Genomic DNA, 57,671 nt, shown 5'->3' with positions numbered 1-57,671 from the left:
CTGGAAGGAAAGCGAGAAACTGGGGTAAATACGAGTTTGAGTATACAGATAAGAAAAATTATTCTGGAGCAAAACATCCTGGATGTGGTTTTCGTATGAAGTGTGAGGAATTGGATGTACATGTTTGGAATCAGTTAGTAGAATGGTTGGATCAGCCTGACGAGATTACCGCTACTATTGCTGATGGACTCACTCCAGAAGATGAAATGGCGATATTTGAACAAGTAGAAATGGAAAGATTAGAAAAGGAAATTGAAAAAACGAGAAAGGCAAGGAAAAAGCTATTAAAGTTGTTTGCATTTGCAGATGATGAGGACATGACAGAAGAGGAAATAAAACAATCGATTCGAGAATTAAAGGATAAAGAGGATGATTTAGAACAAAAGTTAATGAGTTTACGACAGAAAGTGAAACAAGATAAGGAACATCATTATACTGCTGAAGTATTAAAAGAAGCAGCCGAATACTATTTAAGAAAAAGAGGAGAACAAGAGTTAACTTTTGAAGATAAACAACATCTAATTCGCCAAGTGGTTAGGGAAATAGTGTTGTATGAGGATCGTGTAGAAATCTACACGTTTTAAATATTTCTGTGGTAGGTATATTCATTTAAAAATTATATATACGAAATGTGTGGCGGTGTTGCTTTGGTGTACTTGCATTCTAGTGCAACACCACCATTCATTCTTAGTTTTTTCTTCGGAGGCCAGCTCGATAATAGCTTCCTTGAGCCCATTCGATTCTCTTTGCTCTCTTCTGCAAATCAGTCTCTGCTTCAGCCAGATTCAAGTAGTGGAGTCCTCTATCAGCGATATCGATCAGCAGCTCATTCGATTCGTTATCCATTTTGAGTTTCTCCAGCTTTTCGCGGAGTTCTTCGATGAAGTTGTCTTGATTCCTGCGAAGTTCTTCCACAGTAACGTCTGACACGATTCCTCCATAGAGACAAAATAGAGATTTATTTCATTTCGATTATGCCATATATGCATATTAATTGAAAAGTCATTCAAATCACATTTTAGAGAATGTACAAAATCGAGGTCGCAAAGAAAAGGCAATGTAAGGAAAATTGTTACGATTTTTATAATCTAAGGATAGAGAGCATCAGTACTCTGTGGAGGTACTAAGAGATGCAGTGGAGTATTTTTAAGTGAAAAAGGAGAATAAGAGTTAACATTTGAAGATAAACAACATCTTAATCGCCAAGGGTTAAGATGTTGTTTGATGATCGTGTAGAAATCTACACGTTTTAGTTATTTGTAATGAACATGGTTCGGAAGTGTATGACTCGAATAATTTGGTTGAACATTTCAAAATCACACCCATTTCCTCTCCACTCATTTGGATTTGTCATCTTGAAACGGTGGCAATTTTGATTTCTGCTGGTCTTCGTACGAGTCTCCACCATACTCTCATTTTTAACGCTGGTGAAGTTCACCAGTGATTCCCCAAGTGTGAAATTTCCAATAATTTAAACATATTTGCTGCTATCTTTCCATCAAATTGGTGTTAAAATAAAGTTATAGTATTTTCGATCAGGGAATGGAAGGGGTATCATGGACGCCTCGCAGGAACTGCTCGAACTGGTTCTGGAAGTAAACGATGCTGCGATTCTCTCCGTTGCGGATGACGGATCGCCGGTCGTATACGGAACCAAAGTGGAAGGAGCCGAGATCATGGGCTTCACCGCGAAAGCGACTTGGATTGGCCGTGGAAGGGTCGGGATCGCTGAGTTTGATGGGATTTGGATTTTCCATTCCGATGGAGAAATTGAGCCCCATGACTTAACGATCAAGGCTGCTCTCTCCAAGCAGCGGATGGTGGAGATTATGCTCCATGCTGCCTGCGATGATGAGGGCAACTTCAGCGGACTAAAGAGGATCGATGTCTTCCAGACTCCTCTCGATGAAGAGACTCGGAAGGCAGGACTTAAGAGGTGGACTCGCGTGCCTCTTAAGAGCCTCAAAGTCGCGGATGTTCAGACAGCGGAGTTCTGGGTACAGCTCCTTGTCTGAACCGGGAAAGGCATGGCGGTTAAATCCGTCAATCCTTTCTGTGTCCCAAATCTTCTAGGAATGGTGACACCATTGACAACCAGCTCGTCCCAGGGGTGAGGTTGTCCAACTTTTTATATTTAAAAAAGGGATGGAATGTGTTTAGTTATCAGAATTTAAAGTTATCTTATATTCATTTTTAACCATATTTTTTTTACATATAATGAGCGAGTCGAGAGACTTAGGAGTGTTCAATATGTGATTCCTCCAAAAAGTTATTTTAATCTAATTTTTGTGCATCTCTATAGACATTAGGATAGAAATTTTAATGCATTTACGTTCTTTAAAAAAAGCGCGTAAAGATGTCTCCTTACATGATCCAATCGGAACAGATAAAGAGGGGAATGAGATGCCTTTGACCTTATGTATATGGTCAAAGGCATTATAGTTATTGAATAGATATTAAGCGTGAAAGAGGTGCTGTTTGCCATTTTTCTTTGTTGTAAATTTTTATTGCATCTGCAACCACATGGACAGATGTCAAAATAGTTTTTGAATCGGCAAAAAAGCCAGTTTCATGCGCAAATTCTCCTGTTCATCATCATTTAGGTACTTCTCTTACTTATTCAACTCTGTCCCTGACTTTTAAGATTTTCCAAGAAATTTAACTTATAAAAGAGGAGTGTCACCAATCCCTCCTGCCCCTTTATTTAGCTTGGATTTTAGTGGAGATAAAAAGGAAAAACACTGATCAATTAGCTCAAGAAAACAAGTATCATTGAAGCGATATAGCGTACTTACATATGGTTTATTCTAGTATCAGAGCTATTATAATTTATCTGTAGATACTTTATCTTCACGAGTCATGAAGGATCGATTCATCGATGAAATAAACACACCGATAATCACCAGTCCTGTTCCTATCACTTGCGTAATTCCAATGTATTGCCCCATTGCTGCAGAAGCGAGCAAGGTGACGACAGGTACTAGATTAAAAAAGACCGATGTTTTACTTGCCCCAATGGTAGCAATCCCTTGATTCCACCATAAAAAAGTCAACACGGCACCGCAGGTTCCCATAAAAGCAATAGCTCCCCAACCAATCCAGAGTGTTTGACTCGATACGGCTGCATGCTGCAGGGAAACAAATGGTAATAGACAAAGAGTTGCAACTGCCATAGTGTAAGTAGTTGTTGTTAAGGAAGAACTATTTTTTAAAAATTTCCTCCCTAAAACAGCATACAATGCCCATGTGATATTGGCTCCCATTGCCAAGAGATCACCGATGTTTACGCTTTGAAAAGTCGATAAGAACGAACCATTGGTGATAACATAAACCACTCCAACGATAGATAAAACCATTCCTAGTAGTTGTGTGATGCGTAATCGTTCACGCAAAAGGAAGAATGCGAAGATCGCTGTAATCATTGGATTGGTTGCCATGATCAGTGATGGATGTAATGGTGATGTGAACTTGAGTGCGTAAAATTGGAATGAATTGGTGATGAATACTCCTACAACTCCTAACATCACATACATTTTCCAATTCATTTTGAGTAACTTCTTGGTTGGTGGTTCTTTGATCCATAGAAGTGAAACCATAATGATTGTAGCAATAATAAAGCGCCAAGCAGTCACCGTAAGCGGAGACATAATTTCCACAGCCAATTGTCCTGCATTAAAACTTAACCCCCAAAAAATAGCAACAAATGTTAATTGTAAATATATCATTTTTGTTTTCATATCAATACCCCTTCATTTTATTGCTCGATGCGATTATCTAATGTTTTGATAATCTAAGTATAAGACAGGGAGAAGAGGCTATCTTGTACAATTCTCTGTTTTTCATTGTACAATTTCGCTTTCCAGATATCGAAAATGGCTTTTAAAAAAATGAATCGTACAAAAAAAAGAATAGTTTTGTACAATATTCGACCTAGCGGTTTCTTTAAGATAGGAACTGTAAAACAAAAGCGATGGAGGTGACCCAACTTTATGGAGAAGAAGGTAGCTTTGGTGACTGGAGGAAATCGAGGGATCGGTTTTGAAATTTGTCGTCAATTGGCTCAAAAAGGATATCAAGTCATTCTTTCTTCGCGAGATATCGACAAAGGACAACGGGCTGTAGAGAAGCTTAAATCTATTGGGTTAGAAGTAGAATATAGCCCATTGGATGTTACGAATCCAGTGCAAATTCATCAACTTGCCGCAACCCTATCATCTAGAAAGCTGGAAGTACTTGTAAATAACGCAGGTATTTATCTAGATGAAGGAATGCCGCTGTTAACCACAGAGGCAGATGTTGTAAGGAAAACGATGGAAACTAATTTTATGGGGCCTTTGCAGCTGATCCAGACTCTGGTTCCTATCATGAAAAAACAATCTTGTGGGCGGATTGTCAATGTAAGTTCTGGCTATGGAGCCATAAGCAGCATGAGAGGGAGAACCGGGGCGTATCGCATCTCGAAAACCGCACTCAACGCTGTAACCAAAATTATAGCGGACGAACTCAAAGGAACTTCAATCAAAGTGAACGCCGTCTGCCCTGGATGGGTGAGCACAGATATGGGAGGACCAACCGCTCCTGTCAGTATAGAAGAAGGCGCAGATACCATTGTCTGGCTTGCAACACTCGATCAAAATGGGCCAACGGGCGAATTTTTTCGCAATCGTCAACCGATTGCTTGGTGAAAGATAAAAAATCAAGAAATAGAAGAGGAGCAATTAACATGTCAAATGAAAATATAAAAACGCTAGATAAGATAGAGATCATGGAGACTATAACAAAGTTTGCCTATTATGCGGATCATCGGGAATGGGACGCATTAACTGATTTATTTACTAAAGAAGTAAGAGTCGATTATACTTCCCTGGCTGGTGGAGAACCAGGTACCATGCCGGCATCTGCATTGGTAGATAATTGGAACCAATCATTGACTCCATTGAAACTTACTCAACACTACATTTCCAATCATATCGTTGAGTTTACAAACGAACAGGAAGCTATTTGCCGCTCTTATTTCCATGCGATGCATGAATACCCCAATTCATTTGGTGAAGACCAATGGGTACTAGGTGGAACCTATACATTTGTTCTCATAAAGAAACATCAAACTTGGAACATTTCTGAAATCACGATGACTGCACGTTGGGCTTCTGGGAACCAAAACATTCTCAACTTAGCCAATCCATCATAAATCTATCAAACAAAGGAATGAAACAACATGATTGTTAAAAAGGTCTCTTTTACTTCTGATGGGTTCAGGATTATAGGTCAAATCTATTATCCAAAACATTACTCCGCTAATAAAAAATACCCTACCCTGCTCTTTGAAGGACCCATGACAGGATTGAAAGATCAAGTAGTAGAGATATATGCTAAAAAGCTCGCTAATTTGGGTTATTTGACACTTACTTTTGATCATCGGTACTACGGTGAAAGTGAAGGCTTACCAAGACAACTCGAAGCTCCTGCAAAAAAGGTTGAGGATTTGCAAAATGCAGTGAGCTATTTACTAACACGAGAAGATGTAGATCCTGATCGATTAGGGGCAGTTGGAATTTGCGCTGGTGGTGGTTTTATGTCGAAAACAGCAGCATTGGATCAGCGAATCAAAAGTTTAGTCACAGTGGCTGGCTTTTATCATGATCCAAAAGTGGTTCGTGCATGGTTAGGAGAAGATGGTTTTCAACATAAGATCGAACTTTCCAAAAAGGCACAAAAAAAGTATGAACAGACTGGCGAAGTGACATATATCCCATGCGTTTCAAACGATGCCAATGAGACAGAAGTTGCGATGCCAGGTGATGAACCTTACGCCTATTACGGAACAGATCGAGGAGTTTCTCCTCATTATATCAATCGTTTTGCTGTGATGAGTTTCGAAGAGTTTCTTCATTTTAATTCTCTTGATTTTGCTGGACAGATTCAAGTTCCTACACTGGTTGTTCATGGTACACAAGATATATATTGCACTCCGGAAGGTGCACAACAATTTTTCGATCATCTAGCCACCACCAAAGCCATTCAATGGATTGAAACCACAAACCATATCGATTTATATGATCAAGATGTTTATGTAGATGAAGCTATCGACTATATCCATGAGTGGTTCCAACGACACCTCAATAATAGATAAAAAGGAAGCAATTGACCTAATCTTTTGAATGGGTCATTTTTTTGCGCTAGAATGAAAACATTATATGTGTAATCAAAACTCTTTTTTATATAATTGAAGCGTCTTGCTGAAGTCTCAACCTTTGATATTGATATAGAGGAGCTAGTAGATTATGAACAACCACTTATTGCAGAATTCATCTCAGAGAGAGCTAACAGAGATACAAATGATAGGAAAGCCTGTTCTACACTGCGAAGAATTGGGTTGGAAAAATATTGAATTTTCACAATGGATACAGGTTAAACCTCAAGAAGCCTATGCACCTCCGATGGAGAAACATTTAATTGTTGTTCATATGACTCCTCAACCAGTGAAAGTGAGAGAATCTGCAGACCGCTATCAATATGAAGGATATGTACATGCAGGCGAAATAAACGTTTTATCATCAGGTGAAGAAAGTTTTTGCGCTTGGGATCGCGACCTTACTTTTTTGCGCTTGGAGATTCCCTCTTCATTTTTACATCAAATTGCAGATCAAACTAATTTTTCCTACCATCAGCAAATTGAACTCGAACATTCTTTTCATCAACCTGATTCTAAAATCTTTCAAATTAGTCATTGGCTTCTTGATGAATTTAGAAAAGGAGCTCCTAATGGAACGCTTTATTTTGACTCTTTAGCTAATCTTTTGGGAATTCATTTGCTGCAAAATTATACAGCTAAAAAGATAGATAATTCTCAACCCGATGTAATCTCCAAACAACAAATCAACCGGATTCTTGAATTTCTACATGCGTATTACCAGAGGAATTTTACATTGGAAGAGTTATCCACAGCCGTTCACATCAGTTCTTCTCACTTGGTTCGACTCTTTAAAGAAGCAACTCATCTCACCCCTCATCAGTATCTGATTAAAATTCGTATCGATCACGCCAAACAACTTCTTGAACAGCCGGAGTTAAACATAGGGGAAATTGCTCATGAGGTTGGTTTTTTTGATCAAAGTCATTTTTATCGATATTTCAAACGAACCGTTGGTATAACTCCACGTGCTTATCGAAACCAACAACAGTAATATAGATGACTTTCCAATGATTAAAGGCATCAAAGTTTTGGATAAATATCGAGGGTGAAATCGTTGCCTGCTTGCCATTTTTTGTTGTACCACCACTTATCCAGAATAGATTTGAGCAGGTTGTTTTTACTTTCGGATCAGCAGCGTTCTTGTATAAATCCATGATGTTCTCAATCTGGGGGATGTTTTTTACCTTTGCAATCATGCACTGGTTTTCAAATGTCAGCTCAATTTCGATTTGATTGATTTTTTCTTTTGTGTTCGCTGAGGAAATTTGCAAAACTTACTTTCAAGTTAGTACCCTACTTTAAAGTGGGTTCTTAACATGATTAAATGAACGATGTTATTCTTAAGTCAATAGAAAGTAATAAAACAATTTGCTCAAAGAAAGAAGGAAATGGATAATGAAAATTATTGTTTTCGGCGCAACGGGAAATACAGGAAAGAGAGTGCTTGCTTCGGGTGTAAAAAAAGGACATGAAATGACCGCTTTCGTACGAAGTCCGGAAAAGCTTTACGAACAGCAAGGTGAGCTGATCGCTAGGCAAGTAAAGGTAGTTAAACATAACATCATGGATCCTCAGAGCGTTTACGAGGCACTGAGTCACCAGGATGCCGCCGTGATTGCGGCTGGTAATGTCAGCAATGGAGAAGAATTTATTCGTATCGTCGACAACATTGTTACCCAGTGCGAAGATCATCCCTTGTTCTCCGGCCGTGTATGGTTAATGGGAGGTGCGGGATTACTCGAAATTCCACATACTGACATCATCGGAAACGCTCTGCCAGGCTTCCCTCCTATGTTCCAATATCATACACAGAATCTGAATCGGCTTCAACAGACCAAGCTAGATTGGTCTATCATGTGTCCCGGAACAATGGTTGATGCTACGGAAGAATCTAAGCTCGATCATCTGTATATTACCGCAGACATTTTACCCTTACCTTTTCCGGAAACCGTGCGGGAGCTTTCAGAAGCCGAATTGGCTGGCCATTTGTTCAGCCGTATTCAGGAACTCGATGTGGCTTATGAAGATGTAGCGGATTGCATGTTGAATAATCTCAAATTGGCCGGCCCTTTTAAAGGTAAACGGGTGGGAATTGCATATCGAAAAGAGATGTAGTCTCGTATGGAGCATGAGCTGTTGCCGGCCACACTCGTTTCTGTTTCGTATTCCATGCAGCATCGAGGGCGAGGTACTCCTTGTTATGTATACTTCTATACATTTAGATAGAAGTAACCATTGGTTTGGTAAATGAGGGAGTTAGCTCTCATCAAGGTGGCGGGCAATCTGGTGTCGAGAGAGTTGAAAAAACAGGCGATAAGGAGTATAGGAAAAAGGGAGGGCAGACATGCTTAAGAAGCAGCGGAGCTTACCGTGAAGTTCGAAGATCTACCAAGACAGGAGGGCTTATCCATGTATAAATATTTGTTGTTCGTTCATATTATCTCCGCAGTAACGGCGATCGTCGCCGTTACTGGTTATCCGGTGATCATGAGCTGCGTCCGTACGGTGGAGCAGGCCAAATTCGGATTAAGGCTGTTAGAGAAGATGGCGATCTTGCCAAAAATCGGGGGGACTCTGCTGCTTCTTACTGGTCTATCGTTCGGATACCAACAAACATATCTGTTCCAAGAGCTATGGTATTGGCTTTCTGTGGCCATCTTTTGTGTTATTTTAGTCATCCTTGCCATACTACTTCCATCCGACATGAAGCAACAACTGGCATTGCTTCAGCAAACGCAGGACGAGACCTTGCCGGAAGTATATTGTCGAAGTCGCAGACGTTCCTTGCGACTAGAGTTAATCGCAAATTTCTGCGTTGTGATCTCTATTCTGTTGATGGTATTCAAGCCTTTTTAATGTCCGCTGACCAATAAGAAAATACTGCGAAAGTTCTAAATTTTTGGATATATATCGAGAGTGAAATCGTTGCCTACTTGCCATTTTTCTTTGTTGTAAATGCACTTATCCAGAACAGATTTGAGAAGATTGTTTTTTACTTTCGGATCAGTAGTGTTCTTGTATAAATCCATGACGTTTTCAATCTGGGGGATGATTTTTACCTTTGCAATCATATGCTCGTTTTCAAGTGACAGCTCATTTTCAATTTGATTGATTTTTTCTTTGGTGTCCGCTAGCTTGTCTGCGATATAGTTCGAACGTTCAATGTAAGTACTATCATCATAAATGCCACGTTCCAATAAATCATGCAGCCTTCCTTTTTGATCGTTTAAATTTTTTAACTCCTGTTCCAGATTCTTAAGGCTTGCCTGATATACTTGGATTTTATTTTGAGATGGTTCATCTATACTGCCTTCTTCCCACTTCAACTTATATTGACTGAGCCATTCTTTTAAATGAAGTATAAGTGTCTGCTCTACATATTCAAATCGAGTACTTTTGTTATTGCAAATCGTGTCTTGACAGATGAGGTGAGGTTTTTGCTTATTGCTCGGACGTAGTACCATAGATGAATCGCATTTTGCACATCGAATCAATCCTGCTAAAGGATTCGTTATCTTGTTGTTCCTTCGATAGGGTACATGGGATTTATTATTTAAAATACTTTGGGCTTTCTGATATATCTCCTCGGATATCAGGGCTTCATGTTTTCCTTGCGCTTCGATCCACTCGGATTGTGGGCGCATTTTTGTTTCTCTTCGTTTCTCTGGGTCCTTTGATTTTTTGTATGTTTTTTTCTTCCACTGTACTTTGCCTGTATAAACGGCATTTTTAATGATGACAAGCACACTGGATCCTTTCCATGGAATGCCTGTATAACTTCGATACCCCAGCTCATTGAGTTTATTTGCGATCTTCTTTGTACCCATCCGCTCTTTTGGATCATCAGAAGTATACCATTCGAATATCATCTTCACTACTGGGGCTTGTTCCGGATGTGGTACAAGAAATCGATTTCGACCTTCTTCTTTGATTTCGTATCCATAGGGAGGGCGTGTTCCAATATAGTTGCCTTCCTCCACAGAACGAACCCGCCCGCCTTGTAATCGACGAGTGATTATTTTTAATTCTTTGCGTGCCATAAATGCTTCAAACTCGCTGTATTCTTCGTCCCATTCGTCATGCAGATCATACGTTTTCCGAGGTGTGATAATTTTTGTCTCTGCTTCTTTAAATGTTTCCAGTATCAACCCTTGTTCCTTCATGTTTCCCCGGCCAAGACGATCCATGTCCATTACAAGGACTGCATCATACTTTTTTTCTTCTACTTCTCTTAGCAGTTCCATCATTTCAGGTCGATGAATGAGGCTTTCCCCGGATACTATTTCTTGCCTGATTTTAATGATGTTTAGATTTTGTTGTTTTGCTGCTTTTAATAATGCTTTCTTGTGTTTTTTGAGTGTTTCACCCTCACCTCTTTTTTCTGCTTCTACATCTTCACGTGATTTACGTAAATAAATACAAGTCCTATTCATAGGGTTGTCCTCCAACATCTTTCGCATAGGATGAATTGAGGTGATCCTATGCCACCAAATGTAAGTATCGTTGCACCAATGATGAATAATCAAGAACGTCTCCAAAAATGGGAAGAAATCAATCAAATGATTTGTAAAATATGGAATATAATAGAAGATGATCAAAAATTATGTATTATATGTAATTATAGCACTGATAAAGAAGGACATCAAAAAATAGATAAAGAGGTTAATGATAAAAAATGTATACAATAGAGACGTAACTGGTCCCCATTGTATACATTTTTCACTATAGTATTGGATTCGGAAATGACTTATGAATACAAAGACAAGAGAAGATCACATGGTGGCTAGATAAATTGGATACTCTTCATTGTGAATTAGAAAAAAAGATAAAGAAGACGGCTAATTTTGACTAGAGTTTGTCGTCAGACATTAATATCAATCTGCAGCAGTTACAGTTTCCCTTACTAGTAACAGGGTTCTTACCATAGACTGCAGAGAACTATAATGTCAATGATTTTCCTGGTTTGAATGCTCTTCTTTTATGATTTAATTGCAATGAATTATAGTATCTCTACGTAGCCTTCTGTTCCATTCACCCTGATCCTTTGTCCATCCTTGATCAACGTGGTGGCATTTTCTACACCTACAACTGCTGGCAGGCCATATTCACGTGCGATAACTGCTCCGTGGGTCATTAGTCCACCAACTTCGGTGACTAGGCCTTTTATGGATACAAACAATGGTGTCCAGCTAGGGTCGGTAAAGCAGGTAACTAATATATCTCCATCTTCTAGATCAGCATCTTCTATGTTTAAGATGACACGTGCGCGTCCCTCTATAACTCCAGAAGAAACAGGTAGACCTGCAATAGCTTCATTTGGTAGATTTTCTTGTTTGTACTTACCTGCAATGATTTCACCATCGGATGTGATAACACGTGGAGGAGTTAGTTTCTCATACAACTTGTACTCATCTTTACGTTTGCTGATAACCTCGTTATCCAGTTTATTTGTGCGTACGGCTTCGCGAAGTTCTTCAAAAGTGAGGTAGTATATATCTTCTTTTTCACGAATAACGTTGGCTTGTACAAGTAGTTTGGCTTCTTTCAGTAAAGCCTTCTTATAAAGGAAGTAGCGATTAACCATACCGTATTTTGGATATTCACGATAACCGATGAAATTCCTGATTAGATCAATCATTCGTTTTGTTTCTTTGGCTTTGTGTTCACCATCTGGTAATTGCTTCACTCGATCTAGTAACTCTTGTTCTTTTTTCAAGGCTTCCTGTCGTCCTTGCTCAAATTTCCTATGGCTGGCATTAGGCTCAAAGTTTTTAATATTATTGAGAATCATCGGGACAAGTGTAATTGGTTTTTCACTCCAACGAGTTCTCGTAATATCGATTTCTCCAGCACATCGCATTCCGTATTTATTGAGATAATCATAAATAGCGTCTTTGGTTTCCTGTCCACCATCAAACGTAACCAGTTCATCCAAAAAGTTATCATCTTTTACGTTTTGTAAATAGTTGATTACTTCTGGATAAGGGCGAATTACATCTGCGACTTCCAATAGTGCTAGACCCATTTCCGAAGTAATGTTGTTTGGTACAGATTGAGAAAGTGTGTCTGCTGCATTTTTTTCACCTAACCACTCGTTCATTTTTTCATTGATCCAAGTTGAAGCGTTTATAGCAGCCATAAATACAGCTGAACTTTGTGGGTCAAATAAAATTTTCTTTAATTCCTGAATATCTTCTAGAATAAAATCAAATAAATCTGATCCTGATTTTGTTTGGATGTTTTGTTTTAACTCTTCAATGGATGTTTGGCTACGCTTAATCAATTCAGAAACGATTGATGGATTGTTTTCAATTTGTGCCTGTGTATCTGTATTGCCTCTAGTGGGACTCGGTGCTTTATTATCACTTGGCAACGATTTTATAAAATCTTCTCGCTCAATGATGTTCATAAGTGCATCTTTCATGAGCGGATCGTGTTGACCCATGGCATTTAATAAAATGCTTCTAGTGCCAGGTGAAGCCAGTCGATTTGCGACATCAACAAACAACCTTCCACCGGCATTGCGCATGGGAGCAGGAGTCGTTAACAGCCAAAAGGATAATCCCAATGGTTTTAAGGGGTCAGTCATCATTTGTTGATGTCCGACAGAGATGTAAACGTGATTTTCTTCATCATTTGCTTCAGGGATGGGGTATAAAGTCGTGATTGGACGACTCTGGACAATATAAAATGTATCATCAACGAAACACCATTCGATGTCCTGAGGGAAACCAAAATGTGCTTCGATCTGTCTTCCGATGTGTGCTAGTTGTAAAATCTGTGGATCAGTAAGTGTTTGTGTCTTTTGTAGATCTGGATTGATCTGCTGTGTTTCTGTTCCGCCTTCTTCTCGACCATAAATAGCTAATTTTTTGGTTGCTATGCTCTTATCGACTATTTTATCATCCTGTACTTTATAACAATCTGCAGATACCAAACCAGAGACTAATGCCTCTCCAAGTCCAAAACTGGCATCAATGGATAGCACCTTTCGATTAGAGGTAATGGGATCAGCGGTAAATAAAATTCCTGAAGCCTTTGGGAAAACCATCCTTTGAACGATTACCGATAAATGAACTTGACTGTGGTCAAATCCCTTTTGTATACGGTAGATTACTGCGCGATCTGTAAAAAGAGAAGCCCAACATTTGCTGATATGCTGTAAGATTGCTTCTTTGCCGATGATATTTAAATAGGTATCTTGTTGACCCGCAAAAGAGGCATGTGGCAAATCTTCAGCAGTTGCACTAGAACGCACTGCATAAGCATGTTTCTCGCCAAACTGAGATAGATAGTGAGCAACGGCTTTCACAATATCGGAAGGAATTTCTACTTCTAGGATGAGTTTTCGAATCTTTCTGCTGATTTCACCAATTTGATCTCGATCCTCTGCTTTTAACCTTGTTAGTTGATCTAACAAAGCTTGAAAAGTTTGGTTTTGTTCGATGGCTTTTTGATAACCCACTGTTGTAACACAAAATCCTTCTGGTACTTTTATTCCTTGAATTTTTGATAATTCCCCTAAATTCAACCCTTTTCCGCCAACGAGCAAAAGCTGTGTTTTATCCATTTCCTGAAAATCGAGAATCAAAGAACTCATGCTATACCTCTCCTTTCAAATCTGAAAGATCTATTGAATTTTAGCAGTAGTACATGAGAATAAACAGTCTATATTAACTATTTTTTGTATGTTATAATTAAATTAGGGGAGTGTGACTCTTTTTTTATAGTTAAATCTTACGTACTGTAACCTGATGCCCGATTCAACCCCTCGAAAATAACTTATAACCACTTTAACCCGCCATGAATCTAGTTAAAGTCAATTTTTTTATTTTCTCCAAGATACCTTGTATCAATATGAGATATCAAGTTTTTATTAAACAAATCCGTGTGTTACTTTAAGTCCATATCTGCACAATTTCCTTTAAAATTTAACATATAAATCTAATTCCTTTTAAAGAAGTTGCTCTACAGTATGGGTCATTGTTAGCAATAATTCCAGACCACCCAAACAACCAACTCGAAAATCCGTTATAAGCCTCTACTTTTGTTTGTCATTGCTGTGATTGTTCTGTGAAGATGAATATCCGTAATGTATTGGAGCTAGAAGTGGATGACGTGAAAATCGCATAATCCACTGTCAAGGGAGAAAGGGGCGTTGCTGCCTCAATAGAAAACGTTTGATCTTTGGGATGAGATCAAACGTTTTCTTGTTATATATCACTAACTTATCTTTTGCCAACTCCATACGGCTAAAGCCGTTGGATTCTTGGGACGATAGCCTCATGACTATTTCATTACCAAGCTAACCCCGTGCGCCCCACGGTTTATATTTGTTGATTTCTTCTTTGCTGCGAGCAAACTTGGTTTTCGTCTGTCACGACTATACATATATTACCATGGGAATGTTTGTTTGTAAATTTGCTTTTTCCAAAGGTTAAACTAGTGAAGGAAAATTCCTTACCCTTGTTCAACGCTCGCTTTCATCCCACGATTGAAACCGTGGGCTTTCAACCAGCATAATTCTGTAATAGAATTTCTCAAAGCAGAGAAACTCAAGGATGTTATATTATGTGGGCATAGTTATGGTGGGATGGTTATATCTGGAGTTGCAGATCGTTTTCCGGAAAGTATCTCAAACCTTGTTTATATTGATGCCTATGTTCCAAAAGATGGGGAATCTTGTTGGGATCTTACAAATGAAGCATATAGGGAAATATTTTTGGATGGTGCAAGACAAAGTGGATTTAAGGTAGAGCCGCCGAAGAGACTTGATTCAAGAGCTACGACTCATCCTCTCGCCTCTTTTCTCCAACAGATTCATCTTACAGGGAACATAGGAAAGGATATGCAAAAACATTATATTTACCTTTCTGGATGGGGGGAAACACCTTTTACGAATATTTATAATCTCCTAAGAAAAGACTCGACATGGAGAGTGTATACCTTACATTCTGGGCATAATGTCATGAGAGATGATCCAGAAGGCCTTTTTAAACTGTTAATGGGTATAGGTGTTTAGGGAAATGCCCATCACACCATTTCGGGAAAAACACATGTTTAGAAATAATTTAGCCGGCTATCTACACGTTAAGGTAAATAGTCGGTGTTTTATTTGACTTTTTATTTTTGTTAAATAACAATAAACAGTGTCCGAGAAATTATCATAAGATTTTATTAGTCATCCTTGAGTTAGCAAAAAAAAGAGCTAGAAAAAAGAACAATTCGCTGAATTAAGTAGCCACTCTGGAAATTAATTATATAATTCACTTATTATTGTCTTAAAGATTCATCAAGCGATAGAAATAATGGATGTTAAAATATAGGGACGGACAGTCAGCACAATAAATGTAAAGTGTGGATTAATCTCATCTTGAAACAGCCTTTATAGAAAGAGGTCTACAGTATGCATAAAAAGAAAAGAAAGAGCAACACAAATCAAACTCAGGCTCCAACCAAACGATATACAGTTAAAGAACCGACAGAGTTGCTTGTTTTTTTATTGAATACCTTATCAAATCTTGGCCGCAACTCCGTTAAATCTCTCTTGAGTCATGGGCAAGTATTGGTAAACGATCAAGCTGTGACGAAATATAACTTTCCGCTACAACCTGGACAAACGGTATCCATTCGTAAAGTAAAAACTGCAAATACACCGCTGATGACAGGAGTTATTATTTTACATGAAGATGAGGATATCATCGTAATTGAGAAGGAAGCTGGATTGTTATCAGTTTCTTCTTCTAAAGAGAACGAATTAACAGCCTATCGACAGCTTATGGATCATGTTCGCAGAGGGAATCCTGAAAATCGGATTTTTGTTGTGCATCGTTTGGATCGAGACACATCTGGAGTGATGATGTTTGCCAAAAGCAAAGATGTCCAACAAACCATGCAAAATTCATGGAAAGACATAGTGCAGGAACGTCTTTACGTTGCCCTTGTTGAAGGATTAGTAAAGAAAAAGGAGGGCACTATTTCATCTTGGTTGAAAGAAACTACAACCTTCAAAACGTATTCAAGTTCTCGTCCGAATGATGGGAAACTCGCTGTGACACATTACAAAGTAATTAAATCCAATCAAAGCTTTTCTTTATTGAAGGTGAATCTCGACACTGGACGAAAAAATCAAATTCGTGTACATATGCAAGATATAGGACATTCCATTGTGGGCGATAAGAAATATGGTTCACGTGTGAAACCAATTGGTCGACTTGGACTCCATGCTCAAGTCTTGTCGTTTGTACATCCTACAACTGGTGTCCTGTTACGTTTTGAAACAAAAATCCCTAAGTCGTTTTTAAGTCCTTTTCGAAGCACGGCTAGAAAAAAGGATAATTGAAAAGGAATGTAGATTGATCTATGTATTGATATCCATGTTGTGATGGTACGAGGCAAATTTACGCGTTTTACCTTCACTCAAAAGGACGAAAACAACAGATGAGACGATAGGAATGGTAATTTGTGTGCTAACTATCATCATATATAAGAATAAGGTTAATGAAGATACTTTTGACCTTATGTATATGTTCAAAGGAATCAGAGTTTTGGATAGATATCAAGGGTGAAATCGTTGCCTACTTGCCATTTTTCTTTGGTATATACGCACTTATCCAGAACAGATTTGAGAAGGTTGTTTTTTACTTGGGATCAGTAGTGTTTTTGTATAAATTCATGATGTTCTTAATTAGCTCCTATCTTTTGCAAGTTGCATTTCTGTTTCGATTTTCTTATAACATTGCGAGCGAGAAAACCCACGGTTTAAATCGTGGGATGAAAGCGAGCGTTGAACGAGGGAAAGGAATTTTCCTTCACTAGTTCAACCTTTGGAAAAAGCAAGTTTACAAACAAACATTCCCATGGTAATATATGTATAGCCGTGACAGACGAAAACCAAGTTTGCTCGCGGCAAAGAAGAAATCAACAAACATAAACCGTGGGGCACACGGGGTTAGCTTGGTAATGAAATAGTCATGAGGCTATCGTCCCAAGAATCCAACGGCTTTAACCGTATGGAGTTGTCAAATTAAAAGAATAATTTGTTGGATATATTATTGAGTGAGAATTTATGAGGACAGAACAGGCAGCCGTCGCCCACTGTTAGGTATTAGGAGATGCGGGGAGGTCACCCCGCCTAAATTCTCTCTATCAAGAAAAGATGTAATGGCATTTGTTGCTGTTACATCTTTTTGATTTTGCAAAAAAAATGGGAACTATTGACGCTGTATGATGTCAAGTGGATCTAGGTGATTTTTCTTTTTAGGGATGAAAATTTCATAAATATATAAGGATAAGGACAGCGAGACTAAATCAACTGCCCTTTATCCTTGCTGGAGTATTCCATGCAATTTAGTTAAGTTTATAGTGTAGGGGAATCTTCCAATACCAGAAGCAAAAGAAGCAATCAAACAAATATCATTAAATTGATTTCATAAGATAAAATGTGAGCCATGTGTTCGTTCGGTGGATTACCAAACATCTGAACTTTCATACAGGGGTTAGTATATTTTATATTCTGTATATTGGGGTATATTTTGGGATTAACCATGTAAGTCGAGGTGCCCAGTTTTTATTCAGAAATGGTATAATATGTAGTGAGAATATTTTGAGTTAAAGCAAATCATTTTGTTCTTTGAAAAGAGGTGAATGGTATGTTAACTAGACGACCTGATGAAAGAACGGATGATGCTGGCAGTAGTACTCCTCATGATAGTGGTAGTGGAGGCGGAGATTGATTAGTTATCGTATAACAAAAAACCGTATCAAAATTTGATACGGTTTTTTGTTATACACATCTCTAATAAGGTAGAACCAGCATCTGAACTACAAATCGTAATCAACACGAAAAATGGAAATAACTCTGTAGGATAGAGCAGGAGCCCTTGCAACTGCTCCTTGTATCTCAGTATAATCATACTGTACCCATAAACTAGTAGATTGGATGAGTTGTGAACACTAGAGCGGCATATAATGCACTTGATAGAATGAGAAACTCTATCGATGGTCAGTTTCCTGATGGAAAAGACATGCCTAATTCTCTGGTTACGCTTTATGAAACGCTGGGATATGAGCGAACTTTAGACAAGAAACTGATCTCCTCTGTTCGCTCTGAACTCGAAAAGCTGTCAAGAAATGCAGTAAAGGTATATCAGCTTGCTGAGAAGAAACTCACAGCGATGGGGGAGGTACCGGGTGACAATCTCTCTGATAACCCCCAAGTTCAAACTCTCGTCCAACAGTACTGGCGTGCCTACAGAGATAATAGGGCGTACACCGGATTGATCAAGCACCTCTGATCACCTGACCTGTCATTCACTTCAACAGGAGTGAATGACAGGTCCTCCATTTTGAGCTAATCAAAACAAACTCAACTGCTGACCAATGATTTGATAGAAGTACAATTTAAATAATTCCTTCTTTAGGGAAAATCCGATATGATCTTTGGTGTTTTCACCATAGTAGTTCATATCGGATTTTCAAGGTGGTTAATTTCCTTCTAGATTTTTCACTTCTCCTCTCACAGATAATGTTGTTTAAACAATCTGAATATAGCCCTAATATAAGCATCAAAGCTTTGGATAAATATTAAGTGTGAAATGATTGCCTACTTGCCATTTTTCTTTGTTATAGATGCACTTATCCAGCACTGATTTGAGCAGGTTGTTTTTTACTTGAGGATCTGTTGAGTTCTTGTATAAATCCATGACGTTCTCGATCTGGGGGATGATTTTTACTTTTGCAATCATGCGCTCATTTTCAAGCGAGAGATCATTTGCAATGCGATCGATTTTCGCTTTTGTTTCTGTGAGCTTGTCTGCAATATAGTTGGATCGTTCGATATAAATATCGTCATCATAAATGCCACGTTCCAAGAGATCATGCAGCCGTCCCTTTTGATCGTTTGAATTTTTCCACTCTTGTTCCAGATTTTTGAGGCTTGTTTGATAAACTTGGATTTTATTTTGGGATGGTTCATCTATACTACCTTGTTCTCACTGGTTATTAGTGGGGGAGTTAACTTTATAATCGATCCTACAAAAGAAGTGGAAAAAGAAAAATTCATTAAAGAAGCTTTGCTACTTCACCAAGCATTATCTTTATGCAGTAGCATTGTTGAAGAAGCTATGCGATTTGAGACAGCGTTTTTTGAATCCATTCGTACACTGACAGTTCGATTAACTAGCTCTGGTAGTGGAGGTAAGAAATTTTCTTTAATTGAAGTAAACGAGCGTATTAATAATCTTCTTAAGCAGAGCATTAAAAGTGAGGGTGTTGTTAATCTGTTTTCGGATGTGAAACAAGGGTTTTCGTTATTTGATCCGGATTTTCTTAGTGAAATTGCTAAGATGAAGGAAAAAAACTTAGCAATAGAATTACTTAAGAAACTTATTGCGGAACAAGTTTCTATTTATAAACGAACAAATCTTGTTAAGTCAGAAAAGTTCTCCGAAATAATTCAACGCTCTATGAATGCCTATTTTAATGGAATGATTACTAATGGAGAAGTAATAGCTGAACTTTTAAAGTTGGCAAAAGCTATAGCTCGTGCCAATGAAGAGGGACAAAAAATGGGACTTAATGCTGATGAGTTAGCTTTCTATGATGCTCTTACAAAACCTCAGGCTATAAAAGACTTCTATCAAAACGATGAACTTGTAGCGATTACGAAAGAGTTAACAGCTATGCTTAGAAAAAATCGAACCATTGACTAGCAAAAGAAAGAAACAGCTAGGGCAGGTATGAGAAGACTCGTCAAACGTCTTTTGAGAATTCATAAATATCCACCAGAAGGTATGGAGGAGGATGTAATAAAAACTGTTCTGAAACAGTGTGAAATGTGGACTGACAATACAGTGCAAGCATGAGAAACGCTTATTAATATAGGAACAAAAAAAGTAATTTATTATCCTAAAGACTTTTCCTACTTCAAAGGTGGAGCAGCACCTAATACTATACCTTATGAAAATAGAGGGAATGATTTGTTGAAATGTAAATTCTTAACAACAAAAGCCCTTTAGTATGTCTTTTGGCAAAGGCACTTCAGCATATTCCTTTTATTTTTAGGAGACTTGAAAATTGATCTATATGAAAATTTTCACATATATAAGGATAAGGTTAATGAATCCCATTTGTCCAGAATGCACTGCTGATAAGAAGAAAAAAATCTATCTTGAAGTAAAGTAAAACATAAGACTGGGGATAATCCCAGTCTTTTTTTGAATCTCTAGTTGGTACATTAGGTATCAACTGGAGGATTCATTGTTAGCAGGATCTTTCATCCGGTAGTAAGAAAAAATTTCATCGTAGGTCTCACCTAAATTTGCAAGTTGAAGAAGTTCATCATATTCAGTTCTGTTAATTCGCATTCGTGGATTTCCGTTTCTGTCTTTATAGTGAGCATTCGTCCGCTGATTGCGAGCACTATTAATCAAATCAAACGATCTGGCTGCTAGAGGGAAATCAGACTTCATTTGGTTGATATTTTGCCCAAATTCCCCAGAGTATCCTCTGTCTGATGCGATAATATCAAATACAATGTTGTTGAACAGATTTAAATTCTGCAGCGATTCCCCAGGATTTTTTGATTTTTCGCTAAGGAAAGTCTGTAGGTTTATTTTTGATTCTTTATATACAGCAGGGGTACTTTTGATTCTTTTTATAAAAGAATCAGGTACTTCAAGGCTAAAATTTTTTTGGAAAATGTAGTGAATATAATCATAGGCTTCATAGTCAACTTGTAAAATGCGTCTAGAATATCCATTTTTAACATTTGGATGAAGTGTTGTTTCAGAGAGAAAGAATTCTTCTACCATAAAGTATAGACCATGTATGGAGAGCATCGGGTCTGAATCTGAGATTAGTTTTTCAATAAGTATCTTTCGCGCTGTTGCATCTTTTGTTTTATAAAACTTAATTTCGTTGAGTTTACGACGGATATAATAATTTTTTCCTGTATACATCTGATCTGCAAGTTCTTCTTTTCCGCAACGTTTTAACCAATTTATTAATTGGTATTTGACTATCCAAAAAGTTTCATTATCTTCGAAATTTGCACGAAAAATCATCTCGTTAAAAGGAAGGTGCTTGTACCCTTGGAAAAGTAGAGACTTATTATATTGAAATAGAACAGTATCACCTAGTAGATATTCAACGATATACTTATCAAAATCTCCGTCTGTTGTGTAATATCTATTAAAATAATAGATTACACCGTCATAATGAAGTTCCAGTTTTTCAATATTGTCGATAATAGTTTTCTTAATTTCATCATCATCATTGAGTTTGAATAATGCAAAACTTATTAAGCTTTTGTCGAATTTCTCATCGTTAGTTAGACATTCTATAAACTGTTTTTTTAGTTGTTTGTGGGTTTTATTTTTTAATTTTTTTTCCTTCCGTTCATATTCTTTTTCAATTTTAGAAAACTTCACTTGGTTTTTCTTTAAATGAGTTTTGATGTCGGATATTTGAGATACTTCAATTTTTTCAGCCTGAGGGATTAGTGAAAGATCTCGAGCGAGTAGATCAAGGTATACTATCATTTTTTTGCATTCCTGCTCGCTTTTTGCCATAATGCTGATATCATCAGCATAACGAAAATACTTTATTGTTTTTCTGGAACGCATAGCCTCATCCAGTTTAAATAGAAATAGTTCTGCAAAAAAAGCTGAACTAATAGGACCTTGTGGAATGCCGGATTTTTTATGAAAATTTAATTCAGATGAAGCAGAGAAGGTCCATGTAGAGAGACAATCTGATAGTAAGTTTATAATTATTTCATCTATCTGTAATTGCCGTAGCATTTCAATCAATATTCCATGATCAATCGTGTCATAAAATGAAGCTATATCAAAATCGGCGTAATACTTATAACCATCATTAAAAGCAGTTTCTTTGTGTTGGTTGATTTTGCTTAACTGAACTTTCCATCTTTCATAGAAGAATTTGCTATTCTCTGCAGTGCTCGGAATAAACATATTCCCGAAAGTGTTTATATTGAAATAGCGAGACATTGTAGGGTATACAGTATCAGCGATTACATTTGCGATGGCTTGATATACAATTTGATCTAAGAGGTTGATCATCGTTATTGGGCGAGCAAGGTTCTTTTTTTTGGGCATATAAAAGTGATCGCAACTGGATGGCTTATAAGTTCCCTCTTGAACTTGATAAAGTAGTTCTTCAATGTGCGACTCGCAATAGACTTCAAATGAACGAAAATCGTCATAGTAAAAATTCTTAAAAGGGCTTCTATTCGCTGTTTTTATGCGGGTATAAGCAAGGGTAAAGTTTTCAATTGAAAAAAATTGCTTGGTTTGATCGTTCATTCACTCACTCAACCTCTTATCTTTGATGATGCTTTTCATTTGCCTATTTAGCCCCTCCTTCTAATTGCTTGCTTGGCATTGTTAATTTCTTCATGGAAAATGTCTGATCTACTGTCATCAATTGATTTTACATTGATATCCAAGAAAGAAAAAGAGTTTAAATTCAAAAAATAATCGTTTCAATATTTTTCGGAGATTAAATATTCCCAGAAGTATTGATACCAAAATTATTGTGAATTATCCCGAGCTTAATGTATTAGAGATGGAAGAGAAACGAGAATCATCTAGCCACAAATGGAAACGACTACGAGATTTGGCTTAGAGTAGGCAGCAAAGGAGAGGCTATTTTCTTATCCGAACGCAAAACCAGAATTACGGATCGGGGAATTCGAAAAGCATTGGATAAATATATTCGAAGGCTGATATCACAGATATTTCTCCTCATCGTTTGCGACAGAACATTCTGTAGCTAGAAGGCGAAAAGCATTAACCTATGTCAAGTATTTGCTGGATGAGAATATCAATACAACACAACGATATTTGACACCGAGTGAGAGAGATTTGCGAAAAGCAGCTGACACGGAAGAGCTAGGGTTTCTACTGGATTTTTCTCACTTCCTGGATTAATTGTGAATAAAGCAGTGCTTAGTTTAATCCCGAAAGGATCAAGGACAGCAAAAATACTTGTGAGTTCTCGCACTGTGAACAAGATGCAAGTGGTCCATAAAAGATATTGCTTCTTTATCGAATTATCAATGTTAGAGATGATAGGAATGGTAATTTGCGTGTTAACTGTATGAACTACTGAAAAGCGTTCTTCGACCTTTGCTAATACGTTATTCTTCTCTCTCCTGTATAAAAAAATCATATATATAAGGATAAGGTTAATGAGATAACACTTCTTGATATACTTGGAACAGAACGAGATGAAATTGTTGATCTTGTGCAAATGAAAATCGAGAAAAAACGTATTATGAACCATCTACACATTTTAGATGAACGAGAGCAAGAAGTGATTCGAAATCGGTTCGGTTTAGATGGATTGGAAGAAAGAACACAACGGGAGATTGCCAAAGAACTTGGTATTTCACGCTCTTATGTATCTAGAATTGAGAAGCGAGCATTGATTAAGTTGTTTCATGAGTTTTATCGAAAACCGTGGAAAAAACAGCAGTGATATAATTCGCTGCTGTTTTTTATACAATTAAAAAGCTAGGAATGTATTACGATTATGGTGGTTATCCAAAATTATGGATTAAAAAATTGTAAAATGAACAGATTTTTCTTTCTTATTGATTCGCCAATGAAACTGCGTTATCTTTAACAAAGAAGATCGCTCCTATCCGGTTGAGCGATCCGCCCTTGAAATGAGGAAGAATGAGCAAGATCGAATTCCCCTCTGGTGAACCTGATGAGATAACCAATGAAAAGGTCAAGGTCTGGGATAGGGGAACTAAAATTTATCATGAATATCCTGACGGAAGCCGTTTCCTACTAGTCGTTGTAGGTAAAAGTACTTTTACCACAAATCTCCAGACTGGAGAGTATTGGGAACATACAATATGATACTTTAGGTACACGGACCAGTTGCGAATCTCGTAACTGGTCCATCTATTTTCGCCATATTTAGAAGGGGCAAGATGATTATTATGAAAAAACATATGCACTATCAGAAGAAGTACGAGAATTGGAACTGGTTTTTGTGATCGTAGTTATCGCTTTTTTGTTGTTTTTCGATATATTCAAAGAAAATGTATTTTATAGCGATTTTTTATAGGCATAGCCGCGTTTAAAAACAACGGTCAGAACTATATTAGAAGTCTTGAATGTGTATAACATCGTAATAATTTAATATGTAGATTACAGAACTCTGCTGTCTGAAAGCCCACGGTTTCAATCGCGACTGGTCCATGAACCTTTGAACAGGGAAGGTACTCAAATGAATTAAGAATACATAACGATTTACCTTGCATTACAATGAGTCGTTAGGATGTTGGCCATGATCTTTCGAACATAGCTGCCAAGACATCTATCGCCATTCGTAATGGTTCGGTTAATCATGCAAGGTACTTATTGAAAGTAACTCGCATGATGTTCTCGCACCGCATATATACCTTTATAAGTTATATATGGCGGGGAGTAATCGTTATGTACTCTTGACTATATAATGTCCTATAAATGAAGCTTCATACATTTTTATAATAGGAAATATTTTACAGTGTTATTTCCAGTAAACTTTGTGGTAATTCGATTCCTTCATTGATTGGCTAATTTGCGAGTTATCATCCAAAAAAGCAGGGACATCAGACTAAAGGAAACCCCTAAAAGACAGACCCCATTCCAGCCAAATTTATCATACATATTCGTTGAGGCTATTGAACCTGTGGCGCTGCCAACTGAATAAAAAGTCATGTATGCAGCAGTAAGTCGACTTCTTGCTTCAGGACGTACTGCCAAAATAAAACTTTGATTAGTTACATGTATTGCTTGAATAGCAAGGTCAAGCAGGATGATTCCAATCACCAATGCAAATAGTGAGTAGTTTAAAAGACTTATGCCAGCCCATGATGAAACTAATAGTAAAAGGGCAATTCCTGTGGTTTTTTGTCCCAGCCCGCGATCTGCAAGCTGTCCCGCTTTTGCAGCTGCAATAGCTCCGGCTACTCCAGCAAGTCCGAAAGCTCCAATAATCGTATGGGAAAGTGAGTGTGGTGGCGCACTCAACGGCAATACCAAGGAAGTCCATAGTGTACTAAACGTAGCAAATATAAATAATGCTAAAAATCCTCGAATAAGCAAAATTCTTTCCTTAGCAAATAATAAGAATACAGAACGCAATAATTTCGGATAAGTTAAAGAAGATTGTCTAAATGGTATTTTTGGCAGTTTTTGTGAAAGTAAGATAAGGATGAAAAGCATAAGTCCAGCAGATGTAAAATAAACTGCACGCCACCCTCCTAAATCTGAAATGATGCCAGCAATTGTTCGAGCTAAAAGAATTCCTATCACAATTCCACTAGTCACAAAACCAACGATACTTCCACGTTCTGATGGAGAAGATAGACTGGAAGCATAAGCAACAATGGTTTGTGTAATCGTCGCTAGTACCCCTACGACAGCGATTCCAAAGAAAAAGATAATCTCAGAAGAGGAGAAGCCAATGATAACAAGAACAACACTCATCATAAACATTTGAGTTAAAATTAGGCGGCGAGGGTTAATTAAATCCCCAAGCGGAACAAGGAATAGCAGACCTATAGCATAAAAAATTTGAGTTACAGTAATTACCATCCCGATGGTGGAAGGGTGAATATGAAAATCATTTGCTATTGAATCAAGCAGCGGATGAGCGTAATAAATATTTGCAACAGATAACCCACAAGCGATTGCTAATAATACTTTCATATAAGGTGTCATAACAACAGATTCGGAAACAGATGGTAAAAAATTAGTTTCTGTATCTTTTTGATTCATTAAATAGGATGATATTTTTTTGACAAACATACAAGCAACCTCCTTTGAAAATTCATTACCGATTGGTATGTAATTATTTCGAAGGATATGTTATATTTACTCAGGTGTCAAGGGAATGAATGTAGTTTAAAGCGTGGATGGGGCTGTTTGTGTGTCTCTTATTTGACATCAAAGGGCGTATTAGTTAGAATTATTTTGTACTGAACAGTAAATTTATGGCGGATCTGAAAATCTATTAATGATATCAGGAACAGGGGTAACCGGATAAACAATAAAATGAGGGAAAATCGTATGGGGCGAAAACGTGAATTCGATGAGGAAAAGGCACTAGATGCCGCAATGCAGGTTTTTTGGAAGAAAGGATATCATGCTACATCATTGACTGATTTGACTACGAATATGGAACTGCAGCGGCCGAGTATATATTCTGCCTTTGGCGACAAGGAAAAATTGTTTGAAGCGGCACTGCGTAACTATACAACATTACATATTTCTAACATTCGTTCAAAACTTCAACATAACAAATCGGTAAAAGATGCAATTCGTATATTTTTTGAGGACCTAGTCGAAGAAGAGTACCAAGGCAATCAGAAAAAGGGATGTTTTTGTATTAATACTATGGTAGAACTTGCTCCGCATGATGAGAAATTTGAAATTTTAACAAGAGAGCACCAAATGTATCTTTCTGTCATTTTTCAAGAAATGATACAAAAAGGGATACAATCAGGTGAATTGCATAAGGACTTAGATGCCAAAGCCTTAGCGCAAACCTTCATTGTTTCTTTGATTGGGATTACTGTTTTGATGAAGTCACGACCTGAACGATCTTTTATTGATAATGCTATTATTAGTACCCTATCATTATTGAATTAGAGCAGTGTCAATGGCAGAAATCACTTATTTTAATGTGATAGTCAAGTGTTAAAAGGGTTCTGCTTGGGGATGTGAAAGTAGGTTCCAATCACGAGATTAAGAATTCTCCAAATAAAAGTCTTGCTCCTGACGTAACGTCAGATTGTATAGTAATGATGTCGGCAAAACTACTCGCGCGAAATGAGGAGATGAGGATAAACAAGAAACATTGGAAAGTAGGAGAATTAGCTAAAATGACTGGGCTTACTGTTCGAGCTCTCCACCATTATGATCAGATTGGGTTGTTTTCTCCTTCACAACATTCAAATACAGGCCATAGGCTTTATACCCAAACGGATATTGTTAAGTTGCAACAAATTATGTCATTGAAACAATTAGGTTTTTCTTTAGAAGAAATGAAAGAATCAATGGAAAATCCAAATTTTAATCCGGTTGAAGTTATCAAAATGCAATTAGAAAGTGTAAAAGAGTGTATTCGTTTACAAGAGGAGCTGCGAAACCGATTAGAAGGAATATACGAACTGCTTCATACGCAACAAGAAGTAAAGACAGAACAACTTATTAAATTAATTGAGGTGATCAATATGAGTACAGAGAAATACTTTACTCCAGAGCAACTGGAAGAGATGAAAAAACGAACCGAACAATTCGGTCCGGAAAAAAGGAAGCAAGTTGAAAATGATTGGACAGAGTTAATTGCAAAAGTACGTGCGGAAATGAATAGGAATACACCGCCTGAGAGTTCAGAAGTCATACGCTTAGCTAGACGTTGGAATGAATTGACCAACATGGTTACTGGAGGAAACGCTGAGATCGTCAAAGCTGCTGAACGTTTTCACGCAGAAAATCCAGGGAATCCACTGCAATATGGGATGAACAAGGAGCTTTATCAATATATAAAGAAGGCTATGTCACACATTTAAGCTAGTGCCAGCTTTTATTTCTTGGGTTAGGACTACTTTCTCTATTCAGTAGCATTCGAGCAAAGACAAAAGAATACCTAAGGCAGAATAAGCGCTATTCTATCCTTTTGGAATTATTAAAAAAGGAAAAGAACGGCGTTTGTTTGTGAATATATCCATCAAAAAGAACATCTATTGTTATCTTTGTTACTTTCTGGACAAATTTGTTCTGCAATTTGTTTCATACGATCCATCGTAATTCCGTTTCTTTGTTCCACTGACAATGGGTGTTCAGTCGGCTCTAACTCGATAAAAGGTCTAACATCAACTTTCCGCATATGTACCATTGTTTTCAAATTCAATGTCTCTGGATAACAGGGTATGGAAGTGGAAAGCCATCCAAACATTGGTTTTACTTTTGCTTCTCTTTCTTTTTTATCCCATATTTTTACTGTTTTTTTTATATTCGATACACTTAATGAAACCCATACATCCCATATAAAAGGTTCTATCAATCCTGCCACCGGAATTTCTATACATCCTCTAATAAAAAAGTATTTGTCATCTATAATACATAGATCAGAATTAATCTCACACCGCGTTTCCTTTTCTTCTGCGCTAATTTGATACCATAGATATGGAGCTGGATTACCATAACTCAAGGGAGTTTTACGATGGTCTTTACCACAATGAGAACATATATATTCATTTTTATTGCTCATAATTTGATTCTCCTAGTTATCTTTATGAAAATGGCTATAAGATGATAAATAAAGTGCTTACACAAATTTTTACATTCGGGAATTAAATGTAAAAATATTCCTAGCTAAGTAGTTTTCTTTTAAACAGAAATGAATCGAGGGATGCTCTTGTGTGAGTTTCGGAGTTCGACGACACGACAACGAAGGTAAAACAATTCATATGTATCAAAGGTATATCAAGTTTATCAAAGTATCAAAAGAATAGAGATATCAAGAAATTTTTGTAATTATTGCGCACTGGTGACTACAAGAGAAGATCTTCCTCTGATTATTTCAGCTTGGTCTTGGTAATGGAAAAATTAGATGAAAAAGGCTTGCTCTCGTTACATCAACCTAGAACCAAGATATACGTTAATGTTGAGGTAATGCCGCCTGATGAAACAAATACAGTAAAAAAGAAGATATTCTGGACTGGCTTAATGAGCTTGGTTTGAACGAAATAAACGTATACTATTATCCATGTTGTGATGGTTCCAAGCAAATCAAAAGCAATAGAAAAAAACAGCAGTAATATAAGTCGCTGCTGCTTTTTATATAGTAAAAACGCTATGAATGTCTTGATAACCAATTGTTTAATTGAATTTGTTTTTCGTGTTTACGAACCCAATCCATGCTTGTTGCTATCCGTTTTTGATGTGCATCTAATTGTAATTCTACTTGATTTTGAGCGGTTCCTCCTAATACATTTCGTGCATTAACTACGGTTTCTACTTCAAGCGCTTTATATACATCTGATCCAATCATTGGAGAAAATTGTTTAAATTCCTGTAGTGATAAATCTGATAAAAATTTATTTTTTGTGATGCAATAAAGAACAGCTTTTCCAACAATTTCATGAGCCTCACGAAAGGGAATATTTATTCGCACGAGATAATCAGCTAAGTCAGTGGCATTGGCAAAATCATTTGTTACTGCCTTTTTCATTTTTTCTTGATTGACATGCATGGTTTCTATCATCGGTGCAAGTATCGCAAGTGCTCCTTGTAAAGTGGAAATTGTATCGAACATACCTTCTTTATCATCTTGCATATCTTTGTTATACGTAAGCGGTAATCCCTTTAAAATAGTTAACATTCCCATAAGATGCCCATAAACTCGTCCTGTTTTTCCTCGAATTAATTCAGCAACATCCGGGTTCTTTTTTTGCGGCATAATACTGGAGCCTGTACAGTATGCATCATCTAATTCAATAAAAGAGAATTCTTGACTGCTCCAAATAACCAGTTCTTCACAAAGACGAGAAAGATGCATGATTTGTAAGGAAGCTTGAAACAAAAATTCTGCTAGAAAGTCACGATCACTCACTGCATCCATGCTATTACGGTATATGTCATCAAAATGAAGAATCTGAGCAACATATTCCCGGTCAATTGGAAAGGTGGTACCCGCTAGTGCACCTGCTCCAAGTGGAAGCATATTGATTCGTTTCCAATTATCTTGAATACGTTCAAAATCTCTCTGCAGCATACTTACATACGCCAGTAAATGGTGACTTAGTAGAACTGGCTGCGCTCGCTGCATATGCGTATAACCTGGCATAACAGTAGCTAGATGTTTTTTTGCTTGCTGGAGGAGTGCAGTTTGAAGGTGAAGTGTTTGCTTTGCGAGTTCCAATATTTTTCTTCGTAAATATAAATGCAAATCTAATGCTACTTGGTCGTTTCTACTGCGACCTGTGTGTAGTTTTCCGGCTAAAGGACCGATTTCTTCTCCTAACATTTTCTCGATATTCATATGAATATCTTCATTTTCAATCGTGAAGGTATATTTTCCTGTTTGAATACCTTGATAGACACGGTGTAATCCATCTATGATTTGTGCTACTTCTTTGGAATCAATGATTTCACATTTTCCCAACATTTGAATATGAGCCAAACTGCCAGCAATATCTTCTTCCCATAATTCATGATCAAAAGGAATAGAAGCTGTATATTCTTCTACTAACATATTGGTTTGTTTGGTAAAACGTCCTCCCCAGAGTTTCATTTATTTTCACCTCTGTTTTTAATGATTTAGGACTTTATTTAAAAAGTCTTTGCCGCGATCACTTTGGGGTTGGGTGAAAAATTGATCCGGTGGGGCTACTTCTACAATTTTTCCATCAGCCATAAACACGATTTGATTACAAATCTCACGAGCAAATCCCATTTCATGTGTAACAACCACCATGGTCATTCCTGTTGTAGCTAATTTCCGAATTGCATCTAACACTTCTTTAATCATTTCTGGATCAAGTGCAGACGTAGGTTCATCAAATAACATAATTTTTGGATCCATCGCTAGGGCTCGTGCAACGGCTACCCGTTGCTGCTGTCCTCCTGACAACTGCCCAGGAAACGAGTCTATTTTGTTTCCGAGTCCAAGTGAAGACAATAGTTCTTTCGCATGAGCTTCCGCTTTTTGCCTGGAGACTTTTTTTACATAGATGGGAGAGTAAGAAACGTTTTGCAGTGCAGTGAGATGTGGATATAGATTAAAATTTTGAAAGACAAAACCGATTTCCGATCGTAATGTATTGATATTTGTTTTCTTGTCATGTACAGAAATTCCATCAACCATAATGTGTCCTTCTTGAATTTCTTCCAAGGCGTTTATTGTTCGGATTAATGTACTTTTTCCAGCACCACTTGGTCCGATTAAAGCAAAAATTTGTGATTTTGGTATTTCCAAGTCTACATCATGGAGTACTTGATGATTGCCATAGTATTTATTGACTTTTTGTATATTGATCATTGCGTGTCCTCCAGTTCACTCCGCTACTTTGTATTTTTTCTCTAAAAATCGAATCACTTGGGAAATGATAAATGTTATAACAAAATAGAGCAGAGCGATAAATGTCCAGACTTCCAAAGAACGGAAGGTGGTACCAACAATATTTTTTCCGGCTAAGGTTAAATCAGCTACCGATATGACGGAAACCAAGGAGGAATCTTTAATCAAAATGATAAACTGTGAAGCCATAGGTGGTAAGACTTTACGGAAAGCTTGTGGAAGAATGATCAGTCTCATTGCGGTTATATAGTTCATTCCTGATGATCTGGCTGCTTCCATTTGTCCGCGTGGAACAGATTCGATCCCAGCACGAACAATTTCAGCAATAAATGAACCAGAAAAGAAAGCGAGGCCGATGACAGCAGACCAATAGGCGCCTAAATGCAAAAACTGATTGAGTACAAAATAAATCCAAAGTAGTAAGACCAAAAGGGGCACTCCACGAATAAATTCAATATAAGTAGTAGCGAAAAAAGAAATGAAATGATTCCGGGATATACGCAGTAAGCCAGCAAGGATGCCGATAGGTATACTAATCAACAGCGCTAGGGCTGAGATTTGAAGTGTTAGCCAAAGTCCCTCTAATATTGCATCTATATTTTGAGGGATGACGCTCCAATCCAAACTATAATCCATAACGATAAATCCTCCTAATCTAGGTTGATTCATAGAGTAGGAAGAGGATGGATAGACTCTTCCCACTCATAATGAATGTGGTACTATTTCTTTTTCTCTACTTGATTCATCCAGTCGGTAGATTTAAACCATTTGTTTTTGGACGCCAGATCATCTGGACTGTTTCGATAGGATTCGAGGAAAGAATTTAACCATTGAACAGTTTTTAAATCGTTTAGTTTAACAGCAATTCCTAGATTTTCGGAGGAAATTAAACCACTTGCTTGTTTTACTTTATTAGTATTCATGTTAATAAACATTTTGATTGCGGGTTCATCATAAATAATGCCGTCTGCTTGCCCTTGTGTCATTGCCATTCCAGCAGAAGGAAAATCAGGATAGTCTACTACTTTTGCTTTTTTGAAAATTTGTTTTGCTAATAGCGCACCTGTAGTTCCTTGGGAAACAGCAATGGTTTTTCCTGCTTGATCTAGCTGTTGATAGTTTGTTGTGGTAGAGTCACTTGTTGGTACCATTAACGCTTGTCCAGTTGCGTAGTAAGGATTGGAAAAACTAACAGTCAACGCACGGTCTCCACGTATGGTCATACCAGCAAGAATCATATCGATATCGCCTGTTTGTAATGCTGGAATCAAACCGCTAAATTCATATTGTTTAAATTCCACTTTTACATTTAGTGCTTTCCCAATTGCTCTGGCTAAGTCCATATCATAACCAACATAATTGCCTTTTTTGTCTTTCATATCAAAGGGTAAGTATCCAGGCGCAGTACCGATAACTAATGTCTTTTTCTTCACTACATTATCAATCGTCGAGGCTTCATTGGAACTGCCGCTATTTCCTCCGCTACAAGCTGTAAGTAAAACAAGAAGAAGGGTAAAAAGAAGGCCTAGGTATTTTTTCATTTTGTTTATCCTCTCTATTCTTTGTTGAATATGGAATCTCGTTTCAATGGGGCTGTCATGCAATGAATGGCTCCCCAGCCTTTCATAATCTCATTCATGTTCACTTCAATTACTTGTATTCCGGCATCCTCCATTTTTGCTTTGGTTTCTGGGCTGCCAGAGGGCATAACTATTTTGCCGGGCTCTAAAGCTACAAAATTTACGGAAAAATTCGACTTTACTTCTTCTACATTGGTAGCTTCCACAATTGTAAAGTCACGATCTAATAATGCTTTCACTACATCATAGGGAACTTGCCAAGGAAATAAAACAGCGGTCCGTCTATCTGCAATATTTAATAGTCCATCGATATGTGCATGACCATAAGGAATCGGGAAGTGAATGAAATCGGTTACACCAATGTTTCTTAACTCGTACTCTACTTGCGCTGCTCCAGACTCATTCGCACGAGCTCCTGTCCCGATGATGACTGTATGGCGATCAACCCACATCAAGCAAGCTCCATCAAAAATGCCATCGCCGTTTATTGTTTTAATTATGGGGACACCTAGTTGTCCCAATGCCCCGGCAGCATATCGTTCTTCCCCTCGTCGGGCTTCGATTCCAGGGCGGCAGACAATTGCACCTTCTGGCGTCATAATAACCAAATCGCGCATATATAGTGCATTTGGTCGATCATTTCGCATGTCTTCCACATAATTTACTTCAATGCCATTATCTATATATATTTGGGCTAAAGTATCTTGTTCACTTCGTGCATTCTCTGGGTTCATAGAAGCTTTCCAGCGAAAATCTTGGTAGTTTTCATCTGTTACAATCTCAATTTCTTTCCCAGGTCGTCTAAGTAAAACAGAGCGAAGGTGTCCCACTTCTGAGTCGCAATACCAATCTCCCCATAATTCTTTTTTTTCTTCAAAAAAAGAATTTTCTGGTGGGAACCATCGCTCTCCTTGAACAGTAATTTTCACTAAATAACCTCCCAAAAATTTTTAAAATTTATATTTAAAAATATTTGTATATAATTATTATCGTATGACACGATTTTGTCAATAATAATAAATATACATAGATAATTTTACCAAAAAACTGTTGCGGTTTTTTCTGGATGATAGGATGTTAGAAGGTAGATTTTTTATAAATAAGGGATTATGGATTTTATAAGGATGATGCGATGTGATTTTATAATATAAAAAAATCTTTTTTATGATAAAATTTTCATAGTTACATTGTGTTAGAATGACTCGATATACATGTGATTTTATAAATATAAAAAAACGAATCCGTATCTTCTGAAATTGATTGTGGTGAGAACGGATTGTAGGGAATTATTATTTTGAATATTGAAAGAGGCATTTCGTGAAAGGGAATAAAATAGCAAATGCTCCTCGCTGTTCCAATCACAGAAAGAGAGGATTGTTTTTAATTTATTTTCTGTCTTTAACTATTCAGTGCAAATAGGATGATATATGATGAAATAAACACAGTCTCATGGCAATGGAAGCAATGATACTCAATGAATATAGCAATTCCGTTGACTGGGAACTACAAGGAGTCGATATGGCTGATCGATCCGCTCAGGAACACATGAATATGTGTATCAAAAACGCATTTGCAAAACTGGACTGCGGTTTGATCACATATGCGTATAAAGGATTTATTGACGATGTGAGTAAACATGTTGGAACGCAGTGGATAAAAGAACATGTGACCGAATCAGCATTCATGAATGGAAAAGATGAATTGGTGAAAGCGATTCATTTTCTTGAAAAGAAAAAGCGCAAACATGACGAGGAAATTCGAGGAATTGACAGCCAAATAGAAAAACTTGAAGCGAAAAGGAAAGATAGTCGCGATAAGTTTCGATCGATTGTAGTTTGAATCATTGGCAACTAAGCACCAGTACTTTTGAAAGTACTGGTGCAACACTTATTTTGACAAAACAATATCTGTGCTTGGTCCCGTATTCTCCGCAGGTGATGGTTAGTTTCCTCAATGAACTACTTCAATAGTATTCATTCCTAATGGCTTGCCGATGAAATTACAGTATTTTTTTGCCTCAAAAACAATCAATTCCTTCACTTCTTCTACATTTTTAAATGGGCGAACCGTTATATCCAATGAATTCTTCTTTTGTTTTCGTGTCCACGTCCCAATCACTTGTCCACCAACAACAAGTGTAGGTAAGAAAATGCCATTATTTCCCGGCACGACCTGAGGAGCGTATTCTGCTGTTAAGACCGCACTTCGATCCTTATAACCGAGTAAGTACTCATCGAATCCGGCAAGCAGATGTACAGTATTTCCAATGAAATTCACATGTTTTGGAGCAGTATTATGCATCCAATACTCTTTTTCATTTATTTTTTGTGAGTAAAATTCTGTTTTGCTCAGCTCAATACCTAGTTTAGCATCTTTCACTGTTAAACCGCCCCACCAAGCAAAATCATGCACGGTTGCTGGTCCGTGGCTAGTGATATAACGTTTGGCTAGTTCGCTAAGCGCTTCACTTCTCGATAATTTTTTAGCATTGGGAACCCATTCATCTAATAGTACAAAGGTTTGTTGTTTATCTTGGAGTGGTCCATGGCAGATCAAGCCAATTTGGGATATATACCACAAAATATGATAGCCGCGTTGATTTTTGGTTTCAATTCCTGATTTTTCTAATAAATCCATCAATTGAAGACGAGTGTATCTTTTGTTTCCTTGTAATGCATTAGAGAATAAGGTAATGGATTTCGTGATTACTTCATCAGTCAACGCTAGGTTTTCTCTTCTTCGACGGCTTTGTGCTAACATTCTTTCTTTTGATAATGCAAGCATCCATTTGGCATCAATGGCTGGTACAAAATGTATGGTTCCACGCATAGGCCAAGTTCGTAAGATTTTCTTCGCTTTAATGGCTTGTTCAACGTCCAGAATAGTAGCAGATTCCATCCGTTGACCTATCGCCCACAATGCTTGATTGTAGTCTTGAGCCTGTATTGCACCCATCCATTTCACTACATCTTCTGCATGATCAAATTTCTTTCCATATACATATTGGTTTTGTATCCTTGTTAAGCCGAGATCCATTATTCACACTCTTTTCTATGTATTTATTTTTAAATTAAATGTTATCATAGATTTATCGATTGCTTTCCACCTTGGAGGCGTGATGTGGAATGTGTGGGCATTTGAGCCGAAAACACGAGAAAAAAAGTGCCTGGAAATCAGAGAAGGGCATCTAGACGAACAAGCAAAAATTGCCTATATGAATGGACAATGCTATGCACTTGCTCTAGCATTCTATATCATCAAAGGCTGGATGCCAGTATGTTGGATCAATGCATCTTATCTTGGTAGATTTCCAGAGCAGTGGATGTGGCGAAATGTACGGGAATGGGATCAGTTTGTACGTTCTGCAATGGTACATGTCATGGTACAGGTACCAAAAAATGCGAAGCTTTTTGATATTGAAGGATTTCATGACAAGAAAACATATATGTCAGTGAATCCTTTCCGACGATACCTGATCCCAATGTATATTTCTGTGCCTAAAATGCAGGAACTAATGCAGTCTCATGTGCTGCCGCAAAATATGGATGCGGCTAAAGCAATGGCTGAAGCAGTTATCTCTACACATGAGGTGACATCTTAATCGATTTGTGTTTGACCGTCTGGCTGAAAGCTAGACGGTCATCAATTTAAAATAAAGATGCAAACAATGGATAAAAACGTTGTTGAACAGAGTGGAATGGGGTTATATCTGTTTATGAAAAGATTAACTAAGAGGCCTGTCTTGCTTTCCTTTACGATGGTTATTCTCACTTTTATTATTTTGAGTTTGCGTTCATTTTTCGCAGATGAAAAAGACATAAATTTGCGATTTCTCATTCCAGAATCATATACAGGCTGGGTTTATGTCATTGGTGATATCCCAAAAAGGAAACCTCTAGTCATGGAAGAGGATTATGCTATTGTACCGATTTCCTCCACTGGCCATTATGAAACTTGTACGAAGGTGGATTCCGGTGGATCTCTTGAATTTTATACCATTGATAAAAACGGATACAGAAAGGAAATCCCAGATCAGGATCAAGATCAATATTGGAATCCGCCAAAGGGAGTAAAATATATTTTCGGTGGAGTGACAACAAGTGAGGCAGAATACAATGATAAACTTATCGAATATCCAGGATTGTATCGTTTCTTTTATGGGACAGCAGAAGCGTACCAAGCAGCAACCCAAGAAAATACAGCCGATTTCTATCCGGGCGGAGTGACTCCTATGGACCCGAAAAAAGATAATTACTGTGCGAATGAATAATAGAAACTGGAAATCAAGTAGATATCTTTTAACCTTGGAATTAAATAGTAAAAACGCTCTTGTGTGAAGAGCGCTTTATATATATGGATTAATCTTGACCTGCCACAATGATTTTTTGGGCGATTTCTTTTGGGTTGGTAAACATGATTTCGTGGCTGCCTTCATACTGTATGTAGCGGTGTACCCCTAAATTTTTCCGCATTTTCTGGTAGAAGTTTTGGTTGAAAGCTGTATCAATGGTTCCTTGTAAAAAGGAACGAGGCGTATCAAGCGCATAAAATTGCTTTAGATCCAGCTTCTCAAGGATAAATGTTCCTGGGTTGGTAGTTAACGTTTCATAAGCTGCTTTTGCAGTTGCTAAATCGCCATCATTAATGAAAATTTCTCGAAAACTTTCAAATGGCAGGAGAAAAGGTTGTCCCATTTCACTATCACCAAAAGCGAGTTTTGGATCTTGTCCCTCCGCTAGGACATGTGCGAGCATTCCTTCTACAATGGACTGTCCATCTTCTACTAAAATAGCTCCCATAAAAATCAAGCGGCGAATCCGCTCTGGTAGCGTTTGGGCAATATATTGTACAGCAGCACCGCCAAGGCTGTGTCCAAGCAATATAATATCATGCAAATCTTTTTCTACAATCAAGTCAATTATCGGTTGATAGGCTTGTTTGATATCAACGTACTTATCTCCGCCTTCTTCATTTCCGCCAACAGTAGGGGTATAGGCTTTGTGCCCTTGTTCTTCTAATAAGGAAACAACATCATTCCAACAAGCTCCAGTGTGCCAAGCGCCATGAATAAGTACAAAAGTAGCCATTTAATATCAACCTCTCATCGTGGTGGAAAGCTAATTTTTGATAAGTGTTTTATATATAATACCAGAAAATTATATGTATTTGGTTGATGTTTATCATTGAATGGAATAAGTTCATATGTTAATTTCTTTATTTCGGTTTTTTTAAGAGGTTCGCAGGTTGTCCAAACCGCAAAAAATTAATTATTGTTGATTTACTGCATTTTAGTCAGCTAATTTTGCTTCTATCCCATTCACATCGTATACTTTGTTGGTTTGTTCATCCAAATAGCCAAATTCTTCGATTTCGTCTTCTTCATCATCTTCATCCGCTTTTAAAATGCTCACGATTTTATAATTCCATGGTTCGATTATGTTTTGTAGCTCTACAAAATTATCAAAAAAACCATAGCTGATATAATCATTGTATTCATTTAGTACCTCGGTTAACAAATACTGTATGCGGCTTCGTTCTAACTTTTTAATTTGATAAAAATCATACGGTACTAAAAGTTCTGTGAGCGTAGTTTCCCCACCTTCATCATTAAAGGCTTTGTTTGTTGCTTGATCAACGTAACCATAGGCAATAACATCATATTGGTTGGGAACTTTTGCTAATGTAAAACCGTGATGGTGTATAAATCCACTAAAGCTGTCAATCGCACAGTCTAATGTGTGATAAATAAAGTAATTGTGGTTGACCAATGTTTCATGAATAAAAGAAATGATTTGATCTCTTGAATAAGTAATAGACAAAGAAGCACACCCTTTTGTGAAATAGTTTTACCTACTCATTATAACTTGTTCACAAAAGGGTGTGCCTTCATTATTCTACGCGCGTTTTTCTTTCTGCAAGTCCCAGCAAATAGTCCGCTAATATCGCTAAAAGAGCTGTAATGATTGCGCTGGTATAGATTTTGACAGGATCACGCAAGTTAATGCCGGAGTATATTTCTTTCCCCAAACCTTCTCCGCCAATAAAAGGGGCAAGGGTTGCTACCCCGATGGCGATCACTGCTGCTAAGCGAATTCCAGAAAATATGAACGAGAGCGACAGTGGAATCTGCACTTTGCGCAGCAACTGGAATTTTGTCATTCCTACACCTTTCCCAGCTTCTAAAATGCTTTGATCGACTTCTTTTAAGCCTACATAGGTGTTTCGGATGATCGGTAATAAAGAGTACAAAAATAAGGCAATGACAACGGAATTAAAGCCGATTCCAAACAGCACCATCAGTACTGCAAGTAGTGCGAGGCTTGGAAATACTTGAATAAGATTAGCGAACGCCAAAATATATTTGCTAGCTTTTTCGCTTTTGGCTGACCAGATACCAAGTGGAATACCCACTAGTAAAGCCAGTAAAATGCCGAGCAGCACCATCGCAATATGTTGTCCGATCATCAGTAATAAGTTATCCCAGTTGTGTTGTATGTACCGTATAAATGCGTCCAATTATTTCACCTCACTCACTTGATCAAATGTTGTTGTTTCAGATAGTCGATCGCAACTTGCTCTGGTTCTTCCATGTCGATATCTACTTTTGCATTTAAGGTACGGATTGTATCGATATTAATTTTTCCTTGTAATTTTTCAAGAGCATCGTTTATTTTTGGATATTTTTTAAGTGTCTCTTGCAATGCTACTGTTGATGCATCATATGGTGGGAAGAAATGGCGGTCATCTTCTAGGGTTACAAGATTATATTGCTTAATACGTGCATCAGAAGAATAAGCCAAAACGATATCCATTTGTTTATTGGCAACCGCTTTGTAGACTAAGTTGATCTCCATTGGAAATACATTTTTAAAGGATAATCCATATGTTTTTACAAATGGCTTATAACCATCGTTATCCCTTTCCATCCATGAGGTGTCTACCCCGAGTTGCATCGTTTTTGCTACAGATTTGAGATCAGAGATTTTTTTTAAGTGATACTTATCCGCCATTTCTTTAGTTACGGTAAATGCATACGTATTTTCAAAGCCGATGGGATTGTACCATTTAAATTGAAAGTATTTACTGAACCCGCGTTGTGCCTGATCCAAAACTTTTTGTTTATTCTTTGTTTGTTGAATAGGAAACCAGTTGTTAAATATTTCTCCTGTATATAAAGTACCGAGCTGAATTTCTCTTTCCTTTAATGCATTGACAATAAAGGGACTGGAAGATAGATCAGTCTTCACATCCACATTAAGATTGGGGTTCTCTTGTTCGATTAAGTGTTTGTACATATAACCGAGAATTTTCGTTTCAGTAAAAGTTTGCGTACCTACCGTAATCGTTTCTTTGGTAGAACATCCGGCCAACAGGAGGAAAATAATGAGACTAATGATTGGGATGCTTATTTTTTTCACTTCAGCTAACCTCCTTGTCTTTAATTGCTGAAATTAAGCTGATTGTTCCCGGCTCGTAGTTTGCTTTGTTAAAAACTTTTCCAGTGCTCCAAGCAAAAAGTCGATGACAATTGCGAGGATCATAGTTGTAATCGCAGAGGCAAAGATTAAAGGCTTATCATAAACACTTAGACCACCATATATTAATTCTCCTAACCCTCCTGCACCAATCAAGGTAGCAAGTGTAGCCCAACTGATGATGTAAATGGTAGTTAAACGAATGCCCGACATTAAGTATGGAATTGCAAGCGGTAATTCAATTTTAAATAGACGTTGTCTGGAGTCATATCCCATTCCTTTTGCAGCCTCGATAATACTTGTATCAATCGACTCAAAGCCTGAATATGTATTTCGCAAAATAGGCAGAAGTGAATACAGAAATAATGCAACAATAGCTGGAAATTTCCCAATACCGATTAATGGAATTAATATCGCTAACAATGCCAAGCTCGGTATCGTTTGGAAAATATTAGTGATAGTGAAAGCGACAGATCGCAGCCATGTTTTCTTCGTTTTTACAAGGTAAATTCCTAATGGAACCGAGACGATGATCCCTAAAATCAAAGCAGACCCAGAGATAAGCAGATGTTCGATCATCGCTCTCCACAAATCATTTCCACGAGTGATAAAAATTTTTAAGTATTCCATTTATGCTCCTTCATTTCCATTGGTAGAGTAAATGTCAGACATGTGCCCGACGATGCTTCCTCTAGTGACAAGTCCGATTAATGTTTGATCCTTTTTAACCACCGGTACATAAGGCAATTTATGTTCATCCATGAGTTCAATCGTTTGGTTGAGCGGTGTTTCTGGGGAGATAACATGCTCAAAAGGATGCATGATATCACCTATTCTTTTTTGTTCATCTCGGAATTGTTGAAGGACATCGTAGATCGTAATGTATCCTTGTAGTCGATCATGAGTATCCACAACGACCAACGAATCCACTTGTTTGCGTTCCATAATTTTGACCGATTCTGCAAGGCCGCGTGTAGGTAAGATGGTGACAGGTTTTTTTGTCATTACTTCTGCTGAATCTGGAATTGCTTCAAACTGAGCCAATCGTTTTTTTCCGATGAAGTTTTTTACAAAATCATTTGCAGGACGTCGCAAAATTTGTTCTGGTGTTCCTTCTTGTAGTATTCTTCCGCCTCGCATCAATACAATTTTATCTGCGATTCGAAGTGCTTCATCCATATCATGAGTCACAAAAATAATTGTCTTTTTAATTTCTTTTTGTAAATAAATCAATTCATCCTGCAATTGTTCGCGGCTAATAGGGTCAAGTGCACTAAATGGTTCATCCATTAAAATAATAGATTGATCAGCAGCAAATGCACGAATAACACCAATACGTTGTTGTTGTCCTCCGCTGAGTTCAGATGGATAGCGATTGCGATATGTATCGGGTTTGAGATTTACCATATCCAGCAATTCATCAATTCGTTTTTGGATGCGTTCTTCATCCCACTCTAATAAGCGTGGAACAACTGCGACATTATCAGCAATGGTCATATGTGGAAACAAGCCGACATGCTGAATAACATAGCCGATACTTCTTCTTAATTTTACTGGGCTGATGGTGGATATATCGACATTATTGACCAGTATTTTGCCTTTTGTAGGATCAATTAAGCGGTTGATCAGCTTCATTGTTGTCGTTTTACCGCAGCCGCTAGGACCGATAAAGACAGTGATTTCGCCTTCTTTGCAATGGAGGTTTAAATTTTTTAAAACCATATGTCCGTTATGATATTGCTTTGAAACATTTTCAAATTTAATCATTCGTTTCCATCATCCCTTTTATGACATAAAAGTTTCTGTCAAATATAAAATAAATTAATGTTTTGCTATTCCTTTTTGCTGTTATTTTGTCCAGAAGGAGTAAAAATGATGAGGATTCGGTGAGAAAGTTTTATGAAGGAGAATAAGGGAAAGGGAGTTTTTTTGCTATGAGAAGAAAAATCTTTAAATAAATGATAAATGTTTTTATATTATTATGCAAATCTGCTGTCATTTGTTGATTATTCACAAGGTTACAAATCAATAACAATATATTTCAATGCCAAGAAAAATATTTTGTTTTTTTATATAATGATATTATAGAGAGGAAGGAGAAAAGTATCGGTATTCTATTTGGGATTTGCTTTGTAGTTGGTATTGTTTTTTGTATTTTCAGTCTCCTTCTTGGTGATTTCTTTGGAGATTTTTTGCAAATTCAAGTTCCTTTTTTTCAGCCAATATCTTTATTTGTAGGATTAACAATCTTTGGAGGTTCAGGTTTTCTTTTCAGTAATTGGACATCGATGAATCTGGATCAAGTTTTGCTATATGCAGCCTCTGTGGCTTTGTTTGGGGTTGCTTTTTATTATTATTTAGTCATTCGACCTGCGGAACGAACTGAAAATTCCACAGGTTATCGTTTACAAGAGTTAATCGGCAGGCAAGGGGAAGTTTGGATATCCATACCGCATGATGGGTATGGAGAAGTATTGATATTTATGGCTGGTGGAAATACAAACCATATTGCCGCTAGCATGGATGGCAAGCCTCTTTCGGAAGGTACAAAGATCATTGTCCGAGAAGTGAGAGACCAAGTGATTTATGTAGATATAGTGGAAGGATGATTATATTTGTTAATTTTTCAAACTGCTGGAATAGTAGTAGGAGTTATTCTTATTTTTTCTATCGCTTTTTGGGCTAGATACAAAACAGTGGGTGCAGATGAGGCAATGATTGTAACCGGTAACATTTTAGGAAGTAAAAATGTGCTTGCGGATGAATCAGGTCGAAAAATAAAAATTATTCGTGGCGGCGGCGCATTTATTGTTCCGATCTTTCAGCGTGCAGAAAAATTGAGTATGCTTTCTCATAAACTAACAGTACACACTCCAGAAGTGTATACAGAACAAGGCGTTCCGATAATGGTAAATGGGGTTGCGATTATAAAAATTGGCGGTTCTTTGGATGATGTAGCGACAGCTGCAGAACAATTTATGGGCAAATCAAATGAAGTGTTAAATGACGAAGCTCGCGAAGTGTTGGAAGGTCATCTGCGGGCGATTCTAGGGACAATGACTGTAGAAGAAGTATATAAAAACCGCGAAAAATTTGCCCAGCAAGTTCAGACTGTGGCTGCACGTGATTTGAAAAAAATGGGGCTTAGTATTGTTTCCTTTACGATTAAAGATGTAAAAGATAAAAACGGTTATTTGGATGCGCTTGGTCGCCCTCGTATTGCAATGGTTAGAAGAGATGCAGATATTGCCGAAGCAAATGCTATTCGAGATACAGAAATTCAGACAGCAAAAGCCCGTGAAGAAGGAACAAAAGCAACATTGATCACGGAGACAAATATTGAGGAATTTAAAAAAGACAAAGAACTTAAAATAGCTGCATTTAAAATCGAGCAAGATAAGAAAAAGGCAGAAGCAGACCAAGCCTATTCCTTGCAGGGAAATAAAAATAAACAGCAAGTTGTCGAAGAGGAGATGAAGATTGAACTAGTAAGAAAACAAAAACAGATTGAGTTAGAAGAAAAAGAAATACTTCGTCGAGAAAAGCAGTATGATGCAGAGGTGCGCAAAAAAGCGGATGCAGACCGATATGCAAAAGAGCAGGAAGCTATTGCTAACGGATTTCAACAAGAAGCACAAGCAAAGGCTGAAGCTTCTTCTATCAAGGCAAAAGGACATGCGTTAGCAGAAGCGGAGAAGGCAAAAGGTTTTGCAAAGGCAGAAATTGAAAAAATCGAAGGTATCACAGAAGCTGAGGTTTTAAAAGCGAAAGGTACTGCGAAAGCTGAAGTTGAGCAAATGGAAGGTACAGCGGAAGCTGAAGTAATTCGGGCAAAAGGATTAGCAGAAGCAGAGGCAAAACAAAAACTTGCAGAAGCTTTTAATCAATATGGTCAAGCAGCTGTATTAGATTTAATTGTAAAAATGATTCCGGAGTTAGCAAAACAAATTTCTTTACCGATGCAAAATATTGATAAGCTTACTGTAATTGACTCTGCTGGAGCAGATGGAGCTACGAAAGTAAGTAATTACGTAACTAAGCTTATGGCTCAAACACCAGAAATGGTCAAGCAAGTTTCGGGAATTGACATGGAAAAAATGCTAGCGAACTGGCAGCCGAATAATAAAAAAGATGAGGAAGAAAAAGAGTAGAATAATTCAGGGTAGTTATCTATTTGATAGCTACCCTTTCTCGATTTTCATCTCTTAAAAATCCTATATTAGTAAAATTATACCTTTTTCTAATAACTTGTAATTGATCTAGTAACAAAACAATGATAATTTTATGATATATATACGTCGAAATGGTAAATTAAGCGTTTTTGTAAAATAAAAAAACGTACCAAAAGGAGGAAAACGTGAAAAGGTACTATTTTTTACCCCAATTGCGACCGAAGGGCAAATACTATCAAATCAAACGTACCCCAAGTACTGCTCTGCCTATATCGCAACAAAAAATTGCGTGGGACGGCGTTATGGAGTATTTGCATTTAAAAAAGTGGTATCGGCGTTTTCCCTTTCAATTGAAAGAACCTTGGATGTCTTGGGAGATAGATGCTACAAATCAGCAGTTAAAATATTATTATTGGGCATCGGATTCTCAAAGCGGTTATGAAATAGCCCAGAGATTGGCGGTTGTTGATCCGTCATTGGAAGTTATTGCTTCTGAACCTCCAGAATTATTGAATTTTCAGAGAGCGCACTATGGTTATAAAATGGAGTTTGAGAGGAATTTTTGTTTGCCAACTGGATGGGATACCTCTCTTGAACAAGCATTGCATGAATACCTAAGTAAGTTGAAAAAGAATCAACGGATTGTATGTCAATTTCTGATCAGGCCGGTTTATGATTTTCAAGTCACTCGTTCCTTTACAAAAGCATTGCATTCACTAGAAAAGAACGGGAAAAACGGAGAAGATCGGTTGCATGCAGCTATCTTGCAAAAGTCCCAGCAGTCCAAAGCTGAGGTAGTTATTCGATTACTATCTTTTGCTGATACATTGGAAGAAAGCAAGCAAATATTGGAGCCTTGTGCTCAAATTTTATCCACCTCAGAATCAACAGAACTCAATACTTTGCAGTGGCGGGAATGGTGGAGAATGATTCGTCCGATGTTTCGCTACGAATTTAAGAACAAGTTATTTCCATTTCGAAAAAAACAAAATGCAGTAGTGATGGGGACGGATGAGCTTTCTAAAATGATTCATGCACCTGTTTATACGCCTTCCTCCAAAGTAGACTGGCTTGGAGGTCGAAGAATTGCTGATCCTATTGATATTCGTAAGCAGCAAGAACGTAAAAATACAGTATCAGTCGGGAAAATGGAGAAAAATTTAAATGTTCGCCCCAATCAAATTCAAATCGAAACATTAGAAAATCATTTTGCAGTGTTTGGTGCAGCGCAAACTGGGAAAACCACTACTCTGGTAAATTTGCTTTGTGATTATATGAAAGCCCGCACAGATGACAATAAATTAGGTTTTACTGTGCTGGATATTCAAGGGAAATTGGCAAATCAAGTATTGGAACGGATTCCAAAATCGCAGCATCATTTGGTAAAAGTCATTCGCTTTAAACGAGGTCAATATCCATTTAATTATTTTGATATAGATTTTGCTGAGTCAAATCACCAAAAGGCACGAATTGTACTAGAAATATTTCGTCGTTTGGGAACAGATTATTGGACTCCATTTGTATCTGATCATTTATTATATGGGGCACTTGCCCTATTAAAACTCAATCGGGCAACACTTTTTAATTTGCAATTATTAATTGAAGATAATCAGTTTTGTTTGAATGTGATTCATCAATTAAACCGACAGCATCCAATTGAAAATTCCATTGCAAAATTTTTATACCGATATTTACAAGAACCAACAGAAAGCAATTGGAAAGAAGAATTTTTTAATAATTCGATGATCACTCGCTTGCGGGAAATCAATATGTCTGGGATGAGTACTACATTAAATCATTATTCCAATGGAGTTCGCTGGACAGATGCGCTGGATAAGGGGTATTTTCAAATCTTTGATCTGTCCGGTTTGAATGCAGGAGATAGACCGAGGATGGGTTCTTCTGTAATCACACTGTTTCAAGCGGCGATGTTAAGCAGAGAAAAGAAACGTACAGCTGGTGAATATTTACCTTTGCATCCCCTTGTTTTGGATGATGCGAGTATTTATTTGAATCAAGCATTTGGTGACTTGGAGTATTTTTTCCATGAGGCAAAAAGATATAAGATGCCATTATGGATGGGGATACCTGGTATAACTAACTATATTAATCAACCAGTTGCTGAATCCATTTTTCGAAATGTAGAAACAATCTTGAGTTATCGTTTAACAAATGCAGCAGATGCTGATTTTATAAGTGAACATATGCATACGTTAGGTTTAGAATCACAAGATTTTCAAATGTTAGACCCATTTTTCGGATACCTGCAAATGGCGATTAACAATGAAGGCGGACGAACGTATGCATTTACAAACCGCGCGTATCTTCCAAGAACTCCAATCTTAACACAAGCAGAAGTGGATGAATTAGAGATGAATTACTTGGGTGAAGTAAACAAACGCGAACAAGAATGGGAAATGGTTCCTTGGAAAAGTAAAAATGACAAAGATGAAATAGGGAATCAAAAAGCATTGGGATTGGATGGAGTAGATGAGTACATGCAAATTCTTTACGGAGATTCGATGGGAAAAAGTTTTTTAAAGCCTTTTTAACAAGAAGCAATGGATGGGTATCCCATCCCTATTGTGGGGGAGAGGAATCGAATGAAACGATTTCATCTTATGCCTTTTGCGATTCCAAAAGGAGTATATTACAAACTGACCATTCAAGCTGGCGATAAACCAAAATATAAACCGATGGCTCAAGTATGGAATCAAATGCTTCGGTTTATGAAAAAACGATGGTATGAACGGATGCCTTTTCTGATACAAGAACCTTGGATTGCTTGGGAAATACATGCGCATGCTGGTGATCCCCAATACGGTTGCTGGGCTTCTAAGAAGATTTATGGAGAAAGAATGATTGATGCGCTTCATACTGCTTTTCCAGATATTCAAATACACCCTTCAGAAAAGGCGCCAACTATCGATTATTCACGTCCTCATGCTGGGGCAAGGTTATTGCTGGAATATGATTATGCTCTGCCTTTAAATGTTCAGTATCCAGATGATTTAGAAACACACTCCAATTTATTAGAATTAATAAGCCAATTGAGTGAGACACAATCAGTTATCTGTCAGTTTCTCATTCGACCTGTTTATGATCATCAAGTAGAGTCATCTTTTTCGCGAGCGATACGTGATATTAAAAGAGATAAGAGTGCTCCTACTGGAGAAAATCAACTGTATTTGCAAGCATTACAAAATAAAAAAAATCGGATGAAAGCAGAAGTAGCCATACGAATTCTCGCTTTTGATGAAACGAAGGAAAATGCAGAATTACTAGCGAATCAATGCAGCAAAGCATTTAGTTGGATGGAACATGCGCAATTCAACCGTTTTCAAATTCGTGAGTGGTGGCAGACGATTAAACCACTGTTTCGATATGAATTTTCCAATCGTATTTTTCCTTTTCGCACAAAAAAGAATGTCGTGGTTCTTGGAGATCAAGAACTGTCTGGTCTTGCCAGAGTACCAGCATTACCACGATCAGCATTTATTCATAATCAAAATATGCAATTGCCAGTAGCCCCAATTGAAATTCGGAAATGTTCTGAACAAGATAACATCGTTTACTTGGGTACAAATTCACGGGGACCTACTGACCATCCTATTCATTTGCCTATCGATAGTTTGACAGAAAATATGGTTATTTTCGGACGAAATGGCATGGGAAAAACAACTTTTGTTTTGCAGTGGTTATTAGATTTTTTAAATCAACGAACAGATGAAAACAAATATGGCTGTACAGTAGTAGACATGGATGGAACATTATCAGATCGACTGCTGACTGAGTTACCTGAGCATTTACATCCTTATGTTACTGCTGCTCGTTTTCGAGAATGGAAATTTCCATTTAATCCATTTGATATCGATTTTCCTCAAGCGGAATATGGATATGTTGGTGAGATTTTAAGGAGATTGGATGCAGGGTTTTGGGGGCCTCAGGTTCCTGATGCATTTATGATGACAGCAACAGCACTCGATTTACTCGATCAAGGTTCCATTTGGAATATGCAGCGGGTGTTTGAAGATCCAGCATATGCGAAAACGATATTTGATCAAGTTCCTCAGAACAATGAGCGCAATCGATCGTTACGAGAGCAACTGCGAAAGTATATTCACTCGGAAACAGGTGCAATAAATTGGCCGCAAGAATTAATACGCAGTCCATCACTCACTCGACTCAGGCTTTGGAATTCTGGAGAAATGGGGACAATACTCAATCAGCGTACGGATGGATTTCGCTGGCTAAAAGCGATTAACCAAGGACATATCCAAATATTAGATCTATCCGGTCTTACTGCGGAGCAAAAGAAATATGTCGTATCAAAAGTCTTTATGATATTTGAAATTTTTTCTTATCCAAGAGAAATGCGAAGGATGAATGGTCACTTTAATCCGCTTCATCCAATCATTCTTGATGAAGGGTCTTATTTTATTCATGATATTATGCCCAATCCATATGGTTATTTAAAAGATATGACAAATAACCGCACACCGCTGATCGTAACTGCATCTGGGATAAAAGATTACTTGAGTGGACAGATGATTGATTGTCTCTTCCGACAATGTGGAAATGTCGTTTCTTTTCAAGTTTCGCCAACTGATGCGAGTATGGTCGTTCGAGGAATGAAGGATCGAGTTGGACAAGTAACTCCAAAAGATTATGAGTGGATTCAGCCTCATCACTCTTATATGAAGCTAGCTCCGAAAAAAGATTCGGTATTTGTATTAAAAACTCCAGAAGTTGATATCAAACCAGATGAAGCCAAAATTCAATCGTTATTAAATCAATCTTATCAACGAGCGATGAAATATGAAATGGCTAGGAGAGAGAATCAACCAAGGGACAATACACCAATACCTTAAAAGGATGAAAAGCACCATTGTCTCTAATTGGATTTAAAGATACGAATTAGAAAAACATTGAAAATTGTTGTCCAATCGTTCAAACTAATATATGTAATATACACTTTATTCAAGTGTACCCACATCAAGCACAGGAGAATGGCATGATCTTTCCAATCGGGATTGGCCACACAGCTGGTTATACTACAGAGGAGCAAGCTCCTTCTTGCCTCCTCTTTCCTCCAATCGGTCTTTCCGTGGAAGACATCAAGAAAGCGCTGGATAAATCTGGGATGGAACACGTGGTTTCTTCAGCCCCTGATGCCCAAGGTGTCATGACATTTATCGCCAAGAGGCGAAGCAGCCCCTCGTGTTCTGACGAGTAGACAGTGGTGAGATGTGGGAGTCTCCCTGTACTGCGGTGCAAGGAGACCTCTATATTGAATTTCATTGGAGAAACTATATAATAAAAACCCGAGTGTTCTTCATTTACATGATGAGCACTCGGGTTTTTTATCTATAATCCGAAAAGAGTAAACAAATGAAACAATAAAAAGGCAATAATTGCAGTGACTGGTAACGTTAGCACCCATGCATACACGATTTTTGTAGCAACACTCCAGCGGACACTTCGTATCCGGTCTGCTAATCCTACTCCAATAATTGATCCAGTGATCGTATGTGTTGTACTTACGGGAACACCAATTTTTGCAATTGTCGTTAGCAGAATAGCAGCGCCTGTCTCTGCGGCAAAACCTTGTGGCGTTTCCAGACGGCTAAGCCTAGAACCGACCGTTTGAATAATTTTTTGTCCGCCGATTGCAGTTCCGAGTGCCATAGCCAATCCGCAAGAAATCATTGCCCAAAACGGAACAGTAAACTCGGTGTGATAGTGACCTGCAATAAGTGCCATTCCAATGATTCCCATTGCTTTTTGTGCATCTGATGCACCATGACTAAATGCCATAAAAGCAGCAGAAAGTAACTGCAAAGGACGAAACAATCTTTTTACTTTGGATGGTTGTTTATTACGAAATATTGCCCGAATGATCTTTATAATGATAAAACTGATAAGAGCTCCTAAAATAGGTGACAGTACGAGTCCAAGCAAAATAACAAGAATTCCTTTTATCTTAAGAATGCCCAATCCTTTAAAAGCAAATGCCGCTCCAATGAGACTCCCGATTAAGGCATGGGAAGAACTTGTAGGTAATCCCATGAAAACAGTAACTACATTCCACAAAATGACAGATAGTAGTGCTGAAACCAACACAACGAGTGAGATGTTGCTTGGATCTACAATATCTTTGCCAATTGCTTTGGCTACCTCTGTAAAGAAAAGCGCCCCAACCAAATTTAAGATCGCCGCCATCATAATTGCTTTCCCAGGAGTGAGAGTTCGTGTTCCTACTACCGTGGCAATGGCGTTTGCCGTGTCATGCCAGCCGTTGGTAAAATCGAATGCTAGCGCAAGGATGACTACGATAATAACTAGTATGGAAAGCTCAGGCATATTTCATGACCACTCTTTCCATCACATCCATTAAATCTTCAAATGTATCACTGACATCTTCCAAGCGTTCATATATCTCTTTCATTTTAATCAGGTTTAATAGATCCACTGGTTCTTCAAATAAAGTATGTACACTTTCACGCATCAAGCGGTCGCCTTCGTTTTCTAGTTCATTGATTTCAATAGAAATTTTGCGTATGGTAGTGAATTCCTTTTTCTCTAAAGCGACAAAAGCTTTGTGGAGTAAATCTGCGCATTTTTCGAGGTTATCCGCAAATTTAATTAGGTATGGAGTTGTTTCGTCAATTTTGAAGTAAACAAATCTCGCTGTACATGCTTCTACTTCATCCAAAACATCATCTAAATTTCCTGCTAATGCCATAATATCTTCACGATCCATAGGCGGGACAAAGGTTTTATCAAGTTCTTGCAAGATAAGGTGGGTATATTCATCTCCTTTTGATTCTAGTTCTTTTATTTTATCAGCGATCTGTTCTTTTTGTTGAAGCGTTTCCACATTCTCACGAAACAACTTAACAGCTTCGACAATATTCAGTGTGGCATCGGTTAAAGTTTGATAAAAGAACCGATCTTTTGAACGATTAAATAGCAAGCTATTCCCTCCTGAAAAAATGGAATCTTATCTTTCCATTATATTTTACATAATCAAGTAAAAGAAAAGAAATATTCATTGTGAATTTGCATGAATCTTAACCATATCTTAACAGTTATATGTGTCTTTTTTGATTCTTCCCTTTAAGAAAGTGTCCTATGCGAATGAAAATACCTACTGTAACTCCAAACATGTTCATCAAAAGATCATCTATATCACAAACTCCTCGATGGGTAACAGCTTGCGTTATCTCTACTCCTACCATTAAAAATAATCCTGAGAAAAATGATTTCTTAAAAGCACAAGCAAATACTTGAAAAAAGTATCCTATAGGAATAAACAATAGAATGTTTCCACCAAAATACCAAATGAAATTATTAACTGTAAGTTTTGAAGCGAGAGAAACACTATGAATAATCGGGATGAAGTTCCATCCAGTGGTAGCATGAAGTAACGGTCGAAACAATAATAACGTATCCATCCATGATAAATAGGCACAAAACAGAATCATCGACCAAGATGGGAAAACTCGATTCTGTAAAAAAAAGAACAGAATGAAACAAAAAGAAGCAGTTAAGATAAAACAAAAGTGAGCGTTCATGCTGGATAAATTTTGGTTAATTGTGTAGACGAGTATAATACTGCATATAGCACTGAAGGCCAAAAAAAAGTAAAAAGACAGTAGTTTATGTACTTTCAAACGTTTCCCTCTTTCTGGATGAAAATGAAAAAATAAATTCTCTAAAAATAAACAAGGAACTTACTCAATAAGTACAGCATATTTTTCAATATGTATCTACACAAAATAAATAAAATGACGTATAATTTAGCCAAGGGAAACTTTTTTTGTTATGGCAAATAAAATTGTTGTAGTCAAAATTGTTAAAGATAGAAATAGAGGAGGGATTTATGATGGAGACTTTATCCGTGAAAGATAAAGTTCCTTCGGAGACAGGATGGAGAAGAGACAGAACTAATCCTTCTTTACGTGAGGTACACCGTTCTATGCCTGTTCCAAAAAAAGGATCAGCGTTTCGTAAGTTTTTAGCGTTTGTAGGTCCAGGATATTTAGTCGCAGTCGGCTACATGGACCCAGGAAACTGGGCAACCGATCTAGCTGGCGGATCGACCTTTATGTATACTTTACTTTCTGTTATTTTGTTATCCAATTTAATGGCTATGCTTTTGCAATCATTATCGAGCAAACTTGGTATTGTTACAGGACGGGATTTGGCTCAAGCTTGTCGTGATCACTATAGCAAACCTGTTGCTTTTGTGCTTTGGGTTTTATGTGAAATTGCGATTGCTGCCTGTGATTTGGCTGAACTAATTGGATCAGCAATTGCTCTTAATTTGCTGTTTGGTATTCCGCTTATTTACGGCGTGTTAATCACAGCATGTGATATATTATTTGTTTTACTTTTACAAAACAAAGGATTTCGTCCGATTGAAGCGATTGTAATATCGTTAATTGCTATTATTGGATTATGTTTTGCTGTTGAGTTATTTTTGGCTTCACCAAATGTTCCGCATGTATTACATGGTTTTGTCCCAAGTACAGAAATTGTTACAAATCCGGCAATGCTCTATATTGCGATTGGTATTTTAGGGGCGACTGTAATGCCTCACAATCTTTACTTGCATTCGAGTATTGTGCAAACAAGAGCATTTGAACAAACTCCCAAAGGCAAGAAAAGTGCCATTCGATTTGCTACATGGGATTCTAGTATCGCATTGCTATTCGCACTCTTTATTAATGCAGCTATTCTTATTTTGTCAGCAGCTACTTTTCATGGAACTGGAAAGCCTGTAGACGATATTAGTCAAGCGTATCAGTTATTAACACCTTTATTAGGAACGTCCATAGCAAGTATATTATTTGGTGTAGCATTACTGGCTTCTGGTCAAAATTCTACTCTAACCGGTACGCTAGCAGGTCAAATTGTAATGGAAGGTTTTCTTAATATTCGTCTTAAACCTTGGCTGCGTCGATTGATCACAAGAATTATTGCTATCGTTCCAGCTGTTATTGTGACAGCTTTGTATGGGTCAGCAGGCACAGTAAAACTTTTAGTATTTAGTCAGGTGATTTTATCTTTGCAGCTGTCGTTTGCTGTATTTCCCCTTGTAAAATTTACAAGTGATAAAAAGAAAATGGGTGAATTTGCGAATCGTCTGTGGCTGAAAATCACTGCTTATTCGGTAGCAGTAGTTATTGCAGGATTAAATATATATTTGCTTTACAGCACTTTTGCTTCATGGATTTCATAAAACCAAGGACTTTATCCTTGGTTTTTTTTATACATATCGTAATTTTTAAATAATTAAATGATACAATCGAGTTGCAATCAAATACTGCTGTCACCCCACTTTGGAGGGGACATGGAGAAATATACTATCTATGCACTTATCCTTGATACTCCAGAAGGGACGATCAAGTCGTATGAGTACTCATTCGCAGGATTGGCGAAGAATTATGATTGTGTTCTGAAGGATAATGAGCTTGTGTCTGTGAACCATCCTGATTATAAAAAGCTTTTGTGGTTGCTGATCGGGTCTTCTGACACAAAGAAGATCCCAGTTCATGGAAAGACGCCTAAAACTCTGCGAATGGATGATCTGATGAAGATGAAGTAGTATTTATCCCCTTGTAGATTACATGTTTACAAGGGGATGGCTATTTTTAGCGAACTTCACCAAAACAGTGAAGTTTTTTATTTTCTCAGAAATAAACAATTTATTCTATATATGAATATTTTAATTTTAAGGGGATTGACAAACGAGAATGATTTATACATAATAAGTTATGTAGTTACTAAAAGTAAGCGGCTTTACATTGGCCCAACAAATGGAGGAAAAAATATTATGGCAAATACATTTTTAGAAGCAGTGGAAGCAAGACGTACTTATTATGGGTTAAACAAAGACGAAGTGGTTAAACCTGCACGTGTAAAAGAATTAGTGGAACATGCGGTCAAACATAGCCCTTCGGCGTTTAATTCTCAAAGTGCAAGAGTTGTGGTGCTATTTGGAAAGGAATCAGATAAAGTCTGGGATATTACCAAAGAAGAACTTCGTAAAATCGTTCCAGCAGAGAACTTTGCAGCGACGGAAGAACGCATCAATGGTTTTGCTGCTGGATATGGAACTGTTTTGTTCTTTGAAGATCAGAACGTTGTCGAAAACCTGCAAGAACAATTTGCTTTGTATGCAGAAAACTTTCCAATTTGGTCCAATCAATCTTCAGGAATATTGCAATATGTTGTTTGGACAGCTCTGGAAGAAGAAGGTTTAGGAGCTTCTTTGCAACACTACAATCCATTGATTGATGAAGAAGTGCGTACTACTTGGGATTTACCAAAAGAATGGAAGTTGATTGCACAAATGCCATTTGGTAAACCAACAGCAAAACCAGGTGAAAAAGAATTCCACCCACTGGAACAACGCATCAAATATTTTGGTTAAATGAAATCAGCAAAAAGAAGGGGCAACCGTACAAATGTTGTCCCTTCTTTTTTTCTGTCCCATCCTTTACAATGAAATTGGCAAATGATTTCGATAATCTCCTCTATTTGCTAATAATCTGACAATATCCATGGATTTGTAAGAAAAAAAGTATTTTCATTGATTCAAAGAACAGGTAGAATATTATTCAAGTAAATACTAAAACTCATTAGGAGGAGAAATAATGGAAGGGTCTCGTTTGATAGACCAAGCGTCTGTTGATTATTTATCATCATTAGTAGTGAAGGGGGATGTAAATAAACATCATACACTACTAGGTGAAGGTTTAAGCGGGCAAGTATTCTCCTTTGAAGATTATGCTGTAAAAGTGTACAAAGACGATTTTAGTGAAAATGACGATCATCTGATGCTGGCAAACTTGAATGCGCACCCTATGTTTCCTAAACTTCATTTCCAAAATGAAAAGTTTATGGTTGTGGATCAAGTAAAAGGGTATACCCTAGCACAACTGCGTGATGCAGGTTATAAACTAAAAGATGCGCAATTCCGTCAATTAGAAAAAGCGATCGAAGAATGTTATGCTTCTGGAATTATTCCTCATGACATTCACCTTAATAATATAATGTTAGATCAAAATGGTAATGTGAAAATCATCGATGTCGGACGTTTCTTCTATAGTGATCATAAGGAAGATTATATCGACAAGATTAAAGACGATTTGGATAAGATCAAGTATCATTGCGGGTTGTTTAGTCTATTTTCTTCTTCACGAAGAAGACATCGTAGACATCACTATACCAGCAGCTATCCACATCGCCACTATACATCTTCTTCTCATCGTCATCACCATCACCGTCGTCATCGCCCACATCATCATCATTCTCATTCTTCCTTCTCGTTCTCCTTTTCATAAGAGATACACAGCCTCAAGGCAAAAAGCCTTGAGGTTTTTTTGTTTTCGAAAAAGGTATCTCAATGGAAACTTAGAACAGCATCAATACACTGACTCTTTATATTGCAATTTCATTGACTCTATTTTCTGTTTTAAATAGTTGACAGCTTCTTTTGGCTTTATTATTTTAGCGTCTTCTCCCACGCCCCAAATCATATCGCAAAAAAATGTCAGATTATTTACTGGCACCAACATTTGAATGATTCCACTGCCATCTTTTAATAGTTCAATGAAATTTCCAAACCAACTATTTGATTCAAGTGTTCGTACACCTTTTTGCGTTATTTTGACAACTAGCATGGTTTTCTCCGATTCACTTATTTCTGGGGTATTCCACTCGATTACCGATCTTTGGTCTACATCTTCTCGGCACTGAATGAATTCATTTATTTTCGCAGATTGAATTCGATCTGCGCGGAATAACCGATATGCATTCCGAATGAAACAGAAAGCAGGACAATACCAATACCCTTGTGCCGCATAGAGGCCAATGGGCTGAATATCCCGTGTTGCTAAGCCTTTGCTGGCATTGTACTCGATTGTTACTGCACTTCGATTCATAATTGCTTGCAATAAAGTTTTCAGACATTCAGCGGACATGGAGCGATAGGGATTCCAAATAACCATCTTATCTTTTAATCGGTCAATTTGTACTTTCACATCTGCTGGTGAGTAATGGTAAAACTTATGAAGTGCCGATGCTGCGCCCTCATCAAAGGGTAGCGAGCCAAAATATTGTAAGGATTGACAAGCAAAAAACATGGCTATTGCTTCATTTTCTGTAAATGTAATCGGAGGAAGCATCCTTTCTTGCAGTAATCGAAAACCACCTCCTCTTCCTTGGACGGAATAAATCGGAAAGCCTAGTTCACTCAATTCTTGCAGATCACGTGTAATGGTACGAGTAGAAAGCTGAAATTCATCAGCGAGTTCTCGAACCGTAAAAGCTTTTTTGGCATTTATCATCATAATAAGCTGGATTAAGCGCTGTGATTTTAACAAAGTAACCCTATCCTTTTCTTTTTTTAAATTTTAGCATGAAAATAAGACATGATATGTCTTATTTTCATGCTAAAGTCATTTTGTAGCAAAAAAAAGAAAGAAGGCTGAAAACAAAAATGGACAATATACAAGATTTTGTGAGCAGGTATAACAAAGTTTGGAACGAAGCAGATGATAATCGCCGTAGAAGAAGCATTAGAGAACTTTGGTCCGAAGACGCTACTCATTTTACGGAGAATATAGAAGCATATGGATATGATGCAATAGAGATTCGAATCCAAGAAGCATATGAAGAGTTTGTAAAAAAGGGTGGATTTACATTTGAGCTGTTTCGAACCATTTCCGGACATCACAATGTAGTGAAGTTTTATTGGAAGATGGTGCCACAAAATGGAGGCACAGCAGCAGGCGCAGGTTCTGTTGTTGCTATTTTGGGTCCAGATGGTCGAATCACATCAGACTACCAGTTTAATGAGCCGATTCAAATTTCTTAAAATGTATTTTTTATAAATAAATAAAAAGAAGAAGGTTTGAGATGAAAAGTTATCATATAAATCTAGGTGCAGGTTTGGAAGGTCTTCATGTAAAAGAACATGATGTACCAGTTCCAGGCCCTCGAGAAGTACTGATTCGGGTAAGAGCATGTTCAATCAATTATCGGGAGATTATGATCATTTTCCAAGGAAGCTATTCATTGCCTATTTTACCTAACGTCATACCGGTATCAGATGGTGTTGGAGAAA

General features: G+C 37.5%; 53 protein-coding genes and 4 pseudogenes (2 of these 57 running past the window's edge). 31 read left to right on the top strand and 26 right to left on the bottom strand.

Going from position 1 to position 57,671, the window contains the following annotated elements:
• Window positions 1-584 carry the 3' portion of a recombinase family protein gene (locus AC5WOC_RS08115; protein ID WP_496054888.1) on the top strand. The gene continues 940 nt to the left of window position 1, outside the view, so 584 of the gene's 1,524 nt are visible here — the last part of the coding sequence; its start codon lies beyond the left edge, outside the window; it ends in the stop codon at window positions 582-584.
• Between the two features lie 103 nt (window positions 585-687).
• On the opposite strand, the gene AC5WOC_RS08110 is transcribed toward AC5WOC_RS08115, so the two are convergent.
• Window positions 688-930: a hypothetical protein gene (locus AC5WOC_RS08110; protein WP_496054887.1), complete on the bottom strand. Its 243-nt coding sequence runs from the start codon at window positions 928-930 to the stop codon at window positions 688-690.
• Between the two features lie 626 nt (window positions 931-1,556).
• Between AC5WOC_RS08110 and AC5WOC_RS08105 the strand changes: the two genes are divergently transcribed.
• Together AC5WOC_RS08105 and AC5WOC_RS08100 are read left to right on the top strand one after the other, a co-directional pair.
• Entirely contained in the window at window positions 1,557-2,015 is a 459-nt protein-coding gene (locus tag AC5WOC_RS08105) for a hypothetical protein (RefSeq protein WP_496054886.1), read from the top strand.
• Window positions 2,016-2,304: 289 nt separating this feature from the next.
• Window positions 2,305-2,412 (top strand): annotated as a pseudogene (locus AC5WOC_RS08100) (flagellar biosynthesis protein FliA); the annotation flags it as partial.
• A gap of 410 nt (window positions 2,413-2,822) precedes the next feature.
• On the opposite strand, the gene AC5WOC_RS08095 reads toward AC5WOC_RS08100, so the two are convergent.
• On the bottom strand, window positions 2,823-3,737 hold the full coding sequence (locus AC5WOC_RS08095; RefSeq protein ID WP_496054885.1) for a DMT family transporter: 915 nt from the start codon (window positions 3,735-3,737) through the stop codon (window positions 2,823-2,825).
• A 252-nt stretch (window positions 3,738-3,989) separates the two neighbouring features.
• Between AC5WOC_RS08095 and AC5WOC_RS08090 the strand changes: the two genes are divergently transcribed.
• From AC5WOC_RS08090 to AC5WOC_RS08065, 6 genes are all read left to right on the top strand, one after another.
• Window positions 3,990-4,685, top strand: a complete 696-nt coding sequence (locus AC5WOC_RS08090) for an SDR family oxidoreductase (protein ID WP_496054884.1) — start codon at window positions 3,990-3,992, stop codon at window positions 4,683-4,685.
• A 38-nt stretch (window positions 4,686-4,723) separates the two neighbouring features.
• Complete coding sequence (locus tag AC5WOC_RS08085; protein ID WP_496054883.1) at window positions 4,724-5,191, top strand: nuclear transport factor 2 family protein; 468 nt, start codon at window positions 4,724-4,726, stop codon at window positions 5,189-5,191.
• A gap of 27 nt (window positions 5,192-5,218) precedes the next feature.
• Window positions 5,219-6,133, top strand: coding sequence for an alpha/beta hydrolase (locus AC5WOC_RS08080; protein WP_496054882.1), 915 nt, complete (start codon window positions 5,219-5,221; stop codon window positions 6,131-6,133).
• A gap of 151 nt (window positions 6,134-6,284) precedes the next feature.
• Complete coding sequence (locus AC5WOC_RS08075) at window positions 6,285-7,187, top strand: helix-turn-helix domain-containing protein (protein WP_496054881.1); 903 nt, start codon at window positions 6,285-6,287, stop codon at window positions 7,185-7,187.
• Between the two features lie 404 nt (window positions 7,188-7,591).
• Entirely contained in the window at window positions 7,592-8,311 is a 720-nt protein-coding gene (locus AC5WOC_RS08070; protein ID WP_496054880.1) for an NAD(P)-dependent oxidoreductase, read from the top strand.
• Window positions 8,312-8,605: 294 nt separating this feature from the next.
• Complete coding sequence (locus tag AC5WOC_RS08065; RefSeq protein WP_496054879.1) at window positions 8,606-9,052, top strand: DUF2269 family protein; 447 nt, start codon at window positions 8,606-8,608, stop codon at window positions 9,050-9,052.
• A 35-nt stretch (window positions 9,053-9,087) separates the two neighbouring features.
• Here AC5WOC_RS08065 and AC5WOC_RS08060 read toward each other — a convergent pair whose 3' ends face one another.
• Window positions 9,088-10,629 (bottom strand): recombinase family protein, encoded by a 1,542-nt coding sequence (locus tag AC5WOC_RS08060; RefSeq protein WP_496054878.1) that lies wholly within the window; start codon window positions 10,627-10,629, stop codon window positions 9,088-9,090.
• Between the two features lie 48 nt (window positions 10,630-10,677).
• On the opposite strand from AC5WOC_RS08060, the gene AC5WOC_RS08055 reads away from it, so the two are divergent.
• Window positions 10,678-10,884, top strand: coding sequence for a hypothetical protein (locus tag AC5WOC_RS08055; protein ID WP_496054877.1), 207 nt, complete (start codon window positions 10,678-10,680; stop codon window positions 10,882-10,884).
• Between the two features lie 311 nt (window positions 10,885-11,195).
• Here AC5WOC_RS08055 and ppsA read toward each other — a convergent pair whose 3' ends face one another.
• Entirely contained in the window at window positions 11,196-13,796 is a 2,601-nt protein-coding gene (gene ppsA / locus AC5WOC_RS08050; RefSeq protein ID WP_496054876.1) for a phosphoenolpyruvate synthase, read from the bottom strand.
• Between the two features lie 376 nt (window positions 13,797-14,172).
• Window positions 14,173-14,299, bottom strand: a pseudogene (locus tag AC5WOC_RS08045) (Tn3 family transposase); the annotation flags it as partial.
• A gap of 391 nt (window positions 14,300-14,690) precedes the next feature.
• Between AC5WOC_RS08045 and AC5WOC_RS08040 the strand changes: the two are divergent.
• From AC5WOC_RS08040 to AC5WOC_RS08030, 3 genes are all read left to right on the top strand, one after another.
• Entirely contained in the window at window positions 14,691-15,218 is a 528-nt protein-coding gene (locus tag AC5WOC_RS08040) for an alpha/beta fold hydrolase (protein ID WP_496054875.1), read from the top strand.
• 384 nt (window positions 15,219-15,602) lie between these two features.
• Complete coding sequence (locus AC5WOC_RS08035; RefSeq protein WP_496054874.1) at window positions 15,603-16,538, top strand: RluA family pseudouridine synthase; 936 nt, start codon at window positions 15,603-15,605, stop codon at window positions 16,536-16,538.
• A 1,606-nt stretch (window positions 16,539-18,144) separates the two neighbouring features.
• Window positions 18,145-18,492 (top strand): hypothetical protein, encoded by a 348-nt coding sequence (locus tag AC5WOC_RS08030; protein WP_496054873.1) that lies wholly within the window; start codon window positions 18,145-18,147, stop codon window positions 18,490-18,492.
• A 270-nt stretch (window positions 18,493-18,762) separates the two neighbouring features.
• Here the strand turns inward: AC5WOC_RS08030 and AC5WOC_RS08025 are convergent, their stop codons facing one another.
• The gene (locus AC5WOC_RS08025; protein ID WP_496054872.1) at window positions 18,763-19,068 is read right to left on the bottom strand and encodes a hypothetical protein; all 306 of its coding nucleotides are present in this window, start codon (window positions 19,066-19,068) and stop codon (window positions 18,763-18,765) included.
• A gap of 45 nt (window positions 19,069-19,113) precedes the next feature.
• Between AC5WOC_RS08025 and AC5WOC_RS08020 the strand changes: the two are divergent.
• A pseudogene (locus AC5WOC_RS08020) lies at window positions 19,114-20,061 on the top strand (DUF3387 domain-containing protein).
• Between the two features lie 378 nt (window positions 20,062-20,439).
• On the opposite strand, the gene AC5WOC_RS08015 reads toward AC5WOC_RS08020, so the two are convergent.
• The gene (locus AC5WOC_RS08015) at window positions 20,440-22,524 is read right to left on the bottom strand and encodes a reverse transcriptase domain-containing protein (protein WP_496054871.1); all 2,085 of its coding nucleotides are present in this window, start codon (window positions 22,522-22,524) and stop codon (window positions 20,440-20,442) included.
• 886 nt (window positions 22,525-23,410) lie between these two features.
• Between AC5WOC_RS08015 and AC5WOC_RS08010 the strand changes: the two are divergent.
• A pseudogene (locus AC5WOC_RS08010) lies at window positions 23,411-23,701 on the top strand (sigma-70 family RNA polymerase sigma factor); the annotation flags it as partial.
• Window positions 23,702-23,901: 200 nt separating this feature from the next.
• Window positions 23,902-24,090 (top strand): hypothetical protein, encoded by a 189-nt coding sequence (locus AC5WOC_RS08005; protein ID WP_496054870.1) that lies wholly within the window; start codon window positions 23,902-23,904, stop codon window positions 24,088-24,090.
• 690 nt (window positions 24,091-24,780) lie between these two features.
• On the opposite strand, the gene AC5WOC_RS08000 is transcribed toward AC5WOC_RS08005, so the two are convergent.
• Window positions 24,781-25,998, bottom strand: coding sequence for an MFS transporter (locus AC5WOC_RS08000; RefSeq protein WP_496054963.1), 1,218 nt, complete (start codon window positions 25,996-25,998; stop codon window positions 24,781-24,783).
• Window positions 25,999-26,289: 291 nt separating this feature from the next.
• Between AC5WOC_RS08000 and AC5WOC_RS07995 the strand changes: the two genes are divergently transcribed.
• Together AC5WOC_RS07995 and AC5WOC_RS07990 are read left to right on the top strand one after the other, a co-directional pair.
• Window positions 26,290-26,871 carry a TetR/AcrR family transcriptional regulator gene (locus AC5WOC_RS07995; protein WP_496054869.1) on the top strand — a complete coding sequence of 194 codons (582 nt, stop codon included), beginning with the start codon at window positions 26,290-26,292 and terminating at the stop codon, window positions 26,869-26,871.
• 152 nt (window positions 26,872-27,023) lie between these two features.
• Window positions 27,024-27,794: a MerR family transcriptional regulator gene (locus AC5WOC_RS07990; RefSeq protein WP_496054868.1), complete on the top strand. Its 771-nt coding sequence runs from the start codon at window positions 27,024-27,026 to the stop codon at window positions 27,792-27,794.
• 158 nt (window positions 27,795-27,952) lie between these two features.
• On the opposite strand, the gene AC5WOC_RS07985 is transcribed toward AC5WOC_RS07990, so the two are convergent.
• The 6 genes from AC5WOC_RS07985 to AC5WOC_RS07960 all read right to left on the bottom strand — a co-directional run bounded on the left by AC5WOC_RS07985 (window position 27,953) and on the right by AC5WOC_RS07960 (window position 33,815).
• Complete coding sequence (locus tag AC5WOC_RS07985; protein ID WP_496054867.1) at window positions 27,953-28,495, bottom strand: DUF2199 domain-containing protein; 543 nt, start codon at window positions 28,493-28,495, stop codon at window positions 27,953-27,955.
• Window positions 28,496-29,080: 585 nt separating this feature from the next.
• Complete coding sequence (gene argH / locus AC5WOC_RS07980) at window positions 29,081-30,520, bottom strand: argininosuccinate lyase (RefSeq protein WP_496054866.1); 1,440 nt, start codon at window positions 30,518-30,520, stop codon at window positions 29,081-29,083.
• 18 nt (window positions 30,521-30,538) lie between these two features.
• A complete protein-coding gene (locus AC5WOC_RS07975; RefSeq protein ID WP_496054865.1) occupies window positions 30,539-31,267 on the bottom strand; it encodes an amino acid ABC transporter ATP-binding protein in 729 nt (242 codons plus the stop codon).
• Window positions 31,268-31,282: 15 nt separating this feature from the next.
• Complete coding sequence (locus AC5WOC_RS07970) at window positions 31,283-31,942, bottom strand: amino acid ABC transporter permease (protein WP_496054864.1); 660 nt, start codon at window positions 31,940-31,942, stop codon at window positions 31,283-31,285.
• A gap of 83 nt (window positions 31,943-32,025) precedes the next feature.
• Window positions 32,026-32,847 carry a transporter substrate-binding domain-containing protein gene (locus AC5WOC_RS07965; RefSeq protein WP_496054863.1) on the bottom strand — a complete coding sequence of 274 codons (822 nt, stop codon included), beginning with the start codon at window positions 32,845-32,847 and terminating at the stop codon, window positions 32,026-32,028.
• Window positions 32,848-32,861: 14 nt separating this feature from the next.
• Window positions 32,862-33,815 carry a dimethylarginine dimethylaminohydrolase family protein gene (locus AC5WOC_RS07960; protein WP_496054862.1) on the bottom strand — a complete coding sequence of 318 codons (954 nt, stop codon included), beginning with the start codon at window positions 33,813-33,815 and terminating at the stop codon, window positions 32,862-32,864.
• 589 nt (window positions 33,816-34,404) lie between these two features.
• Here AC5WOC_RS07960 and AC5WOC_RS07955 point away from each other — a divergent pair.
• Window positions 34,405-34,725 carry a hypothetical protein gene (locus AC5WOC_RS07955; protein ID WP_496054861.1) on the top strand — a complete coding sequence of 107 codons (321 nt, stop codon included), beginning with the start codon at window positions 34,405-34,407 and terminating at the stop codon, window positions 34,723-34,725.
• Between the two features lie 111 nt (window positions 34,726-34,836).
• Here AC5WOC_RS07955 and AC5WOC_RS07950 read toward each other — a convergent pair whose 3' ends face one another.
• Window positions 34,837-35,922, bottom strand: coding sequence for a winged helix DNA-binding domain-containing protein (locus AC5WOC_RS07950; RefSeq protein ID WP_496054860.1), 1,086 nt, complete (start codon window positions 35,920-35,922; stop codon window positions 34,837-34,839).
• 82 nt (window positions 35,923-36,004) lie between these two features.
• Here AC5WOC_RS07950 and AC5WOC_RS07945 point away from each other — a divergent pair, with 82 nt between their 5' ends.
• Together AC5WOC_RS07945 and AC5WOC_RS07940 are read left to right on the top strand one after the other, a co-directional pair.
• Window positions 36,005-36,487, top strand: coding sequence for a hypothetical protein (locus AC5WOC_RS07945; protein ID WP_496054859.1), 483 nt, complete (start codon window positions 36,005-36,007; stop codon window positions 36,485-36,487).
• A gap of 66 nt (window positions 36,488-36,553) precedes the next feature.
• The gene (locus AC5WOC_RS07940) at window positions 36,554-37,156 is read left to right on the top strand and encodes a DUF6843 domain-containing protein (RefSeq protein ID WP_496054858.1); all 603 of its coding nucleotides are present in this window, start codon (window positions 36,554-36,556) and stop codon (window positions 37,154-37,156) included.
• Window positions 37,157-37,244: 88 nt separating this feature from the next.
• Here AC5WOC_RS07940 and AC5WOC_RS07935 read toward each other — a convergent pair whose 3' ends face one another.
• From AC5WOC_RS07935 to AC5WOC_RS07910, 6 genes are all read right to left on the bottom strand, one after another.
• Window positions 37,245-37,973 (bottom strand): alpha/beta fold hydrolase, encoded by a 729-nt coding sequence (locus AC5WOC_RS07935; RefSeq protein WP_496054857.1) that lies wholly within the window; start codon window positions 37,971-37,973, stop codon window positions 37,245-37,247.
• Between the two features lie 201 nt (window positions 37,974-38,174).
• Window positions 38,175-38,705 carry a hypothetical protein gene (locus AC5WOC_RS07930; RefSeq protein WP_496054856.1) on the bottom strand — a complete coding sequence of 177 codons (531 nt, stop codon included), beginning with the start codon at window positions 38,703-38,705 and terminating at the stop codon, window positions 38,175-38,177.
• A 70-nt stretch (window positions 38,706-38,775) separates the two neighbouring features.
• Complete coding sequence (locus AC5WOC_RS07925; protein WP_496054855.1) at window positions 38,776-39,402, bottom strand: ABC transporter permease; 627 nt, start codon at window positions 39,400-39,402, stop codon at window positions 38,776-38,778.
• A gap of 14 nt (window positions 39,403-39,416) precedes the next feature.
• Complete coding sequence (locus tag AC5WOC_RS07920; protein WP_496054854.1) at window positions 39,417-40,304, bottom strand: glycine betaine ABC transporter substrate-binding protein; 888 nt, start codon at window positions 40,302-40,304, stop codon at window positions 39,417-39,419.
• Window positions 40,305-40,337: 33 nt separating this feature from the next.
• Entirely contained in the window at window positions 40,338-40,991 is a 654-nt protein-coding gene (locus AC5WOC_RS07915) for an ABC transporter permease (protein WP_496054853.1), read from the bottom strand.
• Window positions 40,992-42,128: an ABC transporter ATP-binding protein gene (locus AC5WOC_RS07910; protein WP_496054852.1), complete on the bottom strand. Its 1,137-nt coding sequence runs from the start codon at window positions 42,126-42,128 to the stop codon at window positions 40,992-40,994.
• Between the two features lie 257 nt (window positions 42,129-42,385).
• Between AC5WOC_RS07910 and AC5WOC_RS07905 the strand changes: the two genes are divergently transcribed.
• The 4 genes from AC5WOC_RS07905 to AC5WOC_RS07890 all read left to right on the top strand — a co-directional run bounded on the left by AC5WOC_RS07905 (window position 42,386) and on the right by AC5WOC_RS07890 (window position 49,404).
• Window positions 42,386-42,970, top strand: a complete 585-nt coding sequence (locus tag AC5WOC_RS07905; protein ID WP_496054962.1) for an NfeD family membrane protein — start codon at window positions 42,386-42,388, stop codon at window positions 42,968-42,970.
• A gap of 6 nt (window positions 42,971-42,976) precedes the next feature.
• Window positions 42,977-44,512, top strand: a complete 1,536-nt coding sequence (locus AC5WOC_RS07900) for a flotillin family protein (RefSeq protein WP_496054851.1) — start codon at window positions 42,977-42,979, stop codon at window positions 44,510-44,512.
• Window positions 44,513-44,718: 206 nt separating this feature from the next.
• On the top strand, window positions 44,719-47,085 hold the full coding sequence (locus AC5WOC_RS07895; RefSeq protein WP_496054850.1) for an ATP-binding protein: 2,367 nt from the start codon (window positions 44,719-44,721) through the stop codon (window positions 47,083-47,085).
• A 51-nt stretch (window positions 47,086-47,136) separates the two neighbouring features.
• The gene (locus AC5WOC_RS07890; protein WP_496054849.1) at window positions 47,137-49,404 is read left to right on the top strand and encodes an ATP-binding protein; all 2,268 of its coding nucleotides are present in this window, start codon (window positions 47,137-47,139) and stop codon (window positions 49,402-49,404) included.
• A 178-nt stretch (window positions 49,405-49,582) separates the two neighbouring features.
• Here AC5WOC_RS07890 and AC5WOC_RS07885 read toward each other — a convergent pair whose 3' ends face one another.
• The 4 genes from AC5WOC_RS07885 to AC5WOC_RS07870 all read right to left on the bottom strand — a co-directional run bounded on the left by AC5WOC_RS07885 (window position 49,583) and on the right by AC5WOC_RS07870 (window position 52,209).
• A complete protein-coding gene (locus tag AC5WOC_RS07885; RefSeq protein WP_496054848.1) occupies window positions 49,583-49,810 on the bottom strand; it encodes a hypothetical protein in 228 nt (75 codons plus the stop codon).
• Between the two features lie 90 nt (window positions 49,811-49,900).
• The gene (locus AC5WOC_RS07880) at window positions 49,901-50,896 is read right to left on the bottom strand and encodes an inorganic phosphate transporter (RefSeq protein WP_496054847.1); all 996 of its coding nucleotides are present in this window, start codon (window positions 50,894-50,896) and stop codon (window positions 49,901-49,903) included.
• Window positions 50,889-51,509, bottom strand: coding sequence for a DUF47 domain-containing protein (locus AC5WOC_RS07875; RefSeq protein ID WP_496054846.1), 621 nt, complete (start codon window positions 51,507-51,509; stop codon window positions 50,889-50,891). Before AC5WOC_RS07875 ends, AC5WOC_RS07880 begins: the two co-directional genes overlap by 8 nt.
• 115 nt (window positions 51,510-51,624) lie before the next feature.
• Window positions 51,625-52,209 carry a VanZ family protein gene (locus AC5WOC_RS07870; protein ID WP_496054845.1) on the bottom strand — a complete coding sequence of 195 codons (585 nt, stop codon included), beginning with the start codon at window positions 52,207-52,209 and terminating at the stop codon, window positions 51,625-51,627.
• A gap of 209 nt (window positions 52,210-52,418) precedes the next feature.
• On the opposite strand from AC5WOC_RS07870, the gene AC5WOC_RS07865 reads away from it, so the two are divergent.
• The 4 genes from AC5WOC_RS07865 (at window position 52,419) to AC5WOC_RS07850 (ending at window position 55,887) form a co-directional block, all read left to right on the top strand.
• Window positions 52,419-53,780: an Nramp family divalent metal transporter gene (locus tag AC5WOC_RS07865; RefSeq protein ID WP_496054844.1), complete on the top strand. Its 1,362-nt coding sequence runs from the start codon at window positions 52,419-52,421 to the stop codon at window positions 53,778-53,780.
• A gap of 111 nt (window positions 53,781-53,891) precedes the next feature.
• Complete coding sequence (locus AC5WOC_RS07860) at window positions 53,892-54,146, top strand: hypothetical protein (protein ID WP_496054843.1); 255 nt, start codon at window positions 53,892-53,894, stop codon at window positions 54,144-54,146.
• A gap of 228 nt (window positions 54,147-54,374) precedes the next feature.
• Window positions 54,375-54,974 (top strand): nitroreductase family protein, encoded by a 600-nt coding sequence (locus tag AC5WOC_RS07855; protein ID WP_496054842.1) that lies wholly within the window; start codon window positions 54,375-54,377, stop codon window positions 54,972-54,974.
• A 223-nt stretch (window positions 54,975-55,197) separates the two neighbouring features.
• A complete protein-coding gene (locus tag AC5WOC_RS07850; protein WP_496054841.1) occupies window positions 55,198-55,887 on the top strand; it encodes a hypothetical protein in 690 nt (229 codons plus the stop codon).
• An 81-nt stretch (window positions 55,888-55,968) separates the two neighbouring features.
• Here the strand turns inward: AC5WOC_RS07850 and AC5WOC_RS07845 are convergent, their stop codons facing one another.
• The gene (locus tag AC5WOC_RS07845; protein ID WP_496054840.1) at window positions 55,969-56,928 is read right to left on the bottom strand and encodes a helix-turn-helix transcriptional regulator; all 960 of its coding nucleotides are present in this window, start codon (window positions 56,926-56,928) and stop codon (window positions 55,969-55,971) included.
• A gap of 116 nt (window positions 56,929-57,044) precedes the next feature.
• Between AC5WOC_RS07845 and AC5WOC_RS07840 the strand changes: the two genes are divergently transcribed.
• Window positions 57,045-57,422, top strand: coding sequence for a hypothetical protein (locus tag AC5WOC_RS07840; RefSeq protein WP_496054839.1), 378 nt, complete (start codon window positions 57,045-57,047; stop codon window positions 57,420-57,422).
• Window positions 57,423-57,463: 41 nt separating this feature from the next.
• Window positions 57,464-57,671: the 5' end (the start) of a zinc-dependent alcohol dehydrogenase family protein gene (locus AC5WOC_RS07835; RefSeq protein ID WP_496054838.1), read on the top strand. Its footprint extends 806 nt past the window's final position; 208 of the gene's 1,014 nt are visible here — the first part of the coding sequence; its start codon is at window positions 57,464-57,466; its stop codon lies beyond the right edge, outside the window.

It is taken from the genome of Shimazuella sp. NTD247 (assembly GCF_059510415.1).
This window is presented reverse-complemented; position numbering and strand designations above follow the sequence as displayed.

What these genes read in the sequence shown, in the direction of transcription:
- AC5WOC_RS08090 (WP_496054884.1), top strand. Translation starts at nt 3,990, where the DNA reads ATGGAGAAGAAGGTAGCTTTGGTGACTGGAGGAAATCGAGGGATCGGT.
- ppsA (WP_496054876.1), bottom strand. Translation starts at nt 13,796, where the DNA reads ATGAGTTCTTTGATTCTCGATTTTCAGGAAATGGATAAAACACAGCTT.
- AC5WOC_RS07860 (WP_496054843.1), top strand. Translation starts at nt 53,892, where the DNA reads ATGGAGAAATATACTATCTATGCACTTATCCTTGATACTCCAGAAGGG.
- AC5WOC_RS07965 (WP_496054863.1), bottom strand. Translation starts at nt 32,847, where the DNA reads ATGAAAAAATACCTAGGCCTTCTTTTTACCCTTCTTCTTGTTTTACTT.
- AC5WOC_RS07940 (WP_496054858.1), top strand. Translation starts at nt 36,554, where the DNA reads ATGGATAAAAACGTTGTTGAACAGAGTGGAATGGGGTTATATCTGTTT.
- AC5WOC_RS07880 (WP_496054847.1), bottom strand. Translation starts at nt 50,896, where the DNA reads ATGCCTGAGCTTTCCATACTAGTTATTATCGTAGTCATCCTTGCGCTA.
- AC5WOC_RS07970 (WP_496054864.1), bottom strand. Translation starts at nt 31,942, where the DNA reads ATGGATTATAGTTTGGATTGGAGCGTCATCCCTCAAAATATAGATGCA.
- AC5WOC_RS07955 (WP_496054861.1), top strand. Translation starts at nt 34,405, where the DNA reads ATGGCTGATCGATCCGCTCAGGAACACATGAATATGTGTATCAAAAAC.
- AC5WOC_RS08075 (WP_496054881.1), top strand. Translation starts at nt 6,285, where the DNA reads ATGAACAACCACTTATTGCAGAATTCATCTCAGAGAGAGCTAACAGAG.
- AC5WOC_RS08015 (WP_496054871.1), bottom strand. Translation starts at nt 22,524, where the DNA reads ATGAACGATCAAACCAAGCAATTTTTTTCAATTGAAAACTTTACCCTT.
- AC5WOC_RS07975 (WP_496054865.1), bottom strand. Translation starts at nt 31,267, where the DNA reads ATGATCAATATACAAAAAGTCAATAAATACTATGGCAATCATCAAGTA.
- AC5WOC_RS08095 (WP_496054885.1), bottom strand. Translation starts at nt 3,737, where the DNA reads ATGAAAACAAAAATGATATATTTACAATTAACATTTGTTGCTATTTTT.
- AC5WOC_RS08055 (WP_496054877.1), top strand. Translation starts at nt 10,678, where the DNA reads ATGCCACCAAATGTAAGTATCGTTGCACCAATGATGAATAATCAAGAA.
- AC5WOC_RS08080 (WP_496054882.1), top strand. Translation starts at nt 5,219, where the DNA reads ATGATTGTTAAAAAGGTCTCTTTTACTTCTGATGGGTTCAGGATTATA.
- AC5WOC_RS07985 (WP_496054867.1), bottom strand. Translation starts at nt 28,495, where the DNA reads ATGAGCAATAAAAATGAATATATATGTTCTCATTGTGGTAAAGACCAT.
- AC5WOC_RS07855 (WP_496054842.1), top strand. Translation starts at nt 54,375, where the DNA reads ATGGCAAATACATTTTTAGAAGCAGTGGAAGCAAGACGTACTTATTAT.
- argH (WP_496054866.1), bottom strand. Translation starts at nt 30,520, where the DNA reads ATGAAACTCTGGGGAGGACGTTTTACCAAACAAACCAATATGTTAGTA.
- AC5WOC_RS08060 (WP_496054878.1), bottom strand. Translation starts at nt 10,629, where the DNA reads ATGAATAGGACTTGTATTTATTTACGTAAATCACGTGAAGATGTAGAA.
- AC5WOC_RS08000 (WP_496054963.1), bottom strand. Translation starts at nt 25,998, where the DNA reads ATGAATCAAAAAGATACAGAAACTAATTTTTTACCATCTGTTTCCGAA.
- AC5WOC_RS07935 (WP_496054857.1), bottom strand. Translation starts at nt 37,973, where the DNA reads ATGGCTACTTTTGTACTTATTCATGGCGCTTGGCACACTGGAGCTTGT.
- AC5WOC_RS07990 (WP_496054868.1), top strand. Translation starts at nt 27,024, where the DNA reads ATGATGTCGGCAAAACTACTCGCGCGAAATGAGGAGATGAGGATAAAC.
- AC5WOC_RS07915 (WP_496054853.1), bottom strand. Translation starts at nt 40,991, where the DNA reads ATGGAATACTTAAAAATTTTTATCACTCGTGGAAATGATTTGTGGAGA.
- AC5WOC_RS07950 (WP_496054860.1), bottom strand. Translation starts at nt 35,922, where the DNA reads ATGGATCTCGGCTTAACAAGGATACAAAACCAATATGTATATGGAAAG.
- AC5WOC_RS07865 (WP_496054844.1), top strand. Translation starts at nt 52,419, where the DNA reads ATGATGGAGACTTTATCCGTGAAAGATAAAGTTCCTTCGGAGACAGGA.
- AC5WOC_RS08005 (WP_496054870.1), top strand. Translation starts at nt 23,902, where the DNA reads ATGAGCAAGATCGAATTCCCCTCTGGTGAACCTGATGAGATAACCAAT.
- AC5WOC_RS07840 (WP_496054839.1), top strand. Translation starts at nt 57,045, where the DNA reads ATGGACAATATACAAGATTTTGTGAGCAGGTATAACAAAGTTTGGAAC.
- AC5WOC_RS08035 (WP_496054874.1), top strand. Translation starts at nt 15,603, where the DNA reads ATGCATAAAAAGAAAAGAAAGAGCAACACAAATCAAACTCAGGCTCCA.
- AC5WOC_RS07995 (WP_496054869.1), top strand. Translation starts at nt 26,290, where the DNA reads ATGGGGCGAAAACGTGAATTCGATGAGGAAAAGGCACTAGATGCCGCA.
- AC5WOC_RS08065 (WP_496054879.1), top strand. Translation starts at nt 8,606, where the DNA reads ATGTATAAATATTTGTTGTTCGTTCATATTATCTCCGCAGTAACGGCG.
- AC5WOC_RS07945 (WP_496054859.1), top strand. Translation starts at nt 36,005, where the DNA reads ATGTGGAATGTGTGGGCATTTGAGCCGAAAACACGAGAAAAAAAGTGC.
- AC5WOC_RS08085 (WP_496054883.1), top strand. Translation starts at nt 4,724, where the DNA reads ATGTCAAATGAAAATATAAAAACGCTAGATAAGATAGAGATCATGGAG.
- AC5WOC_RS08070 (WP_496054880.1), top strand. Translation starts at nt 7,592, where the DNA reads ATGAAAATTATTGTTTTCGGCGCAACGGGAAATACAGGAAAGAGAGTG.
- AC5WOC_RS07850 (WP_496054841.1), top strand. Translation starts at nt 55,198, where the DNA reads ATGGAAGGGTCTCGTTTGATAGACCAAGCGTCTGTTGATTATTTATCA.
- AC5WOC_RS08105 (WP_496054886.1), top strand. Translation starts at nt 1,557, where the DNA reads ATGGACGCCTCGCAGGAACTGCTCGAACTGGTTCTGGAAGTAAACGAT.
- AC5WOC_RS07890 (WP_496054849.1), top strand. Translation starts at nt 47,137, where the DNA reads ATGAAACGATTTCATCTTATGCCTTTTGCGATTCCAAAAGGAGTATAT.
- AC5WOC_RS07910 (WP_496054852.1), bottom strand. Translation starts at nt 42,128, where the DNA reads ATGATTAAATTTGAAAATGTTTCAAAGCAATATCATAACGGACATATG.